This window comes from Cardinium endosymbiont of Culicoides punctatus, assembly GCF_004354815.1.
GTDB lineage: Bacteria > Bacteroidota > Bacteroidia > Cytophagales > Amoebophilaceae > Cardinium.
The window spans coordinates 1-51,318 of the sequence record NZ_QWJI01000004.1; the positions used below are offsets into that span (position 1 = coordinate 1).

At 33.4% G+C, this 51,318-nt stretch carries 42 protein-coding genes and 1 pseudogene; 17 read left to right on the forward strand and 26 right to left on the reverse strand.

What is annotated here, in order from left to right; all coding sequences use genetic code 11:
* Positions 1-57: 57 nt before the first annotated feature.
* The 7 genes from CCPUN_RS04690 to asnS form a co-directional block, all read right to left on the reverse strand.
* A complete protein-coding gene (locus tag CCPUN_RS04690; RefSeq protein WP_165941887.1) occupies positions 58-204 on the reverse strand; it encodes a hypothetical protein in 147 nt (48 codons plus the stop codon).
* A 13-nt stretch (positions 205-217) separates the two neighbouring features.
* Positions 218-781 (reverse strand): ParA family protein, encoded by a 564-nt coding sequence (locus CCPUN_RS01210; RefSeq protein ID WP_133281767.1) that lies wholly within the window; start codon positions 779-781, stop codon positions 218-220.
* A gap of 459 nt (positions 782-1,240) precedes the next feature.
* Positions 1,241-1,681, reverse strand: a complete 441-nt coding sequence (locus tag CCPUN_RS01215) for an NUDIX domain-containing protein (protein ID WP_133281768.1) — start codon at positions 1,679-1,681, stop codon at positions 1,241-1,243.
* The gene (locus CCPUN_RS01220; RefSeq protein ID WP_133281769.1) at positions 1,674-2,723 is read right to left on the reverse strand and encodes a hypothetical protein; all 1,050 of its coding nucleotides are present in this window, start codon (positions 2,721-2,723) and stop codon (positions 1,674-1,676) included. The genes CCPUN_RS01215 and CCPUN_RS01220 overlap by 8 nt, the downstream gene beginning before the upstream one ends.
* A complete protein-coding gene (locus tag CCPUN_RS01225) occupies positions 2,720-4,276 on the reverse strand; it encodes a glycosyltransferase family 4 protein (RefSeq protein WP_133281770.1) in 1,557 nt (518 codons plus the stop codon). Before CCPUN_RS01225 ends, CCPUN_RS01220 begins: the two co-directional genes overlap by 4 nt.
* A 637-nt stretch (positions 4,277-4,913) precedes the next feature.
* Positions 4,914-6,710 (reverse strand): excinuclease ABC subunit UvrC, encoded by a 1,797-nt coding sequence (uvrC, locus tag CCPUN_RS01230; protein WP_133281771.1) that lies wholly within the window; start codon positions 6,708-6,710, stop codon positions 4,914-4,916.
* Between the two features lie 173 nt (positions 6,711-6,883).
* On the reverse strand, positions 6,884-8,302 hold the full coding sequence (gene asnS / locus CCPUN_RS01235) for an asparagine--tRNA ligase (RefSeq protein ID WP_133281772.1): 1,419 nt from the start codon (positions 8,300-8,302) through the stop codon (positions 6,884-6,886).
* A 95-nt stretch (positions 8,303-8,397) separates the two neighbouring features.
* Between asnS and rpoN the strand changes: the two genes are divergently transcribed.
* The 8 genes from rpoN to CCPUN_RS01270 all read left to right on the forward strand — a co-directional run bounded on the left by rpoN (position 8,398) and on the right by CCPUN_RS01270 (position 15,907).
* Positions 8,398-9,825 carry an RNA polymerase factor sigma-54 gene (gene rpoN, locus CCPUN_RS01240; protein WP_133281773.1) on the forward strand — a complete coding sequence of 476 codons (1,428 nt, stop codon included), beginning with the start codon at positions 8,398-8,400 and terminating at the stop codon, positions 9,823-9,825.
* A 184-nt stretch (positions 9,826-10,009) separates the two neighbouring features.
* Positions 10,010-10,135: a hypothetical protein gene (locus tag CCPUN_RS04820; RefSeq protein WP_255414871.1), complete on the forward strand. Its 126-nt coding sequence runs from the start codon at positions 10,010-10,012 to the stop codon at positions 10,133-10,135.
* A 283-nt stretch (positions 10,136-10,418) separates the two neighbouring features.
* Complete coding sequence (locus CCPUN_RS01245; RefSeq protein WP_133281774.1) at positions 10,419-11,120, forward strand: hypothetical protein; 702 nt, start codon at positions 10,419-10,421, stop codon at positions 11,118-11,120.
* A 198-nt stretch (positions 11,121-11,318) separates the two neighbouring features.
* Complete coding sequence (locus CCPUN_RS01250; RefSeq protein ID WP_133281775.1) at positions 11,319-12,221, forward strand: hypothetical protein; 903 nt, start codon at positions 11,319-11,321, stop codon at positions 12,219-12,221.
* Complete coding sequence (locus CCPUN_RS01255) at positions 12,193-13,089, forward strand: hypothetical protein (protein WP_133281776.1); 897 nt, start codon at positions 12,193-12,195, stop codon at positions 13,087-13,089. Before CCPUN_RS01250 ends, CCPUN_RS01255 begins: the two co-directional genes overlap by 29 nt.
* 187 nt (positions 13,090-13,276) lie before the next feature.
* A complete protein-coding gene (locus CCPUN_RS01260; protein ID WP_133281777.1) occupies positions 13,277-14,317 on the forward strand; it encodes an alpha/beta hydrolase in 1,041 nt (346 codons plus the stop codon).
* A gap of 112 nt (positions 14,318-14,429) precedes the next feature.
* A complete protein-coding gene (locus tag CCPUN_RS01265; protein WP_165941889.1) occupies positions 14,430-15,611 on the forward strand; it encodes an alpha/beta hydrolase in 1,182 nt (393 codons plus the stop codon).
* Between the two features lie 2 nt (positions 15,612-15,613).
* A complete protein-coding gene (locus CCPUN_RS01270; protein WP_165941890.1) occupies positions 15,614-15,907 on the forward strand; it encodes a DciA family protein in 294 nt (97 codons plus the stop codon).
* 20 nt (positions 15,908-15,927) lie between these two features.
* On the opposite strand, the gene CCPUN_RS01275 is transcribed toward CCPUN_RS01270, so the two are convergent.
* From CCPUN_RS01275 to dprA, 15 genes are all read right to left on the reverse strand, one after another.
* Complete coding sequence (locus CCPUN_RS01275; protein WP_133281780.1) at positions 15,928-16,629, reverse strand: hypothetical protein; 702 nt, start codon at positions 16,627-16,629, stop codon at positions 15,928-15,930.
* Complete coding sequence (locus CCPUN_RS01280) at positions 16,613-17,011, reverse strand: ExbD/TolR family protein (RefSeq protein WP_133281781.1); 399 nt, start codon at positions 17,009-17,011, stop codon at positions 16,613-16,615. The genes CCPUN_RS01275 and CCPUN_RS01280 overlap by 17 nt, the downstream gene beginning before the upstream one ends.
* 30 nt (positions 17,012-17,041) lie before the next feature.
* On the reverse strand, positions 17,042-17,665 hold the full coding sequence (locus CCPUN_RS01285) for a MotA/TolQ/ExbB proton channel family protein (protein ID WP_133281782.1): 624 nt from the start codon (positions 17,663-17,665) through the stop codon (positions 17,042-17,044).
* A 59-nt stretch (positions 17,666-17,724) separates the two neighbouring features.
* Positions 17,725-18,426, reverse strand: coding sequence for an SPOR domain-containing protein (locus CCPUN_RS01290; protein WP_133281783.1), 702 nt, complete (start codon positions 18,424-18,426; stop codon positions 17,725-17,727).
* A 112-nt stretch (positions 18,427-18,538) separates the two neighbouring features.
* Positions 18,539-21,025 (reverse strand): hypothetical protein, encoded by a 2,487-nt coding sequence (locus CCPUN_RS01295; protein WP_133281784.1) that lies wholly within the window; start codon positions 21,023-21,025, stop codon positions 18,539-18,541.
* A gap of 217 nt (positions 21,026-21,242) precedes the next feature.
* Positions 21,243-21,647 carry a GPW/gp25 family protein gene (locus tag CCPUN_RS01300; protein ID WP_133281785.1) on the reverse strand — a complete coding sequence of 135 codons (405 nt, stop codon included), beginning with the start codon at positions 21,645-21,647 and terminating at the stop codon, positions 21,243-21,245.
* Positions 21,648-21,671: 24 nt separating this feature from the next.
* On the reverse strand, positions 21,672-21,980 hold the full coding sequence (locus CCPUN_RS01305; RefSeq protein ID WP_133281786.1) for a PAAR domain-containing protein: 309 nt from the start codon (positions 21,978-21,980) through the stop codon (positions 21,672-21,674).
* Between the two features lie 69 nt (positions 21,981-22,049).
* Positions 22,050-23,840 (reverse strand): type VI secretion system tip protein VgrG, encoded by a 1,791-nt coding sequence (gene vgrG / locus CCPUN_RS01310; RefSeq protein WP_133281787.1) that lies wholly within the window; start codon positions 23,838-23,840, stop codon positions 22,050-22,052.
* A gap of 461 nt (positions 23,841-24,301) precedes the next feature.
* On the reverse strand, positions 24,302-26,560 hold the full coding sequence (locus CCPUN_RS01315) for a VapE domain-containing protein (RefSeq protein ID WP_133281788.1): 2,259 nt from the start codon (positions 26,558-26,560) through the stop codon (positions 24,302-24,304).
* A gap of 693 nt (positions 26,561-27,253) precedes the next feature.
* On the reverse strand, positions 27,254-28,540 hold the full coding sequence (gene glyA / locus CCPUN_RS01320) for a serine hydroxymethyltransferase (protein WP_165941891.1): 1,287 nt from the start codon (positions 28,538-28,540) through the stop codon (positions 27,254-27,256).
* A 132-nt stretch (positions 28,541-28,672) separates the two neighbouring features.
* Positions 28,673-29,452: an ankyrin repeat domain-containing protein gene (locus CCPUN_RS01325; RefSeq protein ID WP_133281789.1), complete on the reverse strand. Its 780-nt coding sequence runs from the start codon at positions 29,450-29,452 to the stop codon at positions 28,673-28,675.
* Positions 29,453-29,828: 376 nt separating this feature from the next.
* The gene (locus CCPUN_RS01330; RefSeq protein WP_165941892.1) at positions 29,829-30,263 is read right to left on the reverse strand and encodes a helix-turn-helix domain-containing protein; all 435 of its coding nucleotides are present in this window, start codon (positions 30,261-30,263) and stop codon (positions 29,829-29,831) included.
* Between the two features lie 230 nt (positions 30,264-30,493).
* Complete coding sequence (gene fabD / locus CCPUN_RS01335; RefSeq protein WP_133281791.1) at positions 30,494-31,372, reverse strand: ACP S-malonyltransferase; 879 nt, start codon at positions 31,370-31,372, stop codon at positions 30,494-30,496.
* 112 nt (positions 31,373-31,484) lie between these two features.
* Positions 31,485-32,282, reverse strand: a complete 798-nt coding sequence (gene trhO / locus CCPUN_RS01340; RefSeq protein ID WP_165941893.1) for an oxygen-dependent tRNA uridine(34) hydroxylase TrhO — start codon at positions 32,280-32,282, stop codon at positions 31,485-31,487.
* Between the two features lie 186 nt (positions 32,283-32,468).
* Positions 32,469-33,596 (reverse strand): DNA-processing protein DprA, encoded by a 1,128-nt coding sequence (gene dprA, locus CCPUN_RS01345; protein WP_133281793.1) that lies wholly within the window; start codon positions 33,594-33,596, stop codon positions 32,469-32,471.
* A gap of 479 nt (positions 33,597-34,075) precedes the next feature.
* Between dprA and CCPUN_RS01350 the strand changes: the two genes are divergently transcribed.
* The 7 genes and pseudogenes from CCPUN_RS01350 to CCPUN_RS04890 all read left to right on the forward strand — a co-directional run.
* On the forward strand, positions 34,076-36,001 hold the full coding sequence (locus tag CCPUN_RS01350; RefSeq protein WP_165941894.1) for an AAA family ATPase: 1,926 nt from the start codon (positions 34,076-34,078) through the stop codon (positions 35,999-36,001).
* A gap of 121 nt (positions 36,002-36,122) precedes the next feature.
* Positions 36,123-36,872 carry a biotin--[acetyl-CoA-carboxylase] ligase gene (locus tag CCPUN_RS01355; protein ID WP_133281795.1) on the forward strand — a complete coding sequence of 250 codons (750 nt, stop codon included), beginning with the start codon at positions 36,123-36,125 and terminating at the stop codon, positions 36,870-36,872.
* A 20-nt stretch (positions 36,873-36,892) separates the two neighbouring features.
* The gene (locus CCPUN_RS01360) at positions 36,893-37,768 is read left to right on the forward strand and encodes an NAD kinase (RefSeq protein ID WP_133281796.1); all 876 of its coding nucleotides are present in this window, start codon (positions 36,893-36,895) and stop codon (positions 37,766-37,768) included.
* Between the two features lie 731 nt (positions 37,769-38,499).
* Positions 38,500-39,495, forward strand: a complete 996-nt coding sequence (locus CCPUN_RS01365; RefSeq protein WP_133281797.1) for a hypothetical protein — start codon at positions 38,500-38,502, stop codon at positions 39,493-39,495.
* A gap of 137 nt (positions 39,496-39,632) precedes the next feature.
* Positions 39,633-40,469, forward strand: coding sequence for a hypothetical protein (locus tag CCPUN_RS01370; RefSeq protein ID WP_165941895.1), 837 nt, complete (start codon positions 39,633-39,635; stop codon positions 40,467-40,469).
* Between the two features lie 286 nt (positions 40,470-40,755).
* Positions 40,756-42,603: an ABC transporter substrate-binding protein gene (locus CCPUN_RS01375; RefSeq protein WP_133281799.1), complete on the forward strand. Its 1,848-nt coding sequence runs from the start codon at positions 40,756-40,758 to the stop codon at positions 42,601-42,603.
* A gap of 398 nt (positions 42,604-43,001) precedes the next feature.
* Positions 43,002-43,202, forward strand: a pseudogene (locus CCPUN_RS04890) (IS701 family transposase); the annotation flags it as partial.
* A gap of 83 nt (positions 43,203-43,285) precedes the next feature.
* Here CCPUN_RS04890 and CCPUN_RS01380 read toward each other — a convergent pair.
* From CCPUN_RS01380 to CCPUN_RS01395, 4 genes are all read right to left on the reverse strand, one after another.
* The gene (locus tag CCPUN_RS01380) at positions 43,286-44,521 is read right to left on the reverse strand and encodes an ABC transporter permease (protein WP_133281800.1); all 1,236 of its coding nucleotides are present in this window, start codon (positions 44,519-44,521) and stop codon (positions 43,286-43,288) included.
* Between the two features lie 5 nt (positions 44,522-44,526).
* Entirely contained in the window at positions 44,527-46,002 is a 1,476-nt protein-coding gene (proS, locus tag CCPUN_RS01385) for a proline--tRNA ligase (protein WP_133281801.1), read from the reverse strand.
* Between the two features lie 44 nt (positions 46,003-46,046).
* Positions 46,047-47,441 carry a dihydrolipoyl dehydrogenase gene (lpdA, locus tag CCPUN_RS01390; protein ID WP_133281802.1) on the reverse strand — a complete coding sequence of 465 codons (1,395 nt, stop codon included), beginning with the start codon at positions 47,439-47,441 and terminating at the stop codon, positions 46,047-46,049.
* A gap of 91 nt (positions 47,442-47,532) precedes the next feature.
* The gene (locus CCPUN_RS01395) at positions 47,533-49,017 is read right to left on the reverse strand and encodes a potassium/proton antiporter (RefSeq protein ID WP_133281803.1); all 1,485 of its coding nucleotides are present in this window, start codon (positions 49,015-49,017) and stop codon (positions 47,533-47,535) included.
* Between the two features lie 240 nt (positions 49,018-49,257).
* On the opposite strand from CCPUN_RS01395, the gene truA reads away from it, so the two are divergent.
* Together truA and CCPUN_RS01405 are read left to right on the forward strand one after the other, a co-directional pair.
* On the forward strand, positions 49,258-50,007 hold the full coding sequence (gene truA / locus CCPUN_RS01400; RefSeq protein WP_133281804.1) for a tRNA pseudouridine(38-40) synthase TruA: 750 nt from the start codon (positions 49,258-49,260) through the stop codon (positions 50,005-50,007).
* Between the two features lie 292 nt (positions 50,008-50,299).
* Positions 50,300-51,163, forward strand: a complete 864-nt coding sequence (locus tag CCPUN_RS01405) for an ankyrin repeat domain-containing protein (protein ID WP_165941896.1) — start codon at positions 50,300-50,302, stop codon at positions 51,161-51,163.
* Positions 51,164-51,318 lie beyond the last annotated feature (155 nt).

Sequence of the window (51,318 nt, forward strand, 5' to 3'; positions counted from 1 at the left end):
TGAACCCTTAAAAATTTTTCAGGAAAAGTTATGGCGTAATCCATATACAGCTTTTAATTAAAAATGCGAAAGTCCTGATTTACCCATATTTGGTCTAGAAGGTCTACCTGCCTTTTTTTTTAGTATCCCATCTTCAGTATGTTCCTGCATCGATATTGATGCTTGTTGTGTATTAATATTTTGGAATGGATTGGATAAATTCATAATTTATATATATTTAAAATATACCTAATTCACTAACAAGTGATGTAATTTGTATCAATGCTTTACCAGAAATAGGGTCAGATAAAACGCTACTAAAACTCAGTAAATTGGATAATTCTGTTTTTGCCTGTTTTATTTCTGGATAATTCATTTTATATAAGTTCTTTACTTCTTTATAAGTATTATTATATGGCTGTCTTATTTCATTAAATATAAGGATTCCTTTATTAATCATATTTAATCTCTTAAGTTCGTCTGACAATGACCTTAACGCTAATAAATCTGGATACATTAAATTACATGGTATAAGAACTAGATCTACTTCTTGAATAAGACTTTTTAAATTACCAGAATTATATGGTGGTGTATCATGAATAATAATACGCTTAGAAATTTCCTCATAAGATACTGGCTTATTTCTACCAGTAAAAGATGAAATAACTCGAAGTGTTCCTTGATTATCATGATCGATAATATCTACATCCAATACATCCGATAAAGATGCTACTAATGTGCTTTTTCCACAACCCCCTTTTGTATTTGCTACTAACCCACATTCCGCACCAAATAATGCAATCTTTCAGTTGTTTTTATAACTGATTACTAATTAATTATAAAATTAATTAGTAACACACTTGCATATCCAAAATAAAACTTTGTACAGAATATAGGTTTTGAAATTGACTAATTAGTAATAATTGTTGCCTTTACTATTGTATGGTAACTTCTTATTTAGTATAATAGAAAAGCATACTTAATCATTCTTTAAGAAATAAGGTAACTCCCCAGGTACCTTTTTTTATTTTTCGTGACTTCTCAGGTATATCAAAAATTTTTTCTTACTATTGAGTACCATTTGTTAGATATGTTATATGCATGCAAAAGATAAACGGATAATCATGTTATCATTTTTTACAGAGGGGTTTAAGGTTAGCTATAAGGCAATAAAAAATAGGCTTATTAAGAGATATCAAACCATTTTTTACAGAGGGAATAGTTCGCAGAACTTATGCAGTTTACGCTTATACACCAACCATCAATAAACTTGTGATTCGAAAAAATAAATTGGCTTATGCTTATTAACATGCGAAAAGAAAACAGGAATTGACTTTGGAAGTATTTTATATGCCCCTTCCTGAATATCAGGAATTTCATGAAATGAAAATTTAATGTGTTGTTCTTTGTTAATAAGTTTACTTAAGTCTTTTGTTACAACGTTAAAAATCATATTAAGCTCTTGATAAGATGTTAAATCGTCTTCCCAATGACACTCTAAACAACCAAAAAAATCTATTACAACCACGATTAGTCCAGTTTCTTCAAAAAATTCTCGAACAAGACATTGGTGAAGATTTTCACCAATTTCTAACGTTCCTCCTGGCAAGAAATAAAATAGCCCTTTTGTATGTTCGCATAGAAGAATCTTCCCATCTGATTCCAATATGCCCCTTACTTTAACAATTTGTTTTCTATTCATTGAAAAAATCTAATTTAAATTTACCTAAAGTTGTGTAAGATTCTTTATAATCCTTATAATAGATTAAATTGATATCATCATTCAAATGAAGTGATTTTTCCTTAAAAATGTTTAAAGTTTGTAGATAGTGTTCTAGCTGAGGAATATAATGTCCACTATTAAGAGAAAGTTGTATAACCTCTCCATCTTTTACCCATAGGCTACCACTTCCAAGGATAGGTTTGTAGTGACTTAAGGAAGTATGTCTTATTTTGCTTGATGCAATACAAGCAAAAATTCTTAGATTGCAAGTAATTATAAATATAAGTTCTTTATCTAAATTGGGTTGATGTACTCGAGACCCATTTGCATGGTATAACTTATTATCTTTTATAAAGATTTCATATTTATTTAATTCACTTTTACTAATTAATTCAATAGTTGGATAAAAACGAGATACATTTTTATTTTCTAACCAAATAAAAAAATCAGGAATTTCATTATTAGGATTTTCTTTTTTCCAAACTTTAAAATAAGTCATCAAGCGCCGGTGACAAGGATCAACAGCCTCTAAAAAAAACTCACCCCAAATTTCTAAAGTTTTATGATCAAACTTTTTTTTATTATTCAAAACCAATGGAGTATATATGCATGATAGTTCAGGAGGTGTAAGAATTTTCTTTTTTAGATGATCTATACCTTGTGTTTTAAGGAACATAAGTTCTTTTAAATAATTTTTCTTTTTACTACATATATCCGATAAAACTTTTAAAATTTCTTTTATTTTTTCATCAGACATGTTGTCTTCTACTTTTAAAAGCTCTAAGTTAATTACTTCAAGCAATTTTATCCTTTTTAAGATAAATTTTTCTGATTCTTTCGGTAAAGAATGGTAATATTGTATTAACCTGTTAACCTTTTCTAATGATGTATCATAACTATAAAGAATTTCTTCTAAGTTTTCTTCAGGAAGGTCTATCCAGCTAATTTCTTGTTGACTTCTTACATCAACCAAAAATAAAAAAAATAATATAAATGAGTAGATATATATCTTATATTTCATTTTCTTGAGTCTGATATATAATGGCCTTTTAAAATATTATCACTATGTCTATTTTCAGAAATCCACACTGGTTTGATGTTTTTTGTAGTTGATACGTTTGTTTTTATACCAGAAACAGCATGGCTTATTGCTTTTTCAAGTGTTTTAGAAATTTTTTCCCAAGATAAGTATTCATAGATAAGTTGATGATTTAATAAGCCAATTTGCTTAGCGCGCGAACCATCGTGTAAAATATCATTAATTTTTTCTGCTATTTTTTGTGGATCTAACTGAACAAGATCTAGCGATGTTATGTCTTCATAGCCAGTATGGCAGATAGGAGTTAAAACAACCGGTAATCCCAACGCACAATAGTTAGATATTTTAACATTCATTCCACATCCACTATCAACACAACATGTTCCAATAGTAAATGAACCTAACTCACGAATGTAATCCGATTCGTCTCTTATTTCTCCAGTAAATTTAATATCTTTCCTGTGAGAATAACTGTTATATAATTCACTAGAAACCATACCAATTATTTTTAATTTTGCATCAGGATGTTCCTTTTGAACAAGAGGAAGAACTTTTTCTATTAAGTAAATGGTTGCTCGATGATTTGGTTCATAAAACTGATTACCGACTAACCCTATAATCTTTTCATTTAGGTTTGGTCCCGTGTAGCTTAGGCTTCGATCTACTCCAATAGGTGTTACAAATATTTTTTCGCTTGGAATACCATGCTTTTTGATCCTTTTATCTCGATCAACAGACGTCAGGGTCATAACTGAGTCTGCTAAATGTCCAGCAACGTAGTGTGTGTAATCAAGCAAAGTATTTTCTTGTTTATTATTTTTATTAAGAGTTTCCATTAATTCATCTTCAATATCATGCAGAACAAGAACTGAAGGGAGACCTGTTTTATTTTTTAATGGTACTCCAAGTTTGAGAAATGTTTGCGGAATTTCAAATTGCATAGCATCAAGGTTTTCTTTTGTTACCAGATTAGTCATAAAATCCTTGTTATAAAACAAATTCTCATCTAAAATGTGAATTCTAATTCTCGGTATATACAATTTTTCTATCTCCTTAATACTAGTAAAATTTCTATTACAAATAAAGAATACATAAGTATGACCTTTATTAATCATTTCTCTCGAAAGAGAAAATACTTTATATAGTAAACCGGTTGTAGGAATACTCGAGATAGCTGAATCTAAAATAAGACCTATTTTATAAGATGATTTTACTTCAATGTTGTTTTCAATTATTTCTCCATTTGAAAAATCGTAACCGTAGATCTTATTGTCATATGGAATGTTGAAAATTATAGGGAATGATACCGTAGCATGTAAACAGATCGAAGTTCCCATATACATTAATACTAGATACATCATAAAAAATACTCGACGTGCAACGCGAAACCTTGAATTCTTTTCCATATAAAAGAGAATTTTGATTTTTTTAATTTGATAATTACAAAAAAGCTTTACATCTTTACCATAGTGGGTACCTAATACCAATGTTATTGCTAAAAATGCGACTATAATAGCCAAGTCCATATGTATCATAATCTATTTTGTTTGTATAGAATTATTTGTAGGCCACTGCAAAGCCTTAAGCTTCGCTTATTGCATGCGTATGCACCTCAATAAGCATGTGGCTTTACTCTTCTAGTGATTAGTGATTGTTTATTATATACTTTTGTGTCAAAAAACCAGTTTGTGCAGGTCATTCTCGCGCAAAGATGTAAACTTATAAGTTATCCATCCCCAACAGCTCCAATGCATATATATTGCCACTTGCTGTATGCCAAAAGGTGACTCATAAGAAGGGGGCTATTGTGGCTACTTGCACCATGCAAAGTTACATGCATATGTAGCATATATGCAAATAATTGTCATCATTTTTTAACACAGGGGTTTAAGGTTAGCTATAAGGGAGGCTTCTGAATAGATTGTGTAAATATAAAAAATTCATTTAAAATCTACCATCAAATTTAATCATAAAATGAGCGATGGCGCTATTCCAATTAAGAATTGGCATGGTCCATTTTCTAGTCATATAAGTAACAGCTAAATATAATATGTTAAAAACAGCATTATCATTAGGGAAGGAACTCCCCAATTACCCTATGTTTTGTATAAAAAGAAATTAGATTAATCTATTTTTTGTTAATAATCAATATATAAAAACCAACCCAGTCAGTTACCTTTTTGTATAAAAATCATGTAACTGTTTCGCTTTTGCTGTTCCAATTATTGTAGCCAGCTTATCAAGTGAACATGCTTGAATAGCCTCATGTGTACCAAACTTCTGTAGCAATTTATCCATCGTTTTAGGCCCAATTCCAGAAATGTCTTCCCAATTGTTATGCAATGCTGCTTTACTACGCTTGGCCCTATGGAATTCAATAGCAAAACGGTGCGCTTCATCCCTTAATCGCTGTAGTAATTTTAATGATGGAGATTGTTTGTTTAAATGCAATGGTAGTGTATCGTTAGGAAAGTAGATTTCTTCTAGTCTTTTGGCAATACTGATAATCGCTACTTTACCATAAATACCAACTTCTTGTAATGCAAGTATGGCAGCGTTCAGTTGGCCTTTGCCTCCGTCTATTACAATTAAATGAGGCAATGGGATTTGCTCCTTTACTAGCGTAGTATAGCGCCTTTTTACTACTTCATGCATAGATGCGAAATCATTAGGTCCTTCTACTGTTTTTATGTTATAGTGTCGGTAATCTTTTTTAGAGGGATTACCATTCTTAAAGCAAACCATAGCAGCAACGGGATGATGCCCTTGGATGTTGGAATTATCAAAGCATTCTATAGCGTAGGGTAGCTCTTTTAGCTTTAGATCTTGTTGTAATCGTAAGAGTGTTAGATTTGGCCTCTCTTGATAGTTAGATTTTTTATGTAAAAAATCTTTTTTGCACAAAAGTGCGTTTTGTAACGCTAATTCTACCAATTTCCGCTTGTCCCCTATTTTAGGCATTGTTATGGAAAATGGTTCCATCGTTAATTCAACTGGAATATTAACCAATACTTCATGGGCTACGCTATTACTACAAGAACGGAGCTCGCAAATTATTAATGGCAGTAAGTCTGATACCTCCTCTTCCAACTTTTTAGTAACTACACGATGTTGGGTAAAAGAAATAGCTCCATTTTTAATGTATAGATAGCCTATAAAAGCATAGTCCTGATCTGAAATAATGGCTACAACATCTAAATCCCCAGCCATGGGATTGATAATCAATGATTTTGATTGATACTGATCCAGTATATCTAAATGCTCTTTGAATTGTTGTGCTTGTTTATATTCAAGGAGGTTGGCTGCTGCTAACATTTTTTCTTTAAATACTTTCTTTACGGAAGTAAAATTATTTTTGAGTAGCTCTTCTATCTGATCCATTTCTTTTTGATAAGATCCCTCATCTTGAAAAGATTGACAAGGGCCTTTACAGTGTCCTAAATGATAATCTAAACAAACCTTAAATTTATTCTTTGCTATATTACTTTCGGAAAGATTATAGTTACAGGTACGAAAAGAGAAAAGCTTTTTAATGGTTTCTAGTGTTTGTTTTATGGTATAACTGCTCGTAAAAGGACCATAATACTTACCTAAGGAAGGTGTAGTTTTGCGTGTAATAATTAATTTGGGAAATCTGTCATTGGTAATGCATAAATAGGGGTATGTTTTACCATCTTTTAGTAAAATATTATACCGTGGTTGCAGCTCTTTTATCAGGTTATTCTCTAATAGCAATGCTTCATAATCAGAATTTACAACAGTATATCCAATAGATGCAATGTGCGTGATCATACGCTGTGTTTTAAGGTTATGTACTTTGCTAGAAGTGAAATAATTACTTACTCTTTTTTTTATATTTTTAGCTTTACCTACATAAATAACATCTCCTTTTTTATTATGAAACTTATAGATGCCAGGTAGCGCAGGCAGGTGTTGTATATTATTTGGCGTATAAAGTAGCGTTTCCATAAAAAAACAAAAGCTACAAAAATGTCAATTAAAATCTTGCATGATAAGATACAAAATTTAAAAAAAAACAGGTGATGGTCTAAATGATATAGTGCTACATTTCCCCATCCAGATTAATTGTTTTATATTGAAAATGAATACTGTATAATTAATCCGCTGCCCTATTTTTTTCTCTAACAAGCTACATGTCCTGGTGTACGTGGGAATGGGATTACGTCACGTATATTTTCCATCCCTGTTACAAACAATATCAAACGTTCAAATCCTAACCCAAATCCACTATGTGGTATAGTCCCAAAACGTCTTGTATCTAGGTACCAATTTAAATCTTCTAATGGAACGTTTATACGTTGCATAGCTTCTATCAAATAGTCCATACGTTCTTCTCTTTGGGAACCGCCAATAATTTCTCCCACGCCAGGGAAAAGCACATCCATAGCTGCTACTGTATTTCCATCATCATTTTGGCGCATGTAAAATGCCTTGATTTCTCGTGGATAGTTGATAACGACAACAGGTTTTTTAAAATGATGCTCTACCAGATAACGCTCATGCTCTGATTGTAAATCTATGCCCCAATGTGTAATAGGATATGCAAATGTCCCATTTTTATTTGGCGGTGCATCCATTAAAATAGCAATCGCTTCTGTATAGCTAACACGCGCAAATGGCTGCTCTAACACAAAATTTAGCCGTTCTAATAAAGGCATTTGTTGTTTTGTATCCGTTTTATGAAGCGATCGTTGCTGCAGATAGGTAAGCTCTTCTTGGCAGTTTTTAAGTACATATTCCAGTAGAAATTTCAAGAAATCTTCTGCAAGTGTAATATTATCTTGTAATTCATTAAATGCTACTTCTGGTTCAACCATCCAAAACTCTGCTAAGTGTCTAGCTGTATTGGAATTTTCAGCCCTAAATGTAGGTCCAAAAGTATAGACTGACCCCAATCCCATAGCAGCTGCTTCTGCAGCAAGTTGTCCAGAAACAGTTAAGTTGGTAGACGTTTTAAAGAAGTCTTCTTTATAATTAACACTACCATCTGGGTTCTTAGGTAGGTTCAGAAGGTCTAAATTGGTTACACGGAACATTTCTCCTGCTCCTTCAGCATCAGCCGCCGTAATGATCGGCGTATGGAGATAGAAAAAGCCACGTTGATGGAAAAAATTATGAATGGCATAACTTACAGCATGTCGTATTCGGAATACGGCACCAAAAGTATTGGTGCGAAAACGCAAATGCGACCATTCTCTTAAAAATTCCAAAGAGTGCGCTTTGGGTTGTATAGGATAATCAGGTGCACTACCCAATAAAGTTAGTTCAGTGGCTTGCAACTCTATGGATTGAGCTTGTCCTTGTGAGGTAACTAGGTTTCCTGAAATGGCAATGCTAGCACCTGTGCCCAGTTCTGTTAGTAATTCCTCTGAAATTTGAGATGGGTCTATAACAGCTTGTAAATTCCCTTGACAAGAACCATCATTTATAGAAAGAAAAACAACCTGTTTGCTAACGCGTTTGGTACGAATCCACCCTTTTATCTCTACATGAGTGCCCACTGTTCCGGACTGTAAAAGCTCTTTAATTTTGTTAGCCAATGTGTTATTTTTTTTAAATATTGCTTTTTGATTAAATTCAAATCAACCTAATGGATAAATCTATAAATAGTTTTTTTTTAATCCAATAATCCTAGATGCAAAAACTACAATTAGATCAAAAGCTGGTTCATAAAATATCTGGACAGCAGATCCAATTTATAAAATTATTGCAAGTACCTAATGTTGCGTTAGATACATATATTTCAAAAGAAATGGCCAATAACCCACTTCTAGATGATTTAAAAGACTCAGATAGTGAAGAAAATATAGAAGAATCAGAGCTGCCACTAGAAGAAACATTTAGTTTTTCTGATACCTATTCGAGAGATTTAGGTAAAACAAACCACCACATAGATGATCAAATTTCCCGAGAAAATAGAATAGAATCCATTGTATCTCTGCAGGAAAAATTAAGAGAACAGTTACATTTATTACACTTAAGTGAAGTGGGCTACATAATAGGAGAGCATCTGATTGGCAGTCTAGATCAAAATGGGTATCTCCCACATGACTTGGAAATTATTGTTCAGGACCTACATGTAATGCATTACCTAGAGCTTTCTTTAAAAGAGGTAGAGGAGGTGCTTATAGCCATTCAAAGTTTAGATCCGCCTGGAATTGCGGCTAGAAATCTCCAGGAGTGTTTGCTATTACAAATACAAAGACATCGTCCAATGGATCCTGTTGTTCAACTGGCTAAAAAAATTATAAGTGCCTTTTTTGATGAGTTTGTAAAAAAGCATTATGAGAAAATAATAAAAAAATTAGGCATTGCCGATACCCATCTGCTTAAGGAAGCATTGGCATATATTACACGTCTTAGTCCCAAGCCAGGGTGGGCCAATGACAACATAGATCTTATGCGTAATTTCCTTTCTCCTGATTTTGTAATTCTAGAAGATCAGGGGAAACTAACCGTCGACTTGGTCCATTACAAAGCACCCAGGCTCCGTCTTAATAAAAAATATTTGACTATGTTGGAAGCCTACAAAAAAAATACAAAGCAAAATGCCGAAAGTCTGGAAATGCGCTCTTTTTTGAGAAAAAAATTGGAAGATGCCAAGGGCTTTATGGAGGCACTAAATCAGCGGAACCAAACACTGCTTAAAACGATGCATGCTATTTTAGAGCTACAATACACATTCTTTTTAGAAGGAGAAGAAACAGACAAATTAACGCCTATGATTTTGCAACATGTGGCTGAAAGGGTTGGTGTAGACACTTCAACGATCTCAAGAATTGTAAATCAAAAATCGGTGCAAGGTAAGTTTGGTATTTATCCATTAAAGTTTTTCTTTTCGGAAGGAATTAGCAGGTCCAGTGGAGAAGAGGTAAGTAATAAAGCCGTCAAAAACAGAATTTTAGAATTGATCAGCGTTGAAAACAAACGAAATCCGGATTCTGATGAACGTATTGTAGAGGTATTGGTCTCAGAAGGTTATAATATAGCACGTCGTACCGTAGCCAAGTATAGAGAGCAGCTCAATATACCTGTGGCTAGGTTGCGAAAGGTACTGGAATAGTATGTTATGGTGCATTTACGCTGTATTGTACAGATATGTATTTTGAACGTCATTTTATAAAATTGGTATTACAAATTTGCATATATTGCATAATTTTTATAAAATTGTATTTCCGTAGTTGGTTACATTTTATCATTTTAAAAATTAAATAAGTTTGAGTTGCAGTAAAGCACCTCATATTTTTATGCGTAGAGTTATTAATCTAAATCTAAGAGAAAACACACAATTTCAAAAAATATACGAACAATCTTTCCATACAAATACACAACTATTAGAACAAGTTCCACAAACATGTCATGCCTTGCCATAAGTAAATAATCATTTCAGTGATTTAGGTAAAATTATACATTATATACGGGTATAACCACAGGTTTGGCTATGTCCAGCTCAAGTGTATTTATGTCTATTCTTAGGCCATATCCTGTGTGTTTTGAATAGCATTCAAAAAGCAGCTTGGGGAGGGATCTAATCCCTTGAGTTGCACTAGTCGATTTGCATAAATGTATATGAAGTGTGCGCTTGTTGGGTTTTTATACAAATTTTGCATAGTTGGTTGCGTTTTTTTTGTCATTTTTTAAATTTAAAATCAATATATGTCGCATTTATTTCAAGTTCTTTCGTTTTCTATTGTATTTCTATTTTTTAGTTGTAGTGGGGCTAAATATGGTGAAAGTTATGTAAAAAAACCGACTCCTTTACCAAGGAGCAATAATACTAACCCAAACTCAAATGAGCAAATATACGACACTTCTATTAAACAAATCTGTAGTGCCTCTTCATCGAAATGTGTTCAAAAATCAGAAGTTGAATCAATTTCAAGTATAGTCTACGATACTCCTATTGCGAAACAGGTTCAAATACTGGAAAATACTTCTGGTAGCTCAGATAGTGGTTGCTGTAGCGTTTTTAGTGATATGTATGACAATCCTAGATCGACTAATGGTATCAGTCTTATAAAACCTAGACTAATAACAATACAACTAAATACGAATTCCAAAATTCTAGTAGGACCATGGATTGCAAAAGTTTTAGATTTGGCTACATCCCAAGATTCAGTACCACCACCATTAATACCAAATAAAAAGTCCTCAAATAGGTTCATGTGGCGTTTTTCTATTAATCTAGAAGCAAAAAAACCAAATAACCAGATTCTTGAATCAAATAATGTTAATCAGAGCAGTTTTCTTATAGAAGAATATGTTGAGTTAACCCCTCCAGTTCCAGTGGGTTTTTTTAGAACGCTTTTAAACTGTGCCTGTTGTATTCCGCTGCCAAAGTTAGGAACTACGAAGTAGTTAAATAGAAATTTCGTCCAGAAATTGGTATTGAAAATCATGTTATAGCGCATTTGTTTCATGCTTGTATAATGGCATGCTATTCCATAAAAACAGCATTACATATTTGTGTAAACATGAATGTTTTTTTTTCAAAATTCTGTTTTTTAGTTTGTTGCAGTTTCATCCGTTATCATTTATTAGTTAAAAAATCAATATATGTTGCATTTATTTCAAGTTCTTTTATTTTCTATTGTATTTCTATTTTTTAGTTGTAGTGGTGCTAAATATCGTGAAATTTGTAGGATTACGCCAGAGTATACAAATTGTTCAGACGGTTATTGTGGAGGAAAGGATATGTTAAAACTGTTTCCAAATAATTCTAAAATTATTAATGCTTCCAATCGTTTTCTATTATGTGAAAGTATTCGAAATGTGTTCTATAAGAACATTCAAGAAAGTTTAAAAAAGATTCAAGAGCAAGCTTCACACAACTCTATTAATGTTAAGGAATCTTATAAATTAAATGAAATTATTGAAGAACAGTTAGATATAAAAATTGCAGAATGGTTTTCAAACAATTTCCTCGACCTTAAGAAGGGAGTTGGCTTAGACGAAAAAAATATTGGGAAGCAGTTAGGTAAAATCATGCAAAAAAGAATCATAAACAATTTTAAAGCTTTCAATAATGAAAATAAAAATCTTAATATTAAGAGTCTATCTTTACTAAATAACATCGTAAAAGAATGGTTTTTTAATAACACTAACGATTTTAAAAAGCCAGATGAAAAAAATACTAGGGAACAGCTAAACACAATCATTCAAGAACTACTTGCAGGTATTTTTGAAATTGTTGGGATCAAAGTTCCTGAGCAAAGCCACAATACCCATGACAGTACTATTACGAAATCAAATAATCTAGATTTAAATGGGAATGGTTTATCTGTAGAAGATATTGCGTCAAGTCATCTAGGCTCATATTGCATTATTAGTATGGGCGAACGTTTCTTTTATATCCCTCTTCTATTAACAAAGCAAGTTTCATCTTGTAATATGCATAAATCCAAGCCAGTTCCAACACAAAGGAGAAGAAATGATTATATCAATCAATTGCAATCCTAAAAATAATACACCAGTACCAGTTTCATTACAAGCTACAGGATCAAATTGTAATGCTCACAACCCAAATCCAGATAAACAAAAGGGACCTAGCTATATCAATTGCAGTCCTCAAAATAATACACCAGCTTCATCACAAGCTACAGGATCAGTCTGTAATGTTCACAACTCAAAGCCAGATAAACAAAAGGTATCTAGCTATATCAATTGGAATCCTCAAGTACAATCATCAAAAGTTACAGGATCAAATTGTAATAATCATTATGATGAACAGCTTTATGCTACTCCTCAAAATAATGCACCAGTTTCATCACAAGTTGCATCATCTACAGGATCAAACAGTAATACTTCTAATACCTCAGATGATGAACAAGACTACGATTTTCCTCAAAATAATGTACCAGTTTTACAAAAAAAAGCTCTATTGGATACAAAATCAGGCAGTAATGCTTTTGAGAACTTAGGAAATGAAGAGGACTACGATATTCTTCCACCTCCAAAACCAGTTGAGCAAACTAGGAAAAATATGAAAACAAAACAAGTTCATTTTACTGATACAAAATCAAACAGTGATGTTTCTTATAACTCAGATGGTGAACAAGATGAGGAGATTAAACTATTCAGTCCTGAAGACTATAAAGTTTGGCTTGCTGAAGAAAGCAAGAAAAGCAAACAAAAAAAGATGAGTAAAAGCAATAATTATTCTGGTTCACATGCTGAACCAAAATCAGACTGTAATGCTAACAATAACAATCGTAGTACTATGCCATTGATCAGTCTTGAAGAAGCTCAAGATAAGTTTGGTCCAAAGGTAATAAATGATAGTGATAATGATACAGGTATCTGTGATTGTATATGTTGTATTTCTTAAATTGTATTCCATGTAGTGCTATTGATGGACACGAATGCATAAGCAGTGAAATAGGAAGTTAGGTACAAAAATGCTGATTTATTTTGCTACCTTAGCTTTTGTTGGATGTGACAATCATGGTTTTTTACTGCAAATCAATAAATGTTTTATACAAAAGGGAATAAGCTTTAGAACAAGAAAACGATAAATGTATCTGAATATACCAATACCCAAACACATACCTCTTTTTGGTGTAGTACTTTTACATGGTTGTATGGCTGCTAAAAATGAACTGTACCTCATTGCCTCAAAAGTACGCACCAGATTTGGCAGTAATGTATTAATTATTCAACCAACATGCAGAACAAAAACCAAAAGCGTAACCTGCTCTATCGAAAGTCAAGCAAAAAAGGTATACAAAGAGATACAAGACCAACTTGGTAGTAATAAAACGACAAAATCTTTGCCAATATGTATAATTGGGTATAGCCAAGGTGGCTTAGTAGCTTGTATGTTAGGTGATAAGTATAGAGACCAACTTAATATTTATGGCATAGTTACATGGAATGCCCCATTGGGAGGCGTACCTGTACTTAATAAGCATTATAATGATATACAAGAATTTATAAATAATGCACAAGATGGGTTACAGTTGATTACCTCTCGTACTTCAGCTAATATTAAGCGAAATATGAAATTAGCCACATGTGTGCTAGGTATAATACGTCGCATCCCCTTATTATGTTTAGATAGTGGGTTACAAGATATGTTACCAAATAGTTCATGTATTCAGCACGTACGTAAATTTCTACATGAGTCTAACCATGGTATTCCTTGTTTGCTTATTGCTAGCCATGAAAATGACTTTAGAAGGTTATTTACTAATCTCGTTTTAGATGATGACAATCATGAAAAAATAGAAGCATTCAATAAGGCATATGCAAAATATATAACAAATTCTCCTGATGGTCTGCATGATACTCTAATTCCACTAAAGAGTCAACTTTGCAGAGAAGATCGTTTTAATGGTCTTACTATTTCTATAAAGGGTAACAGTTCTATAGTTGGAACTATTCCAGGCCGATCTAACGTGAAAGAAAGAATTTATGGAAATACTGTGCATGCTGGGAACTTGATTGTCATGGATCCCAATTTATTTATTAACAGCAACTATATAGAAGTTACCATTTACGCTAAAAAAATTTGTAGTGACATCATTGTATTTATCAATGAAGTGCTCATTCAATAAAATTTATTTGACAAAGAAAAATGATGTTTTTTTGCCTAAAAATTTATATACTTAGTTGATATTATGTAAAACGATGTTCCATATTGATTTTTATTATAAAGTTATGATAAGCATGAAGCCAACTACTATAAAATGTATTTTCCTGATTTATTTTGCCATCTCCATTTTTGTTGGATGTAAAAATCATACTTCTACACTACAAATGGGCTTAGGATCTTCTAAGCAAAGTGAGATAGAAAATACATCTTATGTATCAGAAGCAACACATAATAAGCATTTTGGCGTAGTGCTTTTGCATGGTTGTATGGGTACTGAAAAAGAACTGGATCTTTTTGCATTAGCATTAGACAAGAAATTTGGAGATAGAGTATTAATCATTAAGCCAACATGTAGAAAAGAAACTAAAAGTGTAATTTGCTCTATAGAAGATCAGGCAAAAAAAGTATTTGAAGAGATAGAAAACGTGCTTAAAAATAATAATAAAACGATAAAATCTTTTCCAGTATTTTTAATTGGATACAGCCAAGGTGGTTTAGTAGCCTGTGTTTTAGGTGACCAATACAAAAACAAACTTAATATTCGTAGCATAGTTACATGGCATTCTCCATTGGGAGGTGTACCTGTACTTGAGCGTAATTGTAATGATATAAAAGAATTTATAAATGAAGGACAGGATGGATTGAAAAATATTCTCTCTTCTTCTGATGCTTCTCCTGACCTAAATACTGCCAAAAAAGAGATGAAACAACAAGCATGCATCCTATCGATAGGACGCATACTTTCCTGTTGGAATCGTGGGTTACAAGATATGTTACCAGGTGGCTTATGTATTCAGGATATACGGAAATTTATACGTGAAACGAACCAAGGTATTCCAATTTTAATTATTGCTGGCCATGGATCTTGGACAGAATTGTTTAAAATCAATGATTCCAATATCGAAACACTCAATCAGGCATCAGCAAACTTCCTAACAAAGAATTCCAATGGTAAACACGATATGTTAATTCCATTAAAGAGTCAGCTCTGTAGAGGACCGAGCTTTGATGATCTTACTATTCTTACAAATGATAACGAACCTATACATGGAACTATGCCAGGAAAAGATCATGTGAAGTACTGTATATATTCTAATGTAACTCATTCCTCAGTTTTCCCTGCATTCGGTGGGATATGTGTCAATAAGGATGACTATGATAAGGTTAGCATTTGGAATGAAGCAGTTGAGAATCGCATCATTGAATTTATTCAAGGGCATTTTTCAGATGCAAATAAAGCAGACATAAACAACTAATCGTGCAGAATTCAAACCAAACACAAAGCCTCAAAGAGTTGCTAAATAGGTTTATTGAAACTTCGCCTTTTCAAAAGCAAATCACAGCGGCAAGTATACGTACTGTCTGGCAGAAAGCTATGCCAAAAACAGTTTGTGATAGGACTGAAAAACTTTATTATTACAATGATAAAATCTTTTTGAAAATAACTTCTGCTGCTTTACGCCATGAGTTGCAATTCAATAAAGATAAAATTATTGCCTTACTGAAAGAAAACATACCTAAAATAGCCATTCAAGATATCGTTTTTTTGTAACCAATAGGAATGGTTGTCTACTACGTTGCAACCAATATAAAGGTTACCTTTCCTGTAGAAATTTTTGAATATGACTGTAATTCAGATGTTTTGCTAAACGTAATCCCACGTAATGCATCTGCATATATCTTTTCTACCATAGGTGTAACGGTTTTCTCTATGGTTTGAATAGAAATTATCTCCCCATTTTCGTCTACCTTAATTTCAAAAACTATTTTTCCACATTCCTCACTGGTATCATCTGGACTAGGAGCCCGATCCCACTTCCAACCAGTTAATTCAAGGGTTGCTCCTGCCTGCTTAGAAGATGTTGCTTTATATAATCCCCTATGATCTATTGGGAGTGTCGCTTCTTTATTAACGTTCTGCGGTGTTTTTGTTGAGCTATTTGTTTGCTTATCTTGAAGTGGCTTCTTTGTTTTGTTTCTTATTTTTTGGTTTTTATTAGTGGCATTTCTGTTTGCTACAAATGTATTTTTTTGCGTCTCCCCATTTTCTGTTTGATTATTATTTACTATTGGTTTGTCTGTATGAGCATCCGTTTTACGATGCGTATTTGGCTGTATAGAAATAGTATATGATGGATTGCTAGCTATGCCTTGTTTTACATTGGGCCGTATGCAATAAACCAGTCCAAATAAAAAAAGATGTAAGCCTATGGAGACAGCCATGCTTTGCGTTCTATAGAGCATAACCATTTGTTGTTCATCGTTTTTTTTCAAAATCTGTAGCCATTAACACAGAAGCCTCCAACTGATTTGCTATATCAGCTACCATAACCATATGGGCTATAGATAGATTTTTATCCATATGCAATACCACTACCTTACTAAGTGTTTTTTCTAGCCGTTCCTGTAAAACATCTTTTAACTGATTAAAAGGAACACGTTTGCCTTCTACATAGTATTGTAGATTGTTTGTAATAGTGACATTGACCTGTGCGGATTCCGTTTTGTCATTTGTGCTTATGGGTAAGTTAACAGGAATAACTTTATGTCTGTAAGTTGAAGTTATAAGCAAGAAAATCAATAATAAAAAAACAATATCTGTTATAGATGCCATATTAAAAGAGACATCTATTTTATTTTTTGTACTGATTTTCATTTCTTATTTATTAAAATAATAATGTGTACATTATGTAGTGTGCGCTAGGAAAATATTAACTAAATATGTCAATCTTGATGTAGCCTTAGTGACTCGAGCAATGCAATAATTATAACCTAAATAGGCTATAATACCTACAATAAGTCCTACTACGGTTGTAACCATAGCCTCGTAAATGCCACCTGAAAAAACCTGAGAAGAAAGTTGATTGTTTTCTTGTGCAATAGCCATAAATGTTTGAATCATACCTGTTACAGTGCCTAAAAAGCCAATCATAGGTGCTGCTCCAGCTATTGTAGCCAATAAGGAAAGATGCTCCTCTAAAAAGGATACTATCTTTTGAGATTCACTTTCCAAGATTAATTCCATCTTTTTGGGAGAGGATTGCCGTTGCTGCAATCCTTTACCAATAATGTGTTGGATAATATTATTTTGCGGAATACATAGATCTCGGACCTGTTCCATATTACCACTATTTAATTGGTCTTCTATTGCTTCTAAGAAGCTTGTAGAAAAACTTAAGTATCTACGATAGGTTAGCAGCCGTTCTACGATTAGGTAAACACTAAGTAATGAAAGCAATCCAAGAGGAAGCATCAACCAACCACCTTTTAACAGTAGATCTAAGAGCATTGGCGAAGTATTTATTTTCATAGATTTACAAAATAAGCAGTTAAATCACCATCATTAAAGTAATTGCTTAAGACCAGTAATTAGTACTTTAAGATAAAGAGATCCTCGTATTCAGAGGCTAGCTGTTTTAATTTCTGTTCTGCCTCATGATGTGTCTTACTATGCCCAATGGTAACGCGGTAATATTTCTCATCTTTTCTTGGCAAAATCAGACATACTCCCATATTCTTTTTCATAAGTCTTTGTACACTTTTTATAGCAGATTTTTTATCCAAATGGCTTACTACAACCAAATGGTATATCCCTTGTGGGCTTGATAGTTCTTGGTATGTCCCTGGCTTAACCAATGGTCTGGGATTTTTTCTATTTTCTTCTAGTTGTTGCGCAACGGATGTAATATTGTCATTGTTTTGTGTACTGTTTTTATCTTTAAATTCAAAAGATTCATTATCACTAAGTGCTTTATCTAGATCCGCTTTTGTATCCGTTGCTTCATTTAGTGTTGATTTTTCATGCTGATCATCTTGAGTAGCAACAGGAGATATCGTCTCACTACTATTGGTAGATTGTTCATCTTTAGCTTGTGATTCTGATTCTGGTAATGATACTTTAGCATTTTCCTGTTTAGTGGAATATAAATGATACGTTACATCCGCCCCTAGAACAAGAACAATGCCTACTATGATCATGATAACACGCCAGTCGGGCCCTTTTCTCTTAGGATTTTGAAAGTCTGGTTTGGGCATTCCAAAGTTGTTTTTATTAGAGGTATCTGCAGTCATATAACCTTGGTTAATATTTTAGTTTACAATAATAAATAGGCTTTGTACGTTTTTGGTGTACCATTGCTTCACAAATATATAGGAAACTTTTGAGATTATCAATCTAATTTTTTTATGTATATAAACAGATGCTTGGTTTTTCGTTACAAAATTCTATAACATGCATCAATGCTTCAGCTGCATTATTGACTTCTACCTGTGATGCTTGAGGATCTGTCTTTAGTGTTAGCCAATATTTGTATGCTTGCTCAAAGTTTTCCATATCCTCAAAGTCTAACCATAAAATATTTGTAAGTATATGCGCTGGACTTTCTGTTGCAATCATTTCCTCTACAAAACGTCTAAATGCATATTGTTGAAATCTAGTTGGCCATGAAGGAAATACCATCGTCATCCTAAATGAATAAGGATCCTGTTCGCTTGTTAGCGTATCGCTCTCTCTAAGCAAGATATGTTCTATAAGATGAAATCCTTCACTTTCTTCATTAAATGATCGAAATAGCTCTACACTCTGCTGTATAATAGACTCTGCTTGCTCAATAGAAACAAGTGGATGGGTACCTACAGCTAATTCAATGGTATGTTTCTTCGCTTTATCCACATATAGCAGAATGCTATATGTGCCATTATGGTTCTTGACAATATGGTAATAGGCTTCATTCATACCATAAATGATGGCTAATGATCGAATGTTTTTATATTTTCCATTGAAAATGAATAAATTATTATATTCAGTTTGGTGATTTTTACCTAGGAAAATATCAAAAGCATGCTGTGCACTTTTGGGTTCAAAATATAAATTATCACGTACTATTTCATGTAGGAAACGTTTTTCTAGACGTTTAATACCTAAATTGCGATACAGGCGTCTTTCGAAACCAGATAGCCGATAATGGATCCAGTCATCTGTATTTTTTTTACTAATATCCGTTGCTCTATTTCTGTTTCCGCTAATATTAACATAATCTTTTAAAAAGAGCGCTTTATCTGTATTCAACATGTCTAATCGCTCTTCTTCACTCTTATAATAAAGATGGAGTGAGTATGTGGTAAATCGTTCTGCAAAGTAGGCTAACATATGGTCTAGCAATCTTGACCGTTTGTCTAAACTGCGAATATCACTTTCTGATGCTGCATTTATGTAGGAAATATATTCTTTTATGGATTCATTTGGAATATAATCTTGTTCATTACAAGCATATTTGATTTTAGATTTCAAATCTAAAAATTTTCTTTGTACTACAAAATCAATGTCATTACTTGCAGAATCTTCTTTGGTAATCTGTTTGATAATGGTATCCATTCTAGGTACATCTAATGGCAGTTGTCCATCAGGGTTATTACAATCATCACTATAAATGGCCATAGTATGTTTGATGTTAGACAACTGACCAAAATAACTAGCAAAAATTTGGTCGAAAAACATTAAATAACTCTTTAATTGTTTTGATTTTGCCTGATTGTCATCTGTTTCTGATGGCGTACATCCTTCATGGCCAACATTATAGAGTAACGGGAAATCTTGTTGTATAGAAACATAATCTTTTATATTTCTATACGCTCCTTCTAAAACAAAAATTTCTTCCTCCTGGAGGTACGTTTTCGTTAATGCTCCCCTTCCTTTCATATCTTCTAGGAATTGAAGTACTTTTGTCCACTCTATATTTAATGGCATTCCATTATAGGATAGGCTAATGTCACTTTGGGGAATATTAAGACTCAAAGCTTGATCTGATAGAATTTGTATGATAACATTATTTCTTTCACCATCAATGGAAATATCAAAATCAAGTATTCCTTTAATACTAGGTAGCATGGTTGCTTTTTCAAGTAGTTCGGCCACATAGATACTAGGTCTATTTTTTACATATATGAGTTCTTGTTCATCTATGAATCCTTGGGTTAAAAGAGGGCCTGTAAAAATTTGATCTATGGTTCTACCCTTTTCTAGTAACTGGCTTATGCTGTAAAATGGTATGCGTGGAAATAGAAATTCTTGAAAAGAGTGCAATATTTGTGCTATAATTGCTTCCCCTTCTTCATAAGATAAATAACTATGTACTTCAAAAGTAGCCTTAATACGCACATCAAGAGGTTTCATAGGCTGGATAAGAAAAAAATCTTCACAGAGGTTTCGCTTATCATGTAATCTTTTGTTTATTTCATCTAAAATTTCTATTTCTTGGGGTTTATTTTTAGCACGTTCTTCTACATCTACAAAAATTTTGTATCCTCCCTTTATTTCTTGTGGACCATCACTTAAAAAAATATTTGCATTTTTTACGCCGGGAACGTCTAAAACAATTTTTAAAAAATCCCACTTTGTTAATGGATTACAGGGAAGTATTTCTTCCGCTTTATAAAATAATTTTTCATCTGGTTTTTCCCTTCTGTTTGGATCATTAGCCCATAGATCTTCTATATAAAAATTGGTTCTATACTCTAGATCCATGATTGCAAAACAGAGTACTTCTAAAATGGTAATTCCAGGGTCATGATCTCCATAGTCTGTCCATTTTTTTCCTGCTAACTGTCTGATATAATTAATTCCTTCTCCTTTTAGGAAGGAGTAGTCAAGCTCAATTGGAATATTTGGCATGGTCGCTTTTGATATAAAAATATATTATTCCCTTCGAAATTGTAATGCAATTAAGACACAATTAACAAAATATGTCTGTACTTGCACTAGTATGTTCTTTGTATAAAATGCATTTTAATTGCATACAAACAAACGCAAAAACCCTAAAAACAATTCAGCGCTAAGTATATATCATGAAAAAACAGATAATAAACAAATATGCCATAATATGTATAGGTTATTTATTAAATATAGGATGATAATTATATTGAATCGTATCTTCTACATTTAATGCTTTAACCATGTAGGTTACATTAATGTCCATAGTCCCTTCTTCGTCATTTAATGTATTCAATTGTACTTCAAGCACATCTACTCTTGGCTCATGGACCGTAATGGTTTGCTTAATATTATTTACCATAAAGGTTTTTAAGTTGAGATCCAACTGTTGAAAGGCAAGTGGCGTAAGGTCACATCCATACTGCTCTTCAACAATTCGCTCACCTACTTTGGTACGCATTAAAATCATTAAGCTTTCTCGCACATCTTGTAACCCACTTACCATTTCCACAGAACAACTATGTTGGTTAAATGAAGGTGGGAATTTCCAGCCTATACCTAAAAAATCATTTTCATCTTCCATATGGTTTGCACAAATTATGTATCATTATCCACCTATCATCACTGTAGGGCAACCTTGTAATATCATTCCACCCATCCCTGTGGTATCTCCTAGACGGGCTGCTGGTTTTTTGCCTATTAAAACGGTTAATGAGCCCTTTATAATAGTATCAGGGTGTGGTGGTGGTCCATTACAAAGCAATGTGTCTCCCATTCTTGCCGCAGGAAATTTGCCTATAAGTACAGTGGGACAGCCTAACATAATCATACCTCCAGAAACATGAGGCACAGGAACTGGTCCTGGTGTTACCATGGGACACATGTGCTTGTTGAGTAATACGGCTGCAGGTGGCATAGTTTTTAATTGTTTGATGTCCTAATAAAAAAACGTCTATTCTATTTTAAAATATATTAAATAATTCTATCAATTGATGAGTACGGTTGTCCCTTTGACAATAGTAGCCATACTAGACTTTACTTCTGTACTTGCGTTGCCACTTAAAACAGCTTTCATAGAAGCTTGTGCATTGATATTCATACTTTTTAAGTTTACGTTTTGCGCACCATTGATGACAACATCTTTCCCTGACTTTATAGTTATGTTAGATCCGGCATTTAGATTGATACTTTTACTACTGGTTATGTCAATACCATCTTTTCCTAAAATAATTTTATTGCTATTTTGGTCTAGTATTTCAATACTTTTTTTCTTATCGGATATTTGTATCAGTCCCCCTTTAGGTGTTTTAATGATAATTTCAGGTCCATCTTTATCATCATGAAAAGTAAGCTCTAACTGCTCTCTAGACACAAAAGACTTAAACAGGTTTTTATCATCAATGGTTTTAGGAGGCATATGTTTCTGACTATACAATGAGCCTATGATAATAGGATGCCTAATATCGTCGTTGACAAAACCAACAACTACTTCATCTTCTAATTCTGGAATAAAGAAAGCACCTGACTTTTGGTTGGCATAGAATGAAGCTAGTCGACACCAAATACCTTCTTTAGGCTTTTCTTGTACCAAAGGTAAATGCACAAAAATACGATTGTTTTTCTGTGGATCTTCTGTAATTTTTTTTACAATGCCAATTTGTAATCCATGTACAGGTGGCATCATTCCTGCGGCAGGCAGAGAACCAATGTCGGTATACTGATGTATATATCGCTTTGTATCTAGCCCTAGCGTAAGTGTTGTTTGCCAGGCTCCACTAGATAGTATATGATGCACTCCAGAAACGTATGCATCTCCTGAAAAATGGCTAGCACCTTTTGTTATGGTTATAAGCTGATCACTACGTAATGCTGCGTTACCAGGAATGGTAACAGAACCACGTATTTTAGCTATTCTCCTTCTGTTTAGTACACTGGTTGCTAATGTTTTTATCTCTGAGTTATCTAATATACCTCCATGGGAAATAGAAATTGAATCTTGCTGTGTAGCAGAAGTCAATTTTTTATAGGATACATCTCCCATAGATTGCTCGCCGGGTTCATCTGCTTTGGCAGATATAATGTTTTGCTTACCGCTATCCCAAGAAACAGCCGTTGCTCCAGCCCACTGATCTTTTGAATCAATTTCTACTTCAAAATCAACGAAATCAACTCCATATGTATAGGAAAAAGCTCCTTTTCCAGTAGTTTTTGGTTTTTTTATAGATATTTCTCCATCATTTACAACTATCACTTGTCCATTTGCTTCTGCACGGATATTCAAAAAGTCCCAATCTGATATTTCATGTTGAGAGATGTTTTCATGTATGATACCAGTAGTTTCAAATTTGCTTTTTAGACCACTGTAAGCACCTAAAATTTTTTTAAAGAGGTCACTGTCCTTACTTTTTTCAAAATGGATCGTTTTGGGGGAAATGGTTGTCTTATAAGCTGCATCTCTGCATGTTACTGTAAGTGTAGATGGTACTAATCCGTTTGATTGAATAGCTAATTTTGCGATAACACCTTCAAATATTTGTTCAAGGGAATCTCCATAGCCAGCTTGTATAGAAAGCTTATCACCTATAGAAAAAATTTTGGCATTAGCTATAGAAAACGTTTGTGTTTGAATATCTCCATCATATAACACTACCCTTGCATAAGGTATTTTATTAATTTGTTTATCAATAATTATGGAATGTATAGGATACTTTGTATCTAAGGTTTTAGAACCTACTTTTATAGAATAATTAATAACATCACCTGGTATGGAACTCATTAGTATTAGGAGATAAAATCTTAACGTAAAAACAAATCTTTTAGGGAATGGTCATTACAAAACGTTTATAACCAGGCAAGAAATTATTTCCTCCTTGATATCCTATTAATTAGTCTGCAGCAGTTTTAGTGCATACAAACATGCTTAGCCTGTTTTTTGTGCTAAGTCTTTTATTTAATTTTGTTTTGCAACAAACCTCCTTAATTAGTTAAGCATTTGACTATGCAAACACCTAGCTACTAGAAAAAAATGCCCTAACAATAAGAAAGTAAATAAAGATGAATTTTACAAGTATTATGCACTGTAATAAACTACAAGTTGTTGCTACGTTCCTGAAAACCTTTACAAAACATAGCATATATCTAAAAATATACATGTCCCGAAAGGATTTTTTTTTCAACCTTTTTTTGCTCTCAAAAATGTAAAGACTTGCTGGCAGGCGGTTTGCAGAAAGTTTATTTTTAAGTTGATTTTCTGTCGACCCAATAGCCATATCTTTGCATATTGGGTATATTTCCAAATTTACATCTCTTAAAATCCAATTCTTTTAATGCCCTACCTAAAGCTATTTTATTTAGCTTAATAGAGAGGCCAGCGCATTCTTGTAAATATTGTAATATGTCTGAAGTCATCATAAAGGTCCCATTTTTCTTTGTAGAGGGTACAATATACTTCTCCAATAAGCCTACCTCTATTTTCCTGCGTCCAAATTGGACCACCCGTTTTTGTAAGTTTTGTAGCTCCTCCGTATTTAGTTCTCCAGCTTTATTATCTTTTTTATATAGATTATAGGCTTGTTGCCAAGCTAAATCCAATAGGTTACTAGGTTTATGCGCTATATTTTTAGTTCCAGATATAAAAAACTTTATAAAATGATTGGTACTTAGCTTAGAATGTCGTAGACTTTCTGATGCGTTAATCGTACCTACAAAAGATGCTATTCTAGGTTTCAATAGAATGTTTTTTTGATAGGGTACCCAAACATGTACACCAGATTGGTCTATCAATGACTGTAATTGCAAAGCTTTTATATAGCCTCTATATTGATATAGTTCTGGTAGATTAATAATAAAGGAAGAAGCTAATGTGCATTGACATGCTTTCTTGTCTTTTAAAACAAGATTATCCGTGTAATAACGGGTGAGTGTTGAAGGGGTCAAAAAATCAACGAAGAAGTTTTTAGGGATATTTTGATTCTTTGTAATCAGTATCAGTGCATGGTTATTGATAGCAGTCTCTTCAAATATAGCATGAATGGCACGTATCATCCATTTCTTAAGATGCAAATACCAATGTTCAAAGGCTGTATCACTAGTATCTTCTAAGATAACATGTTGTGCAAGCTCCATTATATAATCTACAGTGTCTATTTTTTTTGTCTCAAATGCTAAAAAATAAGATTGTAGTGGATTTTCTTCTTCTACATGTAAAGACAATAAAAAAGATTTGAGTTTTGCAGGTGAAATATTGATTTGGTTTCTATTTAATTCTGAGCATAATGCTATAATATCTAATGTTTTCCATTCACCTGGTTCCTGTTTAGAACGTATTTCCATACTTAAAGAAAGGGCATTATATCTAAATTCAAATGCATTCAGTAAATATTTTTTTGACTCAAAATAAGATATATTTATTTTTCTACTGCCTATTTCTTTTATGTTTTCTCGAAAAAGCTGAAACCTTTTGCTTTTAGCAATGCCTGTTTCTAATAAAACTGCGAAACTTTCAGCACTATACTTTTGGAAATATTCAGTCAGATCTTTAACATTTTCTGGTAGCTGCACAGCAACAATACCATACAAATTTTCTAGCCGCTTAGCTTCTCGAATAGCAGCAGGACTATTTCCATAGCAGCTTAATAATGCGGCAGAACGGCCATACAAATTTTGCAACAATGCTACCGTAGGTTTTACTTCGTATGATTGTAGTGACACTGCATGAAAACCATTTGCATAGGCAGTCATACAATGCTGCTCTCCTATAGTAAATAAAATACATGGCATATATGCTTCAGATAGTTGAGCTAAACCAAAAATATCTGAACTTATTTGATCTTTATAATCAAAAGACATTTTTTGACCAGCGAAGACTGTATCATTGTTAAAAAAATCAGAAGGTATTTCAGGAACGTACACTTTCACCCTACCATTTATATGAAAGCAAACAGTTATTTTTGTTTTTTCCGGGGTAAGATAATCAAAATGAAATAGCCGACCTGCTTTGCTAACAAAATGGATTCGTTCAACTTGTCGCACATCAAATTTTGTTAATATTTCTTGCGTAATGCCAAATTGGGCCCAATAAGCTAAAAATAGTTTAGTACTATGGATATCTGAAGTGGAAACATATTCAATTTGAAGATCTCGGGTATTCCTGACTTTATCAGACTTATTTTGTTTATGTAATGATACTTGTTCAGCTTCTAGCCCAAGAGCCATTTCATGATTCATCTTATTTACAATATCTTGTAACTGCATTTTCGCGTCTAAACCATAGTAATAGCCCCATAGACTAAATACGTCTCCTTGATAATTTGTCTGATCATTTTTAAATTTCCATTTTCCGTGATCTAGAGAAATAAAAAAATCAAACCCAACACCATTTTTTGAAAATATTGATTTATGTGTATTAGCATCCAATATGGGGTTGAATGTTGGAATAACATGACGAATTAATGATTCCTCGCTGATTTTTTCTAAAATTATTTTTTTTACTACCATACCAATATTCATCTCATGATTAATACTAATCTGAGTTCATTGTAAGCATCAAAATCCTATGCATAGCATGTATTAAGCACTCTACATACTGTACATTATGCATTAGTCTCCCTAATGTCTTTTATAAATGAAAAAATGTTGTTTATACTAAACTCAAGGGAGGAAAGGGCCATAGACAAGCATTAGCCATAAGTCTATTTTATGTTAGTTATTGTTTAAATTTGTCTTTTTAAACTTTAGGAGCCTAAGCGTATGCGTAACCTAAAGATCAGTTTCGCACAACTAAAAAACAATTTATAACAGAAGCTTTTATCTCAAAAAAATGAGCCTTTGGTGGGTTTTTTAGACCTATTGCATCAGCCTCTGATCTATGTTTTTTTGCAAAAATGTAAAATACTGGACATTAAACTCCCCCAGTAACTCTATAACAATAATTCAATAGATAACTATTATAAAATTCCAACTAAATATACTAAATGATACTTGTTCGTAGACAATTCACTTCCCTGATTAACATTTTTTATGACATTTTATTCGACTTTGAATGCAACAACAAACTCTAGATCTAAAGTATTGCTTGTTACAAACAATGTGTTATTTAAAACACTAGGAAACAATATCAATCTTTTTTATGAAAAAACAAAAAAAATAAACTAAAATGAAAATAATATTCCTTATTCACTAATAATGATATTATTGATTGTCAACTGTTGTTAATGGAAATTTGCGCATATGGCTATTAACCTCTTTTTTTATTTTTTTAATTTGCGTATCATTTTCCACATTTTTTAAAATAGCATCTATCCATTCTACGATTAATAATACATCTGACTCTAGTAATCCTCTTGTGGTTATAGCAGCTGTTCCAAGTCGGATACCTGAAGTAATCATAGGCGAAGTAACATCAAAAGGGATCAAATTTTTATTGGTAGTAATGTCCGCCTTTTGCAAAACAGCTTCAGCTTGTTTACCAGTAATTTTTTTATTAGACAAGTCTAAAAGCAATAGATGATTATCTGTTCCATTTGATACAACTTTATAGCCTTTATCCATAAAAGTTTGCGCCATAATTTTTGCATTTTTTTGTACTTGTATAACGTAATCTTTGTAGCTATTAGTCATAGCTTCATGAAATGCGATAGCCTTAGCTGCGATAATATGCTCTAAAGGTCCACCTTGTGTACCAGGGAATACTGCAGCATTAAGTAGGGTAGACATATTATGAGGGATTCCTTTGGCATTTTTTTTACCAAATGGATTTTCAAAATCTTTTTTCATAAGGATCATACCCCCACGTGGACCTCGTAATGTTTTATGTGTAGTAGTGGTGACAAAATGACAATGGGAAAAGGGGTCATTTAATAAATTTTTACTAATAAGACCAGCAGGATGTGCAATATCTGCCCATAAAAAAGCACCTACTTCATCTGCAATAGAACGAAGTTGAGCATAATCCCAATCACGACTGTAGGCAGAAGCACCACAAATAATCATGGCTGGTTTTTCTGCTCTAGCCTTTTGTGCAACTTCTTGCCAGTCGATATATCCAGTATCTCTATTTACACCATAAAAAGAAGCACGGTATAATTTCCCAGAAAAGTTTACAGGAGATCCATGTGTTAAATGACCGCCATGTGCTAGATTGAATCCCAAAATTTTATCTTTAGGGTTTAAAACAGCCATCATAAGTGCCGCATTGGCTTGTGAACCAGAATGGGGCTGTACGTTCACCCATTCCACATTAAATAGTGTTTTTGCTCGCTCAATAGCCAGTGACTCTATTGCATCTACAACTTCACAACCACCATAATAACGGCTTCCAGGCAACCCCTCTGCATATTTGTTTGTAAGAATACTACCGGCTGCAGCCCCTACTTGAGCAGAAATAAAATTTTCTGAAGCTATTAATTCTACGCCTTCTGTTTGTCTTTTTTTTTCTTTTGCTATAAGTGAAAAGATAGTTGTATCCTGTCTTATCATACTATTCTTGATTTTTTAGTTGCAATGCCTTAATTGAACGATTTCAATCTTTCTAGTATATTTCGTTCTATAGCTAAGATATATAGAAATATGTTTTTACAATACTTCGCGTACTACAAACCTGTTTTTTTGCTAAGCCTTACGGTGTTCTTTCTTGTTTTTTTGTTCCTCTAATAGGTTATAGAACGATGGATAACAATGTTTTGCAATACCTGCATAATAAAACGCATCAAATACTTGATTGTCAGTATGATAAATATTAATACCTTCTACCTTCAATAGTTCTTGAAAAATATTCCAATAGCCAAATTTTGTTGCTAAAATAAGTGGGGTCATGCCATTAATATCTGGTGCATTTACATCACAACCTTGAGACAACAACTTCTGCACTTGCTTTAATTTGTTCGCCCTAATCGCCTTATGAAAAGATTGGATGATATTGTTATGTTTCTTCAACAACATACTTTCAATATCTGGATTGTTATTTATCTTTGCTATGTCAATTGGTGTCATGCCATCCTTAGACTTAGCATAGATATTGGCATTCTTTTTTAATAATACTTCAGTAGTGTGCGGTTGATTATCTTTCACTGCATGATGAAGCAATGTCTGATCATTATTATCAGTGAAGTTTATATCAGGCACAAAACGTAACAAGTCTATAAAATCCTCTAGCTTTTCATCATTTAATAGTTCTAAAAGTTTATTATATTGGTCCTGAGGTGTAAATTTGATTCGTTTAGGACTACATTTACTATATATCATATTTTGTTGCTGCTGATCTTGAGTTAATTTATGTTTTGTACCATATTGATCATTTCGTTTAGCACAAGAAACGGTAAGTAGCATCAAACACGCAGAGGCTATTTGTGTGCATTTGATAAAAAAAATGGCTGTTTGGCTATTGTTCATATATTGGATAAGTATTGGGTTTGGTTAATAAAAAGATATTGCATCGCATTTTAATTGGAAACACTACCTCATTAGATAGTTCAATATCTTCACATATATTTAAATGATTTGTATATGTTACATACAGAATTGCATAATGCACATTCCTAAATTACGAAAAATTACCTAAAAAATGTGATGGTTGTTTGTGTGAGTACTGATGTTTAGCGGACTTCTTTTCAATATTGAGCTAAGTATAGCAAAAAATGGATAATTGGTTTGCTTTCTAAAAAGTTTTTTTGATTATAGTTGCCTTATTACTTTCCTAAGAGAAATTTCTCGCCATGGACATAGCTTATAGCTTTCTACCTTTCCCTAAAATAAACCGGATGTGTGTTTATGCATTCCTTTCTTTTTCTTCTTCTTCCATAAATTCTGCAATTTCTTTTTTGATGCCAATGAGATCATTGTTATTGGCAAGAAGTATTAAAATTTTAAAAAGCTTATTATATTCTTCAATAAGCGTCAAATATTTTTTATTTAATGCTTGTAATTCAACAAAATCTGGATTTCTATACGCTCCTTTTACATTGTACGTAATGATACCAGTAGAAGAAGTATCACATTTATTATTCAGATGTGGAAAGTCTGAAGAGAAATCATAATGGATGGCATTGCTAACTTTAATAATAAACCCATCATCTAGTTTTGCGTCTTTTAGCTTTGTGTAAAGCGTATTACGCGCAATACCTAATTTTTCCGCTAGAGCGGTTATTTGGTAGCCGCTTTTCTTAATGGCCGCCTGAACTATTTTTCCTTTATGATTTTCCATGAACGTAATATACATGGCCCTTAACAGCTTAGGGAAGGACTTTATTTATTCAAGTGTGCTGATACGATAGTCAAAGAAATGCGTTTATGGTTATTGCATTATCAATAATGTACGGTATGGTATTGGTAGGATATAGCAGAATGCTAAACATTTGCAAAATAGCATAATCTAAAGAAGGCGAACAATCTTAATTACGTTAATATGGTAATATGTATTATGATTGAATTAATCTATTGTATACATTTACAATGTATAAGAGGAGTTATTTTTCGAACTAGTCCTTGTAAAACAGTACCTGGGCCGCATTCAATAAATTCGGTTATGCCATTTGCGATCATATGTTTAATGGTTGCTGTCCAATAAATAGGTGCAACAAGCTGCTGTAAGAGGTTTTTCTTTATAGCTTGTGGATCATTTGTTGGCAATCCTGTTACATTTTGATAGATTGGGCAAATAGGTTGAGAAATAGGAGTAGATGCAAGCGTATGTGCAAAATCTGTCCTGGCATGCTCCATGAGGGGGGAGTGAAAACCACCTTCTACACGCAATGGTATTACCTTTCGGGCCCCAGCTTTTAAAAGCATTTCGGTGGCCATTTCTATTCCTATTTTACTCCCCGAAATAACCAATTGTCCTTCACAGTTATAATTCGCTGGCACCACTACTTCTTCCGTAATATGGCTGCACACTTCTTGGATGGCTTTATCACTTAGGCCTATTACTGCTGCCATGCTCCCAGGAACAAACTGACAAGCTTTTTTCATAGCCCTCGAGCGGGCTTTTACCAACTTTAGTCCATCTTCAAATTGCATTGCTTGACTAGCCACTAGGGCTGTTATCTCTCCTAAAGAGTGACCAGCAACAGCGGATGGTTGGAAGTCTGTAGAAACAGTAGCCATTGCAATTGAGCATAAAAAAATAGCAGGTTGCGCCACAGTCGTATCTCTTAATATTTCTTCAGAACCATCTAACATGATGGAGATCATATCCATATCTAAGATCTGATTAGCTGTTTCAAACATTTGACGTACTTGGGAACTGTTATCGTACAAGGCTTTTCCCATGCCTCTCTGTTGGCTCCCTTGTCCAGGGAATAAATAAGCTTTCATATAAACGGTTTTATATTAATATACCATGATTTACATGGAATCGTAATGAGCAGTGCTAAGATTGAAGTTATGCTGTATAAAATGAATAATTTTCCTGCTGATCTATTTTGAATTACATGTGCTTTTTCTTATTCAGGCAGTATTTGCATTGAATACCAGGTTGGTAGTCTCTATCTAAGTCATCAGACGTTAGGGGCATTCGGCATCCATAACAGAGTAGGCAGCTACCTTGTTCTAAACCATGCCCTAGAGATATCCTTTCGTCAAAAACAAAACATTCTCCTTTCCATCTAGTTCTATCCTTTGTAACTTTGTCCAAATACTGAAGTATGCCACCGCTTAATTGATACACTTCTTTGAATCCATGTGTAAGCATATAGGAAGATGCTTTTTCACATCTAATACCTCCCGTGCAGAACATAGCAACAGGTTTGTCCTTATAAGGGGATAGATGATCATCTACGAAATCAGGGAACTGATTAAAGTAAGTTGTCTTAGGGTTTACAGCACCTTCAAAAGTGCCAATGCGGTGTTCGTAATCATTTCGAACATCAATAACTATAGCTGCTTTATCTAAAATAGCATTCCAATCTGCAGCTGAAACATGTTGGCCACTGATTTTCGTTGGATCAATCTTAGGTTGAGCCATTGTTACAATTTCTTTTTTTATTCTAATTTTCAGTCGGCGAAATGGCTTTTGGCTAGCTTCAGAATATTGATACCAAAGGTCCTCAAATGGTGGTATCGATGTAATTTGACCTATTGCATGCGCTAGTACAGAGGGCAATCCTGCAATGGTCCCATTTATACCCTCAGGAGCTATAAGTAGTGTTCCGCTTAGCTCTTTACATATAGATTGAAGTTTCTGTTGTAATGCGGTTAGGTCATTCAGTGGTACAAACTTGTACAAAGTTGCTACTTTAAACATGTGATATTCAGACTATATTTTTGTATGGCATTAGAATTTTAGTATAAAAAGATAAAAGAAAATAGGAATAAATGCTCTTTTCTTTTTCGTAATTTACTAAAAAAATGACAATTTTTGTTGTCTTTAGTAAGATGCCAAAGTGTTGGTTGAGTATTCCAAAATGTAATGCTACTTTTTACCATATGTATGCGTTAATGTAAAACGGTTACCAGGGAGTGTAGAGACTAGACCTTGCAGTTCTAATGATAATAGTGCAGCTTGTATTTCTCCTAAGGATAATTCAGTCACAACAGTTAAATTGTCAATCGCTATAGGTTCTACTTTCTTCCGGAGTTGTTCTAAAATTATTTTCTCCGATGGAGTCAGTTTGTAAGCTGTATACTCAGGTTGTTGTATTGCGTGCTTTGGATTGATTTCCCAATTCATTATATAGGCCAAGTCATTCATATTGGTAATTAAATGTGCTTGGTTGCGTCTAATTAATTGATGACATCCTTCTGAAGTAGCTGCATAGATGCTACCAGGTAGTGCAAAAACTTCTCGGTGGTAATTATTGGCATAATAGGCGGTTATTAGTGAGCCACTTTTTTCTTTTGCTTCTATTACTATAGTTGCATCTGCTATCCCTGCTAGAATCCTATTGCGTGCTATAAAGGAATAGGCTGCTAATCCACTTCCAATAGGGTATTCTGTAAGGATGCCTCCACCTGATTCCCCTATTTTCAGGGCTATATTCTTATGCATAGTAGGATAAATCTCATTGAGGCTACTGGGCAACACAGCCACTGTGTCTAATCCAAATTCCAGTGCTTGTTCGTGTGCCCATATATCCGTACCATAAGCGAGTCCGCTTACAATAAGGGGTTGATAGGGAGCCAATTCCTTTATAAATTTGGTAATAGTTTTTTTCCCGTATGCGGAGAGTTGCCTAGTGCCTACTATGCAAATTACCCTTTGTTTGTTTAATATTTTTGCTCCTTTATAGTAAAGAATGGCAGGTCTATCTGGTAATTCCAGCAGTCTTTTAGGATAAACATCTTCTTCTGTTACTATGATTTCAATGTCATGAGCCTTATGTATTTCTATGATTTCTTTGACACGTTCTGTGTTATTATTTTCCCGAATGGCTTGAATTATTTTAGCAGGGATTTGGTTATTGTTTGTATGTGAAGCTTTAAACACTGCCTGGGCGCTACCAAAATGGGCTAATAATTTTTTCAGCCAAGTACACCCTATGCCTGGAATTAAGGAAAGTGCCAATCGGTAATATTTTTCTTTTTGGGTTAGTGGTTCCATTTTTTAATTATGCACTTTTATCCGGTCTTCTGATATCTCTACTACTCTTCGTCTTTGTTTCCTTTACCATCTTGTCGATTTCTTGCTCATCATAGTCGCTGTAATCACTAAGAATGATTTTTTTATAGCATCAGGCGATAAACCATTTGCAATTGTAAAAATAATTAAAAAATTACGTTTTTAAGTGCAGAATGTCAGCTACACCTACGTTAATGAGGCATTCCGTCAAATAATCTTTGTATCTTTGGCATTGTAACTAAAAATAATATATAGCCTGATCTCTCTTTATGGGAGATAGTGATACATCAGGTATCATTGGTGTAATCTTAGCTATTTGCCTACATAGCTCATTAAGAGATATTGAGCAGTAAAAAACAAATGTTTTAAAAAATGTTTTAAAAAAAAACAAAACAATTAGGAATATACTATTTTGTATGGTGTTATTTTTATTTTCATGTAGCAAATCGACACAGTACAATATGGAAGGAAATATAAGGCTAGGAGAAGATTTAGGAAGAAATATCAATAATAAAAGGTCTAAATTGGAGTATACAGGTATTTTGCCTATTACTCAATCTAATATTGAAGATGTAGTTGTATCAGGCTTTTATTCAGATAAAACAGCGCATGTTTGGCGGTTGTTAAAAAATAAAGGAGCTGTTTTTATGGTACGTCCGCGCAGATTTGGTAAATCTTTACTTATAGATACTATAGCAAAGATAGCTGAAGGAGACAAGTATAGACACTTATTTTCAGACTGCTGCATAGGAAGAGATAAAATTAAAATAAACAAACATAACCCTAAAGAAGAACCAAAAGAATACGACTGGAAAAAATATCCAGTGATTAGGTTGGATTTTTCTAAGTTAGATAATGAAAGCTCTGAGACGTTAAAAGCTGAACTAAAAAGATTATTATACACAGTTGCCAAAAATTACGGTGTAGAATCAAAACTTCATAATCCTATTGGACATGATTCTTTTCAGTCTTATTACGAAAACTTAATTGCAAGTTTAAAAGCATTAAAAGCAAAAGATGATAGTTATGAAAACAAAGTAGTTGTATTAATAGATGAGTATGATAGTCAATTAATCAATTTAGATTGGAAGTCTCAAACTTATAATGATTGTATAAAAGTACTTAAAGATTTTTTAACTGTCGTTAAAAGTTGTACCAATGACTGTCAATTGATATTTATGACTGGTGTAACTAGATTTAGTCTAACAGACTTAGGTTCTGGTGCTAATATATTTCAGGGAAATGATGTGTCCATAGATAATGAATTTTCAGATGTTGCTGGATATAAAGAGGAAGATATTGAAAATCTATTTCAGAACAGATTTGCTTATGTAATCAAAGAGTTGGAAAATAGAAAAGGAGAAAAGTATACGGTAGAAAAAGTTATAGATGCTATTAAGTCCTATTATAATGGATATAGATTTTCCTATAATGGGATATCTATGTATAATCCGAGTTCTGTATTATCTTTTTTTCAAAAGGGTCATTTAAAAGGTTACTGGTATAGAACAGGGGATCCTAGTATTTTGTTAAAACAGATGCGAGAAAAAATCGACAGATTCGATATGGATTGGCAGGAGTTAAGATTTTCTGTAACAGAAGATGATATCATGTTTACTAAAAGTAGAAAAGCATTAACTTTAGAAGCATTAATGTATCAAACAGGTTATCTAACCATAGATAAATATGATCCCACTGATGAAACGTATTCCCTAAAATTTCCTAATAAAGAAGTAAGGGACTCACTCTCAAAAAACATAGAAGAGATTATTTTAGAAGAACAAGAAGAAATAGGAAAAGAAGATAGTCAACATGTACTCGCTGCTTTAAATGAAGAAAACTGGCCTAGTTTATTACAACTCTTTAGAGATTCTTGTTTTGCCAATGCGAGCTACGAGGCGCTTAAAGATGAGGAAAAAAGTTTCCAACATATTTTACATTCTTTTTTAAATGGTGCGTGTCATCATACAGTTGGTGGACCTCATATGCGGGTAGAGGAGCAAACAGGTTGTGGTCGTTCGGATATAACTATTGATGACACGAAAAATAATGTTGTTTATATTATAGAGCTTAAAAAAAATCAAAGTGCAGAAAAAGCACTTAAACAGATAGAAAAGAATAAATACTCTAATAAATATTATAGAAAAAAAAAGATAGTCCATATAGGGTTAAATTGTGTCTTTAATAAAGATGATGATGCTCATCGTAATATCAATGAATGTATTATTGAAGTAAAGCGTAAAGACCACAATAATAATCTTAGTAAGGATGCAAAAAAGAAATTTGTATCTAGAGATCAAGTTTTTGTAGAAGGGGTAATAAACGTGTCAGAATTAGAAGATAAAGAAACAAAAACTAATGATCAAAGAAGTAGAAGCAACGGTTAATTGTATCGTAACACAGATTTTATGCCTAATTTCGCAAGATTTTTTTGAAAAATCTATGATATTTGGCAGTTTGTCATCTCTCTACACTAAATAAGTAGGGTAATAAAAGCGTGATTTTGACATGTCTAACTACCTGTTTGATAGGGCCTCTTTTTATTATAAAAGTTGTTCATCTACCAATGATATTGCAAAACAATATATTTCGAATAAGAGGGTAGCAGAAGGAACTGTTTTTATTGCAGATTATCAGTGCAAAGGTAGGGGTCAGCGTGGTAATCATTGGCATTCAGCCGAGGCTCAGAATCTACTTTTTTCCCTTGTTTTATATCCAGAGTTTCTAGCCATAAAGTATTCTTTTTCTTTAAATATTATTATTAGCTTGTCTATTTACGAAGTACTTGCTCGTCAATGTACAGAAGGTATTTCTATAAAATGGCCTAATGATATCTATTATTTAGACAAAAAAATCGGTGGTATTTTAATTGAAACCAGCATTGGTAGTAGGGATAAAATAAATACAGCCATTATTGGTATTGGACTGAATATAAATCAGGTACACTTTGACTTGCCAAATGCTACTTCGTTAGCCTTAATCAAACAAACAACCTTTGATAGAGGTACTATCTTAAATCATATTTTACAAGCAATAGGAAATTACTATGCTCAGTTGCATAATGGGAAAGGAGATTTGCTTTGGTCAAATTATCTAGGTAACCTATATAGGAACAAGGAGGTTCATTGTTTTAAACATACTGCTGGATATATAGCAGGACGTATCGTAGGAGTCAATAGGCTTGGTCAACTACTTATAGAAATGTCCAATGGAAATATTTGTAGTTATGACACTAAAGAGATTACTTTTGTTATTTAAGCTTTAGAATAAAGATATTCATGTCGATAGCAATACATTCCAGACAAGTTTGTTCGGCCAGTATAGAGTTTTTAGAAAAAATAACTCTTTTGGCAAAAGATTATAATAAAAAGGTAATAATTTCTACAACATTTGCACAATTGTTAAATTTAAATGAGCTTAATTGTTTAAAATACCTATCAATCTTTGATATTGAGGCATTAAATGCTTTACATGTAGAACTGATGATTAGCCTAGGTGGTGATGGAACTCTTTTAGAAACAACACACTATATCAATGATAAAGCAATTCCACTACTTGGTGTAAATACAGGAACGCTAGGATTCTTAACCATGTTAAGTTGCTCAGAAGCGGTCACGGAACTAATACATTTTTTTGAAGGTGATTATGCCATAGAACAGCGAACAATTTTATCATTATGTGGAGAACATATTTCTGATGCCTTTGCATTAAATGAAGTTGCATTATTAAAAAGAGACACTGCTTCACTACTGACTATTGATGCATATATAGATGAGAAATTTATTACAACGTATTGGGCTGATGGATTAATTATTGCTACACCTACTGGATCTACAGCCTATTCACTTAGTTGCTTAGGGCCAATTATGTTACCTAGTGCAAATAACTTTGTCATTACCCCTTTGAGTCCACATAACCTTGCTGTACGGCCATTGGTGGTACCTGAAACAGCCAAATTGAGTTTTATCGTTAAGGGACGAGATAAAGATATGCTTATTGCAGTAGATGGGAGATCTATACCAGCAGCTACCCAGCAGAGACTCGTTATAGAAAAAGCTCCTTTTATATTGAAGCTTGTCCAGCTTGGGCATACCTCTCTTTTTGATGTGTTACGTGAAAAGCTTTATTGGGGTATGGATTGTAGAAAAACATAAACCAAGACCATTTCTTAGTACAGAATATTAGTTCAAAACCAACTAAATAAACCATCATATACAATCATCTAAGAGGGATATGTTTCCCAGAAGTTTTTAGGTAATCATTTGAGTGGATTTGGAATGCAATCATTGGGCAGGAAGAAGATGAAAAACAAGCCGAGTATCGCGCTGCTACAACCACTATGCCTTTGCTTCTTTCCAGACCTGGAGGATTAAGTAGGAGCTAGCCGTACCGGCTTGTCTCTTGCAAGATAGCGCTTTTTTATCAAAATCAAAAATGGTGTTGTTGTTCAGGTTGCAAACGGTTCACTACTGTCAAGTATATATGTTTGAGGTAGTTATTCATGCTGAATCTGAACTATCTAAAAAGAAAAATAACTTCCCAGGTACGCTATGTTTTGTATAAAAAGGTGATAGTTTTACAACTGATTCATATGAAAGATAAAATACGCAGTAAAAATTAAGGAACATAGGGTTTAGTTTAACGAAGATGGACCAAACAAAAAAACCTGTTTGTAAATTTGTGTTTTTGTAATTTTTTGTTTAAAATTGTACCTAGTTTTTTATAAAAAAACAGATATGATGTTTTTTAGTTTTGGGCTTATCGTAATTTTTGTATGTCCGTCAGCTTATAATGATATATTCTTTTCATAATAGGTTATCTAGCATCAGGTGTTAGTGTTGTGTACATATTCTAAATATATTATCAATTTTAATCTTCTATTGTCATGTTTACATATCAAGTTTTTCAGGTTGTATGTTTTATAGCACTTTCCTATTTATTATTTCCTAGTTGTGTAAGTCATATCAACAGGCAGTATATGTATAATCCTACTACCAGTAGTGCTCAAAAAGAAACTGAAAAGTCTAGTCGATTTAGTTTCCCTAAAGAAATTAACTGGGCTTCTCTAAAGCTACATTCAAGAGTTCCAACCTTATCAGGGAGTAAATATGGCATGATTTGGGGAAATACAAGAACGATTTCATTTGATTCCAATGGAAAAAGGACTATATCTCATAATTTAACGGGTCTAAATTTTTATACCATAAAAGAAATAGAGGTTAAGCTAAAAACAGGAATAATGTATATTCATCCCTCAAAAAACAATTATGCTACAGTTAAATATCAGAATGTGAACAATAGTTCAGTACATATGGATAATCCTGAAGGAAGGTTTACTATAGGCACAAGCAATGATCATTTTAATTATCAAATTGAAAGGTTGCCTAATATGCCTATTACCATAAATGCTCAAGAGAAGCTCTTTTTACGCATAGAAAATAATTCAACAGAAAAAATTTCAGCTACAGCAAAAGAAATAGATATACGTGCATACTATAATAATATGCCAATGGAATTCCGAGCTGAAAGAATAGATGCAAAGATAAAAGCAAAAGGTGATTTAAAATTACATTATAATTCTGGAATCGCTATTGTAGAGTATAAAGACATTCCTCAATCTTGTGTTCATATTGATGTAACAACAACTTCTAGAGGAACGTTAAAAATACGATTACCTAAAGATGCAAAAATTTATATGGATATAGAAGATCCTAATCTTTCACTTGAATTTAAATCTGTATTTAAAAATAGCACTTTACAAGAATGTGACTTCCATATTACTTGTAAAGTACAACCAGGATCCAGTAATACTACGAATCCTCCATCAGAAAAAGGGGAAATATCCATAAAAAGATATAGACCTAGCAGCAAACAAAACTAAAAAAACGAGTAACAAATACATTCAAAATTAAACCTTTTCCTATAAATTTTATGTGCCAAATTTTTAGATATACTTTTCTTGCAATGCTTGCTGTTTTGTTATTTCCTAGTTGTGCACGTTACTCTAATGAAAACCATATGGACAATACTTTTAGCTTTGCTGATCAGAAATTTTCTGATCAGCAAAGTACATGGCAAATACTGAAACTGTTACCAGCATGCCGTAATTCCACAAAATCAAATAATAATCAACTCCAAACTGATTTCAATAATAACTCAACAGAATCAAATAGTATAAGTATTATTTCAACGCCGTTTGGTTTTAATCGCATGCTAGGAGTGGATAGTAGGCGTAATATTCCAGATTCAAGCTTTCCTGGTGTAAAAGAAATCTACCTTCTCTTTACAAAAGGAAGTATTAATCTTGCTCTGTCAAAAAAGGAGTATACTACAGTCAAATATCAAAGTGAAGAAAATAGCCTAGCAACAACTAGTAATTCGGGAGGAAAATTTACTCTAAGCAGTAGCAACAGTAGCCAGATTAATTATAAAATTAAAGTATCAAGTAACATACCGAATATTGTAACTGCTGCTAAAGGACTCTCTTTATACATATCGCAAAAGAGTTTAATAAGCAAAATTACAATTGGATCTAAAGAAGTCGCTGTATATCAATTTGATAAAAGTACGCCAATAAAACTCAATAATGCTACAGTAATAAATCATCTAGAGGTAAAAGCGAAAAATGATTTAAAATTAGTTTTTGATGATCCTATACAGGTTGTTGTAAAGTATGAAAAATTACCTAGATCTCGTGTTTGTATTGATGTAGAAGGTGGTGTAGGGAAATTAGATTTATATTTGCCTGAAGGTGCAAAAGTTTGTACGGATGTTCCAAGTGGTTCTATTAAATCTACCTATACACAAAGCTCTCTGGAAGAGTGTCATTTCTACGTTACAAAAAATCAAACCTAGCATATAGGATTGTTCTTCTTAAAAATAATTTGCAATAAGGTAAATTATTTACGAATATATGTTTATAATATATACTTCCTGTAAATGTAAAAACCTTAAAATCGCCTATCTAGTCCTAGGATTATTGCATAATAATGATTATCATATATTCTAATATAGAATGAGCATTTATGTAATTGCAAGTGACCTAAGATTCTTGTAAATTTGTGCGTGTTTTTTAGTGGTTATTACCATGTAACACCAATCAATAACATTTTTATTAGCTGATCTCTAACTATATTAAGCGATGAATTTGTATAAGCGGAAACAAAAATCAGTAATCGGCATATATATAGTATTTCTTCTGTATGTACTAACTTGTCTATTTGTAACAGCTAGACCCATTTATGCCAAAAAAAGCACAAAAACGGCTGTAGACACAAAGCATTATGCCCCCCTTTTAGAACAATATGAACAGGCTAAGCATCTTTGCAAAAAGAACAATTATGCTGATGCAAAACGCTCATTTGATGTACTTAAACAAGTTTGTAGTGACACCCCACTTTGCCCCTATGTCCATTTCTACTATGCATTATCTGCTTATTATAATGGTGAAAAAGCATTGGCTAAGCAAAGTTTTTCGTGGATACACTTACAATTTCCTTCATGGAATAAACAAAATGAAACACTCTATTGGTGCGCACGATGCAATTTCGAGGAAGAAAAATACAACGATGCCTTCACATTGCTTTCTTTAATCCAAGATAAAAAAATGGTTGATGCTATTGCTAAAATGAAGAAATATTTTATAAAAAAAATAGAAAATCTTGATTATCTACAAGAACTAGCATCGCATTTTCCAAATGAATCGATGATCAAACAAACCTTATATAAAAAAGCTGCCCGTCAGGCATATATAACACAAGACTTCTCTTTAGTACATTCATTAGCTGCTCAGTATCACTTTAAACACTACATATATGATCCCTTGCGTAACCTAAAATCTAAACGAAAAGATGCATATCGTGTGGCTGTCTTTTTTCCATTTCTTGTAGAGGAGATAAACTATACATCATGTACAGATTTATTTGTAATTGACCTATATCAAGGTATCAAAATAGCCATAGAAGAGCTTGCACAAGAAGGCATTGCAATTAAACTTTTTTCTTTTGATACTAAAAATAATGCTAAAGTTACGGCTGACTTGCTTGCACAAGAAAAGATGCAATATATGGATTTGATCATAGGTCCTCTCTATCCTTCTACCATTCCATTGGTTGCTACATTTGCCAAAAAGCATAAAATTAATTTTGTGAATCCTATTTCAACAAATTCCTCTATTATCAATAATAATCCATTTGCCTTTCTCTTTCAACCTAGCCTTGAAACCTGTGCGCAAAAAGCAGCGTGGCTTACACTGAGAGATATAGCTACCAAACAGATAGAACACCCTTGTATAGCTGTTTTTTATGGTAAAGAACGAGAAGATCTTTTACAAGCAGAACTGTATAAACAAGTTATAGAACAGGAATTAGGTAGGAAAATAGATTTTTTCTTACAATTTTCTACTCCTAATGAAATCAAAGATTTTTTTTGCAACCTTGGTAAGGGTAAAAAAGATGAAGCAGAAGAAGTAACCGCAGAAGAAACAAGAGAAATAGAAGAACAAGAAAAAATCAATCATCTAGATCTAGAACGCATAACCCATATCTACCTTCCTTCACAACATAAAATGCTTGTTTCTAGTGTATTGAGTTTCCCTTTCAAATTTAACATACACCCCTATATTATAGGGCATGAACAATGGATAAAACAAGAAATTATTACCCTAAATCAACTTAAAAGGTTGAAAATCTTTTTTTTAGCCCCTGGCTATATAGATTTTAATAGATCTGCATTAACTACATTTCGAAAAAAAATTTTCAAGAAAACGGCCCATCAAGCTAATGATTACAACTATATTGGCTATGAAATGATGTTATTTTTTGGAAAAATGTTATCAACGTATGGCATCTATTTCCAGAAAGAATGGGAAAATATGCATTACACGGGCGTGATTTTTCAAGGAGCGTATTATGGGAAATACCATTCTAATCAACATATTCCCATTTTATGTTTTAATAACAACAATTTTATTGTGCAAAATGAAAATTAATAAATTGACTATCATGACTAAATCATAAATAAGCTCTCATATAAGGAGTAAAAAAGGTGATTATTTATTTGTACCAAAGAAGTCTAGTCTATTTCAGGACTTTCGCAAAGTATTAAATAATTAATATTTTTGTAGTTATCCCACATTCCGCACCAAAAAACATAATTTTTGAATTATTTTTATAATTGATTAAGAATAAATTATGCTATTTCTATTAAAAATTTTAGCAGTACGCCAGCTTATGTATTAATTTTTATAAAAATATTTTCATCTGATAATCAATTATGCTATTTAAAGAATATATTTAGCCATATTTTTTATTATATTCATAATCATTACAAAAAAAGGTGCGGAATGTGGGAGTTATAGTTACTAACTGCAACTTATTTTATTCAACCATGAAAGTTACTACACAAATCTATGGTCAATTTTTAATTAATAGTCCTGACAATTATACAGGGACCTATTTTTCAGAGATAGCTGCAGGTCTTGAACATGATAGTGTATGGCGCCATCTCAATGGATCAAAATTACCTAGTAGAGCTATATGGGAACGTATAAAACAAGATATTGTCTATTCTAAGCATGGCTACTTATTGTTATATCCGACATTCCGAACTATTTTTTATACTGATTTAAAAATAATTAAAAAATTACGTTTTTTAGTGAGCAATCTCGGATTCTACTCTAATGCTTCTATAATTTTATTTTTATTGAATAATGTGATTGCACCATACAAACCTAAACTAATGGCACAAAATGCACATAGGTTAGGAAGAAAAACAGTTTGCCAGACCCAAGAAATAGGAACATGCTGCATATAATACAACTCTGGCTCAAGTGTAATCAGCTTATAATGAGATTGCAAAAAACATAATCCCATACCCAATATATTTCCATATAACATGCCCCAACAAAGTGTATATAAACTATTGCAAAGAATAATCACATTAATCTGCCAGGTATGTGCGCCTAAAGATTTGAATAAAGCCACCATATCATTACGTTCTATAACCTGAACAATAGCCGTAGCAACCATGGTAAAGCATGCTATCAATAATATAAATACCATAAAAATGATGGTATTTTTTTGAAAAATAGCAAGCCAATCAGAAAAAGCAGCATATTTTTGATCCGTTTTGACAACACGTAAATTATCATCTATAAGGTGTAAAATATCATCCCTTAACATTTTTTTTATGGGTATATTTTTTTTTATAAAAACTTCATATCCATCTACCATTTCTGGAGTCCAGTTATTCAAACGTTGAATGAGCCGGATATCACAAAAGGCTAAGCTAGCATCTATGTCGTTTATATAGGTACGATATATTCCAACAACCTTTAATTTTCTAAAACGGGTACTAGGATCTATGGTATGAATAATAATATGGTCACCTAACGCAATGGATAATTTTTGTGCCATATAATGGCTAATTAATAATTCATTTTGATAGGTTAATGCTTTCAAATATGGAAGCCTTCCAGCGATTATATAACTTTCTAATTCTTGATGTAATGTGTTATGATCTAGTCCTTTACATAGCAACCCTTCGATACCCTCTTTTGTATCAATAAGGACTGGTTTTTGTGCAAAAGCTTCTATTTTTTCAATGGCAGTGGGCAAGTTTTTTAACAAACGATTTATCTGTATTGCATGTATGCATGGTGGTTCGTAAGGGTATGCATGCCCCACCTGTTTGGTAATTTCAAAATGCCCAAAAAAAGAAGTCATTTTTTTATTAATTTCTGACTGAAAACCAAACATTACCATTGATGCAACCAATATAGAAGCAAACCCTATGGCAAGACTGAATGTTGCAACTTGATGTACAACATAAGCAAAAGCCTGTCTATTGCTTTGTCGTATTCGATTTGTTATAAAAAGAGCAAAATAAATGGCCCTAAACAATGGCATGTTTGTTAATAGGCTTGTGCAAAAATCACGCGTCTTTTAGAGGGTTTTCCCGTGTAGATACAGCATCCTTCCTCTTCAACGCTATCTAATGGAATACATCGGATCGTAGCTTTTGTTTCTGCTTTAATTTTCTCTTCTGTTTCTGTTGTTCCATCCCAATGGGCAAGCAAAAAACCTCCTTTCGTTGCTATGCGCTCCTTAAATGCAGCATAGTCATCTACACGTATGGTATGCTTCTGCTGCAGAGATAAAGCACGCTGGTACATGTTTTCCTGAATTGCCTCTAGCCAAGAAGAAACCTGTGTGCTTAAATCTGCTAGTGGAATAGTGATCTTTTCTTTTGTATCTCTACGTGCTAGTTCAACTGTCTTATTTTTTAAATCATTAGGGCCTAGTACCATACGTATAGGGACTCCTTTTTGTTCGTACTCAGCAAACTTATAACCTGGCTTACGGGTATCTCTATCATCCAGTTTTACTCGAATATCTTGGCTAGCCAATAATTTTTGACAAGCAGCTAATTGTGCAACGACGGTACGATATTCTTCCTCTGTTTTATAAATGGGTATCATCACTACCTGTATAGGGGCAATTTTAGGGGGAAGTACCAATCCATCATCATCTGAATGCGTCATAATCAATGCCCCCATAAGACGGGTAGTAACACCCCAAGAGGTGCCCCATACATAGTCACGTATACCCTCTTTATTGGTAAAGGTTACGTCAAAGGCTTTAGCAAAACGTTGTCCCAGGTAATGGGAAGTACCAGCTTGGAGGGCTTTTCCATCTTGCAGTAAAGCTTCAATGGTATAGGTAGTTTCTGCACCTGCAAATCGTTCATGTGCTGTCTTAACTCCTTTGACCAATGGAATGGCCATATATTCCCGAATAATGCGTTCATATAAATGTAGCATTTGTAACGCTTCCGCTTCTGCTTCTACACGGGTAGCATGGGCGGTATGTCCCTCTTGCCATAAAAACTCTGTAGTACGTAAAAATAACCTAGTACGCATTTCCCAACGTACTATATTACACCATTGGTTAACCAAAATAGGTAGGTCCCTATAAGATTGAACCCAATTTTTATAGGTACTCCATATAACTGTTTCAGAAGTAGGCCGTACAATGAGCTCTTCTTCTAACCTAGCTGCAGGGTCCACGACAACGCCATTCCCATCTTCCGCCATTTTCAGTCGATAATGGGTAACAACCGCACATTCTTTAGCAAAACCTTCTACATGGTCTGCTTCTTTGCTTAAGTAGGATTTAGGAATGAGTAAGGGGAAATATGCATTTACGTGACCTGTTTCTTTAAAAGCTTTGTCAAAAAAGCTTTGCAATCTTTCCCAAATGGCATAACCATAAGGTTTGATAATCATACAACCACGTACAGGGGCATTTTCTGCAAGGTCTGCACGTAATACCAGCTCGTTATACCAAGCAGAAAAATTAGCGTCTCTTTTAGGCAAAGGTGTAGACATACTTTATCATATTTTATTATTAACACATCAAGGCTATCTTTCTGCTATACGTGAATTGCCTCTCCATATGCTGCATGAACGGCCTCCACAATGGATTCAGACATGGTTGGATGTGGATGTATACTGGTTTGAATCTCATGTGCAGTGGTTTCTAGTTTACGTGCTACAACTACTTCTGCTATCATTTCTGTAACATGAGCACCAATCATATGTGCACCTAACCACTCTCCATATTGGGCATCAAAAATCACTTTCACAAGCCCCTCGGGATTACCAGCTGCATGTGCCTTCCCAGAAGCAGAAAATGGGAAAATACCTATTTTAGTTTTGTAACCAGCTTCTTTTGCAGCCTTCTCTGTATAGCCTACTGAAGCCACTTCTGGATAGGTATAGGTACAGTTTGGAACATTATTGTAATTCAAAGGATCTGGATTCAGTCCAGCTATTTTTTCTACACAAATAATTCCTTCTGCGGATGCTACATGGGCCAATGCTGGACCTTTGATCACATCTCCAATGGCATAGATTCCTTTGCAATTGGTTTTATAATAGGCATCTACTGCAATTCTTCCATCTTCTATGCATATGCCAACTTCTTCTAAGCCAATATGTTCTATATTTGGCTGAATGCCGGCAGCAGACAGGACAATATCACCAGCTAGTTGTATATCTCCCTTTGGGGTATGCATATGTACATGGGTTCCTGGTGTTACAACTTTTACTTGCGTAACTTCTGAGCCAGTATAAACCTGAATCCCCTGTTTGGTAAAAGATTTTTCTATTTGTTTAGAGATATCTTCATCTTCAAGGGGTAATAGGCGTGGCATATATTCCACTAGGGTTACTTTTGTGCCTATTGTGTTGTAAAAATAGGCGAATTCACATCCAATAGCACCTCCACCAATAATTACCATGGAAGCTGGTTGGGTAACAAGGGAAAGGGCTTCTCTATAACCAATAACATTGGATCCATCTATAGGTACTTTTGGCAAAGAACGACTTCTTGCTCCAGTGGCAATAATAATATGGGGAGCAGTATATAGCGTATCTTCTCCTTTTTTGTCTGTTACAGAAACGGTTTCATTAGGCAAAACTTTACCACGCCCCTCTAAGATAGTAATTTTATTCTTTTTAAATAGGTGATGAATACCTTTACCCATAGTATCTGCAACATTTCTGCTTCGTTGCATCATTCCTTGAAAGTCTGGCTTTACTTGTTCTGCTTGAATGCCGTAATCTGCAGCATGCTTTAAATAGTTAAATACTTCTGCACTTTTTAGCAATGCTTTTGTAGGGATACATCCCCAGTTAAGACAAATCCCACCTATTAAATCTTGTTCTACCACGGCAACATGCATACCTAGCTGAGCAGCCCGAATCGCTGCAACATAGCCTCCTGGGCCACTTCCAATTATAATAATATCGTATTGTGTTGACATATAGTTTCTAAGTTGCTTTAAATATGTGTATTTAAAGATATATAATCATTATTCTAGTTCTGAATTACAATGGTTAGTATTCGATGGCCACTTAATGAATTATGCCAAGCCGCTCCTTAACAACATCAATTGCTTCTCTGTCTTCTACCATAATCATGAGCAAATCCAGTACGGTAACAATGGTGTCACCTCTAGGAATAATAAAGGAACCATTGCGTTTTATAAGTACAATTAATGAGTTTTCAGGTAAACTCAGCTGTACGATTTTCTTTCCAATGGCAGTAGCATGTTCCGGAACAATGAGTTCAATAAGTTCGCTGTTTACCTCTTGTGATAGCTGAATACTAGGTGTATGTTCCTCTGCTATAGGTTCTTCTAAATCCAACCATTTTGCCAATGGAGACAATGTTGTCCCCTGGAACAAAATAGAGGTAAGTACAATAAAGAAAACAATATGGTAGATAATACCAGCCTTGTCAATGTTATCTAACAATGGATAGGTAGCAAATACAATCGGAACGGCTCCTCTTAACCCTACCCAAGAAATAAAAACCTTATGGTTAAAGTTTAGGGTTCTAGAAAAACATAATGAAAGGAATACACTTAAAGGACGTGCTATAAACATTAAGAACATAGATAACAACATCCCAATTCCCGCAATAGGCAGCAACTTATTTGGATAGACCAATAACCCAAGCATGATAAACATAATAATTTGCATCAGCCAGGAAACCCCTTCACAAAATTGTATGATGCTTTTTTTATGTGGGAAGTCTCTATTTCCTAAAATTAATCCCACGAGATAAACAGCCAAAAAAGCATTTCCATGTAAAAAGTGTGTTCCAGAATAGGTGAAAATGACCACAGCTAATATCAAGCCTGGATAGAGTGAACGGTTGGCAAGTTGAAGATTTTTAAGCAATAAGAGCATGAGTCTACCTATTATTATACCAGCTAAACCTCCTACAACCATTTCTTGAACAAAGGTAAATAGTGCAGCCATTGGACTCATGGCTTGTTGAGTTATAATGAGTGTTTTAAATAAAAGCATTAAAAACCATGCCATGGTATCATTACTACCAGACTCTAGCTCCAAGAGGGGACTAAGGTTGGCTTTGAGATTCATATTTTTAGACCTAATAATGGAAAATACCGCTGCGGCATCTGTAGATGCAACAATGGAACCCATCAGCAGACCTTCTAATAAGGTAAATTGTATACTGCCTCCCCAAAGTTTGGTAACCCCCCAAGTAAAAATTCCCACACAGAAGGTGGTAATTAAAATACCTACCGTTGCTAGTAATATGCCATTCCAAAGAATAGGCTGTATGTGTTTGTATTCTGTTTCTATTCCTCCTGTAAAAAGGATTAAACTAAGTGTAATGGCACCTAGTAATTGTGCGGCCATCGGGTTATGAAAATCAATATTCCCTAATTTTTCATGCCCTGCGGCCATGCCTACCAATAAAAAAAGTATTAATGCAGGAATACCCAGTCTAGTAGATAGTCTAGTAGTTACTATACTTAAGAAAAGTAAAAAAGAACCAGCAATGAGTAGACTTTCTGGAAGATTCATGGTTTTTTATGGTTAAAAACAAGGTTCTTTGATAAACTATATTTCCTAATACTTTTAAAGTAGGAGGTAACAAATATCTACGACATCTACGATTAGACCATAATATTTAATTATAAATTAAATTTAGGCAAAATTTAATTAAATTACGTAATTATGAGTATTTTTATTGCAAAAATGATCTTTCAACATGCTTCTGAGGAAAATAGTGCATTGTATTTTAATCTTATACACAGATATTGAATGCGTTATTTTATATATGTCTCTTATATTGGGCGGGTATATAGCGGCTGGCAGATACAGAAAAATGCGATTTCTGTGCAGGGCATTCTACAAGAATTATTAAGCAAGATATTATCCGAGCCTATTCATCTCTATGGAAGTGGTAGAACAGACAAAGGTGTACATGCCAAACAACAAGTTGCTCATTTTGATGTAACCCCTACCTTAGATACCTCTAATCTATTATATAGGCTTAATAGGATGCTTCCATCAGATATTAGCATTACGACTATTCGTCCAGTGGTAGATGATGCACATGCCCGTTTTGATGCTTCTTATAGGATATATGAGTACACCATCAATGTGAACAAAGATCCATTTTGTGGATATACAGCTAGCTGGTTGCACCACTTACCTCCATTGGAATTATTAAATCAAGCAGCAGCACTTTTTTGCCTGAAGACCGATTTTGAATTTTTTAGCAAGATAACCCATCAAGTACAACATTTTGTATGTGATATACAAGAGGCTGCTTGGGTCCAAAAGGGCTCTCAACTCGTATTTCGTATTAAGGCAGATCGTTTTTTATATGGTATGGTTAGAACCATTGTAAGCACGATGCTTAAAGTAGGAACTGGCAAAATGAGTTTAAGTGTTCTAAAAAAAATGATCTTGGAAAAACCGCTCAAACGACCTATAATTACCTTAGCTCCTCCACATGGTTTAACACTGGTAGAGGTAGGGTATCCAGAAGTGTTATTTCTAGAATAGTGAGTCCTAAAAAATCAGTCCAGTGTAATATAACAAAGAGCAATAATTGTAACATGCTAGGTTAGAATATTACAATTTTTTATCACATTATTTTATTTTTTCTATTGATTTTTACACATAAAAAAATAGCTTCCCAAACAGAACATGACTTATAGTATATAAAATTGTCTAGTGCTAGGTATGATTATGTATTTTTTTTATAAAAAAATTCTATATTTGTACACATGAAATGTGTTTATTATAGTTTCAGTTCGGGATTATTCAAAATTTTTACATTGAAGATTTAATGATTATGAACAATAATAAAGTAACCATTTTTTTTATCAAATGCACACAAATAGTCTATACTTGTTTGATGCTACTTGCAGTTTCTTGTGGTAAACTAAATAATATAAATAATATAAAACGAAAGTATGATCAGAGTCATCAGGTAAACGGTCTACCTATTGATCTTAGCCAGAAAAAACCTAAGACTATTAACTTTGATATGCGGAGTAATCGATTAGGTAATTCTAACAGCATATTGCGTCAATATAGTTATAATGATGTAGATAATAAAGGTTGGACACTGCTTCATCATATGGTAAATATGACAAATATGGCAAGTGGAGATCTCGAAAAGCTTATTAACTCATTTTTCTTGGAGTTTCAATGTCCAGATATGATGTTTAAGAAGGATTATCAGGGGAATACCCCAGTTTTGCTAGCAAAAAAAAATACAAATCAGCATACTTATAATTTACTACTAAAGCACTTAAATAGTGCTCTTAGAGAACTAATAAAAAAGGGAGAGATAGCCCCTTTTCAAAAGGTGTTATCTTTAATTCAGCGTCTTAATGCTAATGATCCTTCTATTACAACCGATATTGTAAACTACTCTGATGAAAGTAAAGGGAATACACTACTTCATCTTGCAGCAATATCAAACCAAGAAGAGTTTGTGAAAGTGTTATTAGACAACGGTGCCAATATCTGGACTAAGAACAAGGATGACATGCGAGCAATTGACTTAGCAACAGATCCAAATATTAAAAATTTGTTGGAAACACATTTTTCTACCCTATTGAAAAGAATAAAGGTGCAGTCTAGGTACCCATCATTAGTAGCCCTGTTGCGTAAGCCTGCTGCCGCAATGCCCTTACTTAGTCGGCACTGAGTATAGCCAAGAACACAAAGGATTTACTAACTAATAGCCCTGTTGCGTAAGTCCTCGGCCCACTGAAGTAGATTAAAACCCACATTCCGCACCAAAAAATGCAAATCTTACAATTATTTTATAATTGATTACTAATAATTTTTATAATTGTATAG

Coding starts and splice junctions, on each gene's coding strand:
- CCPUN_RS04690 (WP_165941887.1), bottom strand. CDS start 204: ATGAATTTATCCAATCCATTCCAAAATATTAATACACAACAAGCATCA.
- CCPUN_RS01215 (WP_133281768.1), bottom strand. CDS start 1,681: ATGAATAGAAAACAAATTGTTAAAGTAAGGGGCATATTGGAATCAGAT.
- CCPUN_RS01220 (WP_133281769.1), bottom strand. CDS start 2,723: ATGAAATATAAGATATATATCTACTCATTTATATTATTTTTTTTATTT.
- CCPUN_RS01225 (WP_133281770.1), bottom strand. CDS start 4,276: ATGATACATATGGACTTGGCTATTATAGTCGCATTTTTAGCAATAACA.
- uvrC (WP_133281771.1), bottom strand. CDS start 6,710: ATGGAAACGCTACTTTATACGCCAAATAATATACAACACCTGCCTGCG.
- rpoN (WP_133281773.1), top strand. CDS start 8,398: ATGCAAAAACTACAATTAGATCAAAAGCTGGTTCATAAAATATCTGGA.
- CCPUN_RS04820 (WP_255414871.1), top strand. CDS start 10,010: ATGCGTAGAGTTATTAATCTAAATCTAAGAGAAAACACACAATTTCAA.
- CCPUN_RS01245 (WP_133281774.1), top strand. CDS start 10,419: ATGTCGCATTTATTTCAAGTTCTTTCGTTTTCTATTGTATTTCTATTT.
- CCPUN_RS01250 (WP_133281775.1), top strand. CDS start 11,319: ATGTTGCATTTATTTCAAGTTCTTTTATTTTCTATTGTATTTCTATTT.
- CCPUN_RS01255 (WP_133281776.1), top strand. CDS start 12,193: ATGATTATATCAATCAATTGCAATCCTAAAAATAATACACCAGTACCA.
- CCPUN_RS01260 (WP_133281777.1), top strand. CDS start 13,277: ATGTATCTGAATATACCAATACCCAAACACATACCTCTTTTTGGTGTA.
- CCPUN_RS01265 (WP_165941889.1), top strand. CDS start 14,430: ATGAAGCCAACTACTATAAAATGTATTTTCCTGATTTATTTTGCCATC.
- CCPUN_RS01280 (WP_133281781.1), bottom strand. CDS start 17,011: ATGAAAATCAGTACAAAAAATAAAATAGATGTCTCTTTTAATATGGCA.
- CCPUN_RS01285 (WP_133281782.1), bottom strand. CDS start 17,665: ATGAAAATAAATACTTCGCCAATGCTCTTAGATCTACTGTTAAAAGGT.
- CCPUN_RS01290 (WP_133281783.1), bottom strand. CDS start 18,426: ATGACTGCAGATACCTCTAATAAAAACAACTTTGGAATGCCCAAACCA.
- CCPUN_RS01295 (WP_133281784.1), bottom strand. CDS start 21,025: ATGCCAAATATTCCAATTGAGCTTGACTACTCCTTCCTAAAAGGAGAA.
- CCPUN_RS01300 (WP_133281785.1), bottom strand. CDS start 21,647: ATGGAAGATGAAAATGATTTTTTAGGTATAGGCTGGAAATTCCCACCT.
- CCPUN_RS01305 (WP_133281786.1), bottom strand. CDS start 21,980: ATGCCACCTGCAGCCGTATTACTCAACAAGCACATGTGTCCCATGGTA.
- vgrG (WP_133281787.1), bottom strand. CDS start 23,840: ATGAGTTCCATACCAGGTGATGTTATTAATTATTCTATAAAAGTAGGT.
- CCPUN_RS01315 (WP_133281788.1), bottom strand. CDS start 26,560: ATGGTAGTAAAAAAAATAATTTTAGAAAAAATCAGCGAGGAATCATTA.
- glyA (WP_165941891.1), bottom strand. CDS start 28,540: ATGATAAGACAGGATACAACTATCTTTTCACTTATAGCAAAAGAAAAA.
- CCPUN_RS01325 (WP_133281789.1), bottom strand. CDS start 29,452: ATGAACAATAGCCAAACAGCCATTTTTTTTATCAAATGCACACAAATA.
- CCPUN_RS01330 (WP_165941892.1), bottom strand. CDS start 30,263: ATGGAAAATCATAAAGGAAAAATAGTTCAGGCGGCCATTAAGAAAAGC.
- fabD (WP_133281791.1), bottom strand. CDS start 31,372: ATGAAAGCTTATTTATTCCCTGGACAAGGGAGCCAACAGAGAGGCATG.
- dprA (WP_133281793.1), bottom strand. CDS start 33,596: ATGGAACCACTAACCCAAAAAGAAAAATATTACCGATTGGCACTTTCC.
- CCPUN_RS01350 (WP_165941894.1), top strand. CDS start 34,076: ATGGAAGGAAATATAAGGCTAGGAGAAGATTTAGGAAGAAATATCAAT.
- CCPUN_RS01355 (WP_133281795.1), top strand. CDS start 36,123: ATGTCTAACTACCTGTTTGATAGGGCCTCTTTTTATTATAAAAGTTGT.
- CCPUN_RS01360 (WP_133281796.1), top strand. CDS start 36,893: ATGTCGATAGCAATACATTCCAGACAAGTTTGTTCGGCCAGTATAGAG.
- CCPUN_RS01365 (WP_133281797.1), top strand. CDS start 38,500: ATGTTTACATATCAAGTTTTTCAGGTTGTATGTTTTATAGCACTTTCC.
- CCPUN_RS01370 (WP_165941895.1), top strand. CDS start 39,633: ATGGACAATACTTTTAGCTTTGCTGATCAGAAATTTTCTGATCAGCAA.
- CCPUN_RS01375 (WP_133281799.1), top strand. CDS start 40,756: ATGAATTTGTATAAGCGGAAACAAAAATCAGTAATCGGCATATATATA.
- CCPUN_RS01380 (WP_133281800.1), bottom strand. CDS start 44,521: ATGCCATTGTTTAGGGCCATTTATTTTGCTCTTTTTATAACAAATCGA.
- proS (WP_133281801.1), bottom strand. CDS start 46,002: ATGTCTACACCTTTGCCTAAAAGAGACGCTAATTTTTCTGCTTGGTAT.
- lpdA (WP_133281802.1), bottom strand. CDS start 47,441: ATGTCAACACAATACGATATTATTATAATTGGAAGTGGCCCAGGAGGC.
- CCPUN_RS01395 (WP_133281803.1), bottom strand. CDS start 49,017: ATGAATCTTCCAGAAAGTCTACTCATTGCTGGTTCTTTTTTACTTTTC.
- truA (WP_133281804.1), top strand. CDS start 49,258: ATGCGTTATTTTATATATGTCTCTTATATTGGGCGGGTATATAGCGGC.
- CCPUN_RS01405 (WP_165941896.1), top strand. CDS start 50,300: ATGAACAATAATAAAGTAACCATTTTTTTTATCAAATGCACACAAATA.